Annotated in this window: 38 protein-coding genes; 23 read left to right on the top strand and 15 right to left on the bottom strand. The window is 59.8% G+C overall.

All coding sequences use genetic code 11. The annotated features are described in order from the left end of the window. Positions 1-1,204, top strand: a 1,204-nt coding sequence (gene bamA, locus PQR02_RS29420) for an outer membrane protein assembly factor BamA (protein WP_408239808.1), incomplete at its 5' end; no start/stop codon positions are given. 35 nt (positions 1,205-1,239) lie between these two features. Here bamA and PQR02_RS29415 read toward each other — a convergent pair. Beyond that, entirely contained in the window at positions 1,240-2,229 is a 990-nt protein-coding gene (locus tag PQR02_RS29415; protein ID WP_408239817.1) for a LysR family transcriptional regulator, read from the bottom strand. 159 nt (positions 2,230-2,388) lie between these two features. Between PQR02_RS29415 and PQR02_RS29410 the strand changes: the two genes are divergently transcribed. The 4 genes from PQR02_RS29410 (at position 2,389) to PQR02_RS29395 (ending at position 6,753) form a co-directional block, all read left to right on the top strand. Then, on the top strand, positions 2,389-3,609 hold the full coding sequence (locus PQR02_RS29410; protein WP_408239805.1) for a fumarylacetoacetate hydrolase family protein: 1,221 nt from the start codon (positions 2,389-2,391) through the stop codon (positions 3,607-3,609). Between the two features lie 70 nt (positions 3,610-3,679). Further along, on the top strand, positions 3,680-5,017 hold the full coding sequence (locus PQR02_RS29405; RefSeq protein WP_408239802.1) for an MFS transporter: 1,338 nt from the start codon (positions 3,680-3,682) through the stop codon (positions 5,015-5,017). A gap of 42 nt (positions 5,018-5,059) precedes the next feature. Beyond that, entirely contained in the window at positions 5,060-5,191 is a 132-nt protein-coding gene (locus PQR02_RS29400; RefSeq protein ID WP_408239799.1) for a hypothetical protein, read from the top strand. Continuing rightward, positions 5,188-6,753 carry a UxaA family hydrolase gene (locus tag PQR02_RS29395; protein WP_408239796.1) on the top strand — a complete coding sequence of 522 codons (1,566 nt, stop codon included), beginning with the start codon at positions 5,188-5,190 and terminating at the stop codon, positions 6,751-6,753. Before PQR02_RS29400 ends, PQR02_RS29395 begins: the two co-directional genes overlap by 4 nt. A 258-nt stretch (positions 6,754-7,011) precedes the next feature. On the opposite strand, the gene PQR02_RS29390 is transcribed toward PQR02_RS29395, so the two are convergent. Next, positions 7,012-8,067: an aldo/keto reductase gene (locus PQR02_RS29390; RefSeq protein WP_408239793.1), complete on the bottom strand. Its 1,056-nt coding sequence runs from the start codon at positions 8,065-8,067 to the stop codon at positions 7,012-7,014. Between the two features lie 212 nt (positions 8,068-8,279). Between PQR02_RS29390 and PQR02_RS29385 the strand changes: the two genes are divergently transcribed. The 3 genes from PQR02_RS29385 to PQR02_RS29375 all read left to right on the top strand — a co-directional run bounded on the left by PQR02_RS29385 (position 8,280) and on the right by PQR02_RS29375 (position 11,269). Then, positions 8,280-9,194, top strand: coding sequence for a LysR family transcriptional regulator (locus tag PQR02_RS29385; RefSeq protein ID WP_408239790.1), 915 nt, complete (start codon positions 8,280-8,282; stop codon positions 9,192-9,194). A gap of 268 nt (positions 9,195-9,462) precedes the next feature. After that, complete coding sequence (locus PQR02_RS29380) at positions 9,463-10,317, top strand: SDR family NAD(P)-dependent oxidoreductase (protein ID WP_408239787.1); 855 nt, start codon at positions 9,463-9,465, stop codon at positions 10,315-10,317. A gap of 16 nt (positions 10,318-10,333) precedes the next feature. Continuing rightward, a complete protein-coding gene (locus PQR02_RS29375) occupies positions 10,334-11,269 on the top strand; it encodes an SMP-30/gluconolactonase/LRE family protein (RefSeq protein WP_408239784.1) in 936 nt (311 codons plus the stop codon). A gap of 48 nt (positions 11,270-11,317) precedes the next feature. On the opposite strand, the gene PQR02_RS29370 is transcribed toward PQR02_RS29375, so the two are convergent. From PQR02_RS29370 to PQR02_RS29360, 3 genes are all read right to left on the bottom strand, one after another. Continuing rightward, on the bottom strand, positions 11,318-11,515 hold the full coding sequence (locus PQR02_RS29370; RefSeq protein ID WP_408239781.1) for a tautomerase family protein: 198 nt from the start codon (positions 11,513-11,515) through the stop codon (positions 11,318-11,320). Positions 11,516-11,695: 180 nt separating this feature from the next. Then, entirely contained in the window at positions 11,696-12,118 is a 423-nt protein-coding gene (locus PQR02_RS29365) for a hypothetical protein (protein ID WP_408239778.1), read from the bottom strand. A 207-nt stretch (positions 12,119-12,325) separates the two neighbouring features. Next, positions 12,326-12,640, bottom strand: coding sequence for a DUF4148 domain-containing protein (locus PQR02_RS29360; protein ID WP_408239775.1), 315 nt, complete (start codon positions 12,638-12,640; stop codon positions 12,326-12,328). A 307-nt stretch (positions 12,641-12,947) separates the two neighbouring features. Here PQR02_RS29360 and PQR02_RS29355 point away from each other — a divergent pair, with 307 nt between their 5' ends. After that, on the top strand, positions 12,948-13,616 hold the full coding sequence (locus PQR02_RS29355; protein WP_408239772.1) for a c-type cytochrome: 669 nt from the start codon (positions 12,948-12,950) through the stop codon (positions 13,614-13,616). 319 nt (positions 13,617-13,935) lie between these two features. Here the strand turns inward: PQR02_RS29355 and PQR02_RS29350 are convergent, their stop codons facing one another. Together PQR02_RS29350 and PQR02_RS29345 are read right to left on the bottom strand one after the other, a co-directional pair. After that, positions 13,936-14,925, bottom strand: coding sequence for an oxidoreductase (locus PQR02_RS29350; protein ID WP_408239769.1), 990 nt, complete (start codon positions 14,923-14,925; stop codon positions 13,936-13,938). A gap of 557 nt (positions 14,926-15,482) precedes the next feature. Next, complete coding sequence (locus tag PQR02_RS29345) at positions 15,483-15,647, bottom strand: FmdB family zinc ribbon protein (protein ID WP_408239766.1); 165 nt, start codon at positions 15,645-15,647, stop codon at positions 15,483-15,485. 394 nt (positions 15,648-16,041) lie between these two features. On the opposite strand from PQR02_RS29345, the gene PQR02_RS29340 reads away from it, so the two are divergent. From PQR02_RS29340 to PQR02_RS29310, 7 genes are all read left to right on the top strand, one after another. Continuing rightward, positions 16,042-17,085, top strand: coding sequence for a Vgb family protein (locus tag PQR02_RS29340; RefSeq protein WP_408239763.1), 1,044 nt, complete (start codon positions 16,042-16,044; stop codon positions 17,083-17,085). A 452-nt stretch (positions 17,086-17,537) separates the two neighbouring features. Continuing rightward, entirely contained in the window at positions 17,538-18,671 is a 1,134-nt protein-coding gene (locus tag PQR02_RS29335; RefSeq protein ID WP_408239760.1) for an alpha-D-ribose 1-methylphosphonate 5-triphosphate diphosphatase, read from the top strand. Between the two features lie 178 nt (positions 18,672-18,849). Then, the gene (locus PQR02_RS29330; RefSeq protein ID WP_408239757.1) at positions 18,850-19,749 is read left to right on the top strand and encodes a phosphate/phosphite/phosphonate ABC transporter substrate-binding protein; all 900 of its coding nucleotides are present in this window, start codon (positions 18,850-18,852) and stop codon (positions 19,747-19,749) included. 95 nt (positions 19,750-19,844) lie between these two features. Further along, complete coding sequence (phnC, locus tag PQR02_RS29325; RefSeq protein ID WP_408239754.1) at positions 19,845-20,603, top strand: phosphonate ABC transporter ATP-binding protein; 759 nt, start codon at positions 19,845-19,847, stop codon at positions 20,601-20,603. After that, the gene (phnE, locus tag PQR02_RS29320) at positions 20,600-21,403 is read left to right on the top strand and encodes a phosphonate ABC transporter, permease protein PhnE (protein WP_408239751.1); all 804 of its coding nucleotides are present in this window, start codon (positions 20,600-20,602) and stop codon (positions 21,401-21,403) included. Before phnC ends, phnE begins: the two co-directional genes overlap by 4 nt. A gap of 52 nt (positions 21,404-21,455) precedes the next feature. Beyond that, complete coding sequence (locus PQR02_RS29315; protein ID WP_408239748.1) at positions 21,456-22,112, top strand: LbetaH domain-containing protein; 657 nt, start codon at positions 21,456-21,458, stop codon at positions 22,110-22,112. Positions 22,113-22,276: 164 nt separating this feature from the next. Next, positions 22,277-23,302 (top strand): aldo/keto reductase, encoded by a 1,026-nt coding sequence (locus tag PQR02_RS29310; RefSeq protein ID WP_408239745.1) that lies wholly within the window; start codon positions 22,277-22,279, stop codon positions 23,300-23,302. Positions 23,303-23,458: 156 nt separating this feature from the next. Here PQR02_RS29310 and PQR02_RS29305 read toward each other — a convergent pair whose 3' ends face one another. After that, positions 23,459-25,210 carry an FAD-binding protein gene (locus tag PQR02_RS29305; RefSeq protein ID WP_408239742.1) on the bottom strand — a complete coding sequence of 584 codons (1,752 nt, stop codon included), beginning with the start codon at positions 25,208-25,210 and terminating at the stop codon, positions 23,459-23,461. A gap of 401 nt (positions 25,211-25,611) precedes the next feature. Here PQR02_RS29305 and PQR02_RS29300 point away from each other — a divergent pair, with 401 nt between their 5' ends. Continuing rightward, on the top strand, positions 25,612-26,604 hold the full coding sequence (locus PQR02_RS29300) for an ABC transporter substrate-binding protein (RefSeq protein ID WP_408239739.1): 993 nt from the start codon (positions 25,612-25,614) through the stop codon (positions 26,602-26,604). A 497-nt stretch (positions 26,605-27,101) separates the two neighbouring features. On the opposite strand, the gene PQR02_RS29295 is transcribed toward PQR02_RS29300, so the two are convergent. Next, complete coding sequence (locus PQR02_RS29295) at positions 27,102-27,974, bottom strand: 4Fe-4S dicluster domain-containing protein (RefSeq protein ID WP_408239736.1); 873 nt, start codon at positions 27,972-27,974, stop codon at positions 27,102-27,104. Further along, positions 27,944-30,901 carry a molybdopterin-dependent oxidoreductase gene (locus tag PQR02_RS29290; RefSeq protein WP_408239814.1) on the bottom strand — a complete coding sequence of 986 codons (2,958 nt, stop codon included), beginning with the start codon at positions 30,899-30,901 and terminating at the stop codon, positions 27,944-27,946. The genes PQR02_RS29295 and PQR02_RS29290 overlap by 31 nt, the downstream gene beginning before the upstream one ends. Positions 30,902-31,193: 292 nt before the next feature. On the opposite strand from PQR02_RS29290, the gene PQR02_RS29285 reads away from it, so the two are divergent. Then, positions 31,194-31,733 carry a MarR family winged helix-turn-helix transcriptional regulator gene (locus tag PQR02_RS29285; RefSeq protein WP_408239733.1) on the top strand — a complete coding sequence of 180 codons (540 nt, stop codon included), beginning with the start codon at positions 31,194-31,196 and terminating at the stop codon, positions 31,731-31,733. 255 nt (positions 31,734-31,988) lie between these two features. Here the strand turns inward: PQR02_RS29285 and PQR02_RS29280 are convergent, their stop codons facing one another. The 5 genes from PQR02_RS29280 to PQR02_RS29260 form a co-directional block, all read right to left on the bottom strand. Further along, on the bottom strand, positions 31,989-33,059 hold the full coding sequence (locus PQR02_RS29280) for a porin (protein WP_408239730.1): 1,071 nt from the start codon (positions 33,057-33,059) through the stop codon (positions 31,989-31,991). A gap of 158 nt (positions 33,060-33,217) precedes the next feature. Continuing rightward, the gene (locus PQR02_RS29275; RefSeq protein WP_408239727.1) at positions 33,218-34,075 is read right to left on the bottom strand and encodes an ABC transporter permease; all 858 of its coding nucleotides are present in this window, start codon (positions 34,073-34,075) and stop codon (positions 33,218-33,220) included. A gap of 161 nt (positions 34,076-34,236) precedes the next feature. Further along, positions 34,237-36,714 (bottom strand): ATP-binding cassette domain-containing protein, encoded by a 2,478-nt coding sequence (locus PQR02_RS29270; RefSeq protein ID WP_408239724.1) that lies wholly within the window; start codon positions 36,712-36,714, stop codon positions 34,237-34,239. 15 nt (positions 36,715-36,729) lie between these two features. After that, a complete protein-coding gene (locus PQR02_RS29265) occupies positions 36,730-37,953 on the bottom strand; it encodes a substrate-binding domain-containing protein (protein WP_408239721.1) in 1,224 nt (407 codons plus the stop codon). A 672-nt stretch (positions 37,954-38,625) separates the two neighbouring features. Next, positions 38,626-39,168, bottom strand: a complete 543-nt coding sequence (locus tag PQR02_RS29260) for a MarR family winged helix-turn-helix transcriptional regulator (RefSeq protein ID WP_408239718.1) — start codon at positions 39,166-39,168, stop codon at positions 38,626-38,628. 406 nt (positions 39,169-39,574) lie between these two features. Between PQR02_RS29260 and PQR02_RS29255 the strand changes: the two genes are divergently transcribed. The 5 genes from PQR02_RS29255 to PQR02_RS29235 form a co-directional block, all read left to right on the top strand. Further along, positions 39,575-40,516 (top strand): 3-keto-5-aminohexanoate cleavage protein, encoded by a 942-nt coding sequence (locus tag PQR02_RS29255; protein ID WP_459252054.1) that lies wholly within the window; start codon positions 39,575-39,577, stop codon positions 40,514-40,516. A 234-nt stretch (positions 40,517-40,750) separates the two neighbouring features. Next, complete coding sequence (locus PQR02_RS29250; RefSeq protein ID WP_408239715.1) at positions 40,751-41,800, top strand: cupin domain-containing protein; 1,050 nt, start codon at positions 40,751-40,753, stop codon at positions 41,798-41,800. Positions 41,801-41,820: 20 nt separating this feature from the next. Then, entirely contained in the window at positions 41,821-42,330 is a 510-nt protein-coding gene (locus PQR02_RS29245) for a nuclear transport factor 2 family protein (protein ID WP_408239712.1), read from the top strand. A gap of 60 nt (positions 42,331-42,390) precedes the next feature. Continuing rightward, a complete protein-coding gene (locus PQR02_RS29240; protein ID WP_408239709.1) occupies positions 42,391-43,500 on the top strand; it encodes a Gfo/Idh/MocA family protein in 1,110 nt (369 codons plus the stop codon). Between the two features lie 141 nt (positions 43,501-43,641). Continuing rightward, positions 43,642-44,382: MFS transporter (locus tag PQR02_RS29235; RefSeq protein ID WP_408239706.1), on the top strand; the 741-nt coding region annotated here is incomplete at its 3' end.

Raw genomic sequence — 44,382 nt, 5'->3', positions numbered from 1 at the left:
TGACGAAGTGGTGCGCCGTGAAATGCGAGAGATGGAAAGCTCGTGGTTCGACTCGAACCGGCTCGCGCTGTCGAAAGACCGGATCAACCGTCTGGGCTACTTCACCGATGTCGACGTGACCACGTTGCCGGTTGAAGGCACGCCAGATCAGGTCGATATCGACGTTAAGGTGACGGAAAAACCCACGGGTTCGATTTCGCTGGGCTTGGGCTATGGCTCGGGTGAGGGCCCCATTATCTCCGCGGGCGTATCGCAGGATAACGTGTTCGGCTCGGGCACGAGCCTCGCGCTGAATGTGAACACCTCGACTACCAACCGTACGTTGACGGTCACGCAGGTCGATCCGTACTTCACGATTGACGGCATCAAGCGCATCACCGACGTCTATTACCGCACTACGGAGCCCTTGTATTATTCCACCGACTCGAGCTTCCGAATCGTCACGGCTGGAGCGGACCTCAAATTCGGCGTCCCTTTTTCCGAGGCCGACATGGTGTACTTCGGCCTGGGGTTCGAGCAGAACCGTCTGGATATCGACGCCAATACGCCTCAGAGCTATAAGGATTACGTCACGGAATTTGGGCGTGTCTCCAACAACGTGCCGTTGACGGTGGGATGGTCGCGTGACGCACGTGATAGCGCGCTTGTCCCAAGCCGGGGCTACTATACGCAAGCCAACGCCGAATACGGCACGCCGCTCGGCAATACGCCATACTACAAGGCAGACCTCCAGGCTCAATACTATTATTCATTCGCACGTGGCTTTGTGCTCGGCCTGAATTTTCAGGGCGGCTATGGTAATGGATTGGACGGCAAGCCCTATCCGATCTTCAAGAACTACTACGCGGGCGGTATCGGTTCAGTGCGTGGGTATGAGCCAAGTTCGCTCGGGCCGCGCGACGCGACCACGAACGACCCCATCGGCGGCTCGAAGATGGTCGTCGGCAATATCGAGCTGACCGTTCCATTGCCGGGATCCGGCTATGACCGCACGTTGCGCGTCTTTACCTTCCTCGACGGCGGCAATGTATGGGGCAGCGAAGGCAATACCATTGGCGCCAACGGACTACGCTACGGCTATGGGCTGGGTCTGGCCTGGATCTCGCCGATCGGCCCGCTCAAGCTGAGCTTGGGCTTTCCGCTCATCAAGCACGTAGGCGACCAGTACCAGAAATTCCAGTTCCAGATAGGCACATCGTTCTAAGGCTGTTGTCGGACCGCTTTCGTCGATCCATATCGTCACGTTGCGTCACACGATCCGTCCCGCGTTGGAGGCGGCCGATCGCCCACCCGTTCGGCGACCGAACGCAAAATAGCGATGAATTCCTGCATGGGCTGCGACGGCAACTCGTACTTGCGTGTGACGATACCGTAGCTCGTCATGGTCCGCTTGATGGGAACGGGCAGGTGCCCAAGGAGACCCTTGCTCACATATTTTTCGACGGCCGCGCGCGGCTGCAGCGAGATCATGTCGGTCGCCTGCAACAGTTCCAGTGTCGAAAAGATTGAAGGCGTTTCCACCATGCCCACCGGCGCAGGGATGCCCGCGCCAGTGAACGTTTCGTCGAACAACCGCCTGATAGCCGTTGCTTGCGGATAGAGAATCCATGGCCACGCACCGAGATCGGCCAACTCCAGCCGCCGCTGCTGCAGCAACGGGTGATGCTGTCCGACCACCACCCAGACCGGTTCTCCGGACAGCACTTCGAAGTCGAAAAGCACTTGATGGCGCGGCTCGGTCAGCCGGCCAACCATCACGTCAAGCTTCCTTTCTTCGAGCCAGATCACCAGTTGGTCGCTGCTCTGTTCGACCAGTTTGATGACCAGCTGTGGCCGCTGCTGGCGGATCTCCCTGATGCCCGTCGTCACCACCTGAGCGGCTGAAGCCGAGATAGCGCCCACGGTGAGATGCCCGTAGCCACCGTCGCGCAGGGTGCCGAACTCGCCCACGAACTTGCCCAGATCCGCTACCGCCGTGGTTGCATAGCGCACGGACAATACGCCGAGATCGGTTGGGCGCATCTCCCGTGGCAGCCGTTCGAACAACTGGGCTCCGAACATCGATTCGATGTCACTCAGGATTTTTGTCGCCGCAGGCTGGGTGATGAGCATCTGTTCGGCTGCGATGCGCAAGTTGTGCGTGCGTCCCAGGGCGTCGAGCAGTTGAAGATGTCTAAAACGCAGCCTTGCCAGGACGCTCGACGTACGCACTTCAAATTGTCTGGACATGGGGTAAACGCGCACGAACTCATAACCGGATGGAATCGATTGTACTGAATAAGAGATTGGATGTTTATCGGTTGGCTGCCTAAAGTTGCAACTGCGCGAATCGACGCGCGGACTGGCAGCAAACGCACACGCGGCAGACAAACAATAGTGGAGACAGACATGACATCCCAGCTTGCACTCAGCGTAACGGACACGCTTCCGTCGGACGGGTTATCCGGCACACTGGTCGGCCGCGCCTGGGTGCCTGCCACGCAATCGATGCCCGCGGGCCCCGCAGTCGTCGTCTTGCGCGCCGATGGCGTGTTCGACATTTCCGACGCGGCACCGACCATCAGCAGCCTGCTGGAGCGGGACGATCCAGTCGCCGCAGTGCGCGCCGCGCGTGGCCGCTGGATGGGCAAGCTGGACACGATCATCGCCAATACGGCCGATGCAGCAGGCGATACGGCGCGCAACCCGGAGCGCGTCCAGCTGCTCGCGCCTTGCGATCTGCAAGTCATCAAAGCAGCAGGGGTGACTTTTGCGGCGAGCCTGATTGAACGCGTGATCGAAGAGCAGGCAAAGGGCGACCCGCAAGGCGCGGTGCGCGTGCGGGACCAGATCAGGTCTCTCGTCGGCGATAGTCTCACCAGCATCCGGCCGGACTCCGCCGAGGCGCGCGAATTGAAGGCGCTGCTGATCGAGCAGGGGCTATGGTCCCAATACCTGGAAGTTGGAATCGGCCCTGACGCGGAAGTCTTCACGAAAGCGCCAGTGCTCGCGGCGTTAGGTACGGGCACGGAGATCGGGCTGCATCCGAATTCGGTCTGGAACAACCCGGAGCCGGAAATCGTGCTGTCGCTCGACAGTCGCGGCCGCGCGCTCGGCGCGACCTTAGGCAACGACGTCAATCTGCGCGACTTCGAAGGACGCAGTGCGCTCCTGCTCGGCAAGGCGAAGGACAACAATGGCTCGTGTGCGATTGGCCCTTTCCTGCGGCTGTTCGACGAGACGTTCTCGATCGACGATGTGCGGCGCGCGACGGTCGATTTGCGAGTGGATGGCAGCGACGGCTTTGTCTTGCGAGGTACGAGTTCGATGGACCAGATCACGCGCGACCCGCTCGATCTCGTTGCGCAGACGATCAGTTCGACCCACCAATACCCCGATGGCGCGCTGCTGTTCCTCGGCACACTGTTTGCACCAATCGAAGACCGCGACGCCGCCGGAGCGGGCTTCACACACAAGCTGGGCGACATCGTGAGGATTTCGAACCGCGAGCTCGGCACGCTGGTCAACCGGGTCAACCACAGCGACCGCATCGTGCCGTGGACCTTCGGGATACGCGCGCTGATGGCGAACCTTGCTGCGCGCGGACTACTCGGCACAGCCTCGCTGTGATTACGTACTGACCCGCTCTAACTCGCCCTAAAAGACCGGCGCACCCGGCTTCCCCAAGGAGACAGACCAGATGCAGACTCAACATGTTACGCAAGAGCCGTTGGAAAGCGCAGTGCGCAAGGCGCGTCTGCGGCTCGCGCCCTTCCTCGCGCTGATGTTCGCGCTATCGATGCTTGACCGTTCGAACGTCGGGTTTGTCAAACAGGCCCTTCAAGTCGATTCGAACATCGGCAACGCGGCGTTTGCGCTCGGCGCCGGGATCTTCTTCATCGGCTATGCGGTGTTCGAGATCCCGAGCAATCTGATGTTGCATCGGGTGGGGGCGAAGGTCTGGTTGAGCCGGATCATGGTCACATGGGGGCTCGCGTCGGCGGCGATGATGTTCGCGCACAACGAGACCTCGTTCTATACGCTGCGTTTCATTCTGGGCGTGGCTGAAGCAGGCTTTTCGCCCGGCGTCATCCTCTATACCACGTACTGGTTCCCCGCGCGTGAACGCGGCAAGGCGCTAGGTATCTACTATTTCGGTTTGCCAGTGGCGCTCGTGCTGGGCAGCCCGCTGTCAGGTTATCTGATGGAAGTCATGGGTGGGCGCCTCGGGCTGCACAACTGGCAATGGATGTTCCTTATCGAAGGTCTCGCGGCGTCAACGGTCGGCATCGTCGCGTTCTTCTATCTGGTTAGCAAACCGCGCCAAGCGAAGTGGCTGACGCCGGCCGAAAAAGACGCTCTGGAAAACGCCATTGCAGCGGAAGACCGGCACAAGATCGCGCATGGACCGGCTACCGCGCTGAGCGCGCTGCGCAACTGGAACGTGCTGCGCTTCGTATCGATCTATTTCGCCATTCAGGTCAGCGTATATGGCGTCATCTTCTATCTGCCGACGCGGATTTCGGAGCTGACCGGTACCGCCATCGGCTCGAAGGTCGGCTTTCTGACCGCCATCCCCTGGTTCTGCGCACTCGTCGCACTGCGCTTCATCACCGGCTACGCGGACGCGAAGGGGAAGCATCGGCAGCTCGCCATCGTCATGCTGGCGGCGGCCGCAGCAGGGATAGCACTGTCGACCCTCGGGAATCACATCGGACCCGTGCTCGTCGCATTCTGTATAGCGACGGTCGGCTTCGTCGTCGTTCAGCCGCTCTTCTGGACCTTGCCGACGGCCTACCTGAGCGGTACCGCGGCAGCCAGCGGAATAGCAATGATCGGCGCGCTCGGCAATCTCGGCGGCTTCATCGCGCCGACGTTGAAGACCGCAGTGGAGACGCTCTTCCATAGCCCGCGTGCGGGCATGTTCACGCTGGCATTGGCAGGTGTCATCGGCGTGCTTCTGCTTCTGAGCATCGGCTTGCATTCACGCCGCGTAACCGAAGCGCAGTTAGGCTCGCCTAAAGCGACGCTTCGCTAGGCAAATGCAGGCACGCTGCACGCGATTTAACCGGAAATTCACATGACCATTCTCGAATATCATTACATCGGTGGACTGCGCAGCGCCTGTGCATCGAATCATGCGCTCGACGGCCTTGATGCCGTAGCGGGCAACGCAGTGCGCGCAGCTCAGATCGAGGAGGCCACGTCATGAGATTCGACAGTGAAAGCGTGATCGTCGATGCTTCGGCAGCCGCAGAGCCAGTCGTGCAACTGCATCCGGATGACGATGTCGTCATCGCGCGGCACCAGCTTGTTGCGGGCATGCGCATCCGCAGTAGTCTTGCTGTACGTGGGTTGATCCCGGCGGGTCATAAGCTTGCCATTCGCAGCATCGAAGCGGGTGCGCCAGTACGGCGCTATGGGCAGATCATCGGCTTCGCGACGCGTGTCATCGAAGCAGGGGAGCACGTCCATACACACAACCTTGCAATGGGCGACTTCGATCGGGACTACGCTTTCGGCGCGGATGCGAAGCCCGCGCCGACGGTCGCAGCAGCGGCACGGTTCATGGGCATCGTACGCCCTGACGGACGTGTCGCAACGCGCAACTACATCGGCATCCTGACTTCGGTCAATTGCTCCGCAACGGCAGCTCGCGCCATCGCAGACTACTTTCGTCGCGATATCCATCCGCAAGCGCTTGCAGACTATCCAAACGTTGATGGCGTGATTGCGCTGACGCACGGTCAAGGCTGCGCGATCGATTCCGAAGGCGAAGCGCTGGAAATGATCCGGCGCACTCTCGGCGGTTATGCGCGGCATCCAAATTTCGCTGGCGTATTGATCGTCGGGCTGGGCTGCGAAACCAATCAGATCGACGGGCTCGTGCAAAGCCAGGGTCTTACGCCCGGCGCGGCGCTGAAGACCATGACCATTCAGGCGACCGGCGGCACGGCGCGCACGGTGGCGGCGGGCATCGAACAGGTCAAGGCGATGCTCGTGGAAGCGAACAACGTTCGGCGCGAGCCCGTCGATGCAAAGCATCTGGTGATCGGCTTGCAATGCGGCGGCTCGGACGGCTACTCCGGCATTACCGCCAACCCGGCACTCGGCGCGGCAGTCGATCGTCTGGTCTCGCATGGGGGAACGGCGATTCTCTCCGAAACCCCGGAGGTGTACGGCGCCGAACATCTATTGACGCGCCGCGCCGTGTCACGTGAAGTCGGCGAAAAGCTGATCGAACGGATTCAATGGTGGGAAGCTTACTGCGCGCGCATGAACGCCGATCTGAACAACAATCCATCGGCTGGGAACAAGGCCGGTGGGCTGACAACGATCCTCGAAAAGTCGCTCGGTGCCGTGGCGAAAGGCGGCACAACCAATCTCGTCGACGTGTACCGCTACGCCGAACCGGTCCGGGCACACGGTCTCGTTTTCATGGATACGCCGGGCTACGATCCCGTTTCCGCGACCGGGCAGGTCGCGGGCGGGGCAAACCTGATTTGCTTTACGACAGGCCGCGGCTCCGCCTATGGGTGTGCGCCGTCGCCATCGTTGAAATTGGGCACCAATACCGCTTTGTGGCAACGCCAGGAAGAGGACGTTGATCTGAATTGCGGGTCGATTCTCGACGGCGAACGAACAGTCGACGAACTCGGTGAAGAGATCTTCCAGCTCATGCTTGCCACCGCGTCGGGCCAGGCATCGAAAAGCGAGATTCACGGATACGGCCAGAATGAATTCGTGCCCTGGCAGATTGGCGCCGTCACATAGAGCGGCGTTTGTGTTTCCTTTGGTCGAGCCTCAGGCGGCCGCGCTTCGAATCGAGCCGGCAGCGTTTCGCGCTCAATAACTCTTGCAAAAGCTCACCTGCCAGGGCGTTGCGCGTCGACTTGTTTAACGCAACTAACGGCCTAGAATCGATCGCGCCTCCCTCAAAATTCAAGGTCAGTTCTGCAGATGCTCAGGCGGCGCACGTCCTGCGATCCGTCTGGGCGGCCGGAGAGCGATCCCCGGCCGCGTCATCACACTCTACGACTTGAGATGGGGCCCCAGCAGTGACAGGTCCGCCGCTGAAAGACGATCGTGCGCGGTCTGCACTTGATGCCAGTACGGATAGAGCAGGGGCGGCGCGCTCACTTTGTCGAGCCGCTCGCGCTGTTCGGCGCTCAGGCTGAGATTCGCCGCGCCGAGGTTGTCGAGCAGTTGCTTCTCGTTGCGCCCGCCGATGATGACCGACGTGACGGCGGGGCGCCCGAGCGTCCATGCGAGCGCAACCTGAGCGGCCGAGACGTTCTGCTCGCTGGCGATCTCGACGAGCGTGTCGACAATCGACCACAGCCGTTCGGCGTCGCGAATCGGCGGCTCCGTCCAGCCGGCGAGTTGACGCGTGCCCTCGGGCGTCGTGTCGCGCCGGTGCTTACCCGACAGCAGGCCACCTGCCAACGGGCTCCAGACCAGAATGCCCAGACCTTGATCGAGCGCGATCGGCGCGAGTTCGTACTCCGCTTCGCGTGCTTCGAGCGTGTAATGGATCTGCTGGCTCACGAAGCGCGGCAGACGATCACGTTCGCTGACATGCAACGCCTTCATCAGGTGCCAGCCTGAGTAGTTCGAGCAGCCGACATACCGGACCTTGCCATGGCGGACAAGCAGGTCGAGCGCTTCAAGCGTTTCTTCGAGCGGCGTGAGCCCGTCCCATTCGTGCACCTGGTAGAGGTCGATCACATCGGTCTTGAGACGGCGCAGGCTCGCCTCGCAGGCTTCTATCAGATGATGGCGCGACAGACCCCGATCGTTCGGGCCGTCGCCCATCGGAAAGCGGGCTTTCGTCGCGATCAGCACGCCGCCTTTGCGCTTGCCGCCGAGCGCCTGGCCGACGATTTCCTCAGACGCACCGTTTGAATAGACGTCCGCGGTATCGATCAGGTTGACGCCCGCGTCGATGCACATGTCGATCTGCCGGCGCGCGTCGTCGAGTCCAACCTCGCCGACGCTCGCGAATTTGCCTTTGCCGCCCATCGTCATCGTACCTAGCGTGATGGTCGACACCTTGAGGCCCGAACGGCCCAGTTGACGGTAGTCCATGATGAAGCAATCTCCATGTATGTTGCGAGGATTCGCAGCCGGCGTGCGGTCGTTCGGTCCGATTGCGCCCGCATTTCGCGCGCAGTCGCAGTGTTCCTCGACCTTCCAGAGGTCCGACGATAGCGGAGATTGAATTACCATTCCAATAGAAAGATATGATTCAATTGTGCGGTTTTCGTGATTAATCGTCTTAGCAAGAAAAGAGTGCCAACGTGGATTTGAAGCAGCTGGAACATTTCGTGGCGGTCGCGGAAGAGCGGCATTTCACGCGCGCGGCGCGCCGTCTGAATCTCGTGCAGTCCGGATTGTCCGCGTCGATCCGCTCGCTGGAAGAAGACCTGGGCGGACCGTTGTTCAATCGCAGCACGAGGCGAGTCGCTTTGACGCCGGCCGGCGAAGTGCTGTTCGCGGAGGCGCGGCGGGTACTGGCTGCCGCGCGCGACGCACGACATGCCGTCACGCAGGTTCACGGGCTCGCACGCGGCCGGCTGAGTATCGGTGCGATTCACGGCCTCGCGCCTTTCGTCGACCTGCCCGCCACGCTCGGACAGTTTCGGGCTGCGTTCGGCGGGATCGATATCGAATTGACACTGGATGGCTCGCGCGCGTTGATCGACGAGGTGCGGGAAGGGCGCCTCGACCTCGCGTTCACGCAACCGCCGGATACGTTGCTCGACGATGTCGGGTCGCACATGTTCGCCTGCGAGGCAATGGTCGTCGTCTGCGCGACGCATCATCGGCTTGCGGGCGCCAGCGGGCTGGCGTTGGCCGATCTCGCCGACGAAACTTTCGCCGACCTGCGCCCGGAGTGGAGCGTGCGGCGGCTCGTCGATCGATGTTTTACGGCGGCAGGGCTGCAGCGCCGGACCAGCTTCGAGGTCAACGACATGCCGATGCTGCTTGAACTGGCCGCACAGGGGCTCGCGATCAGCATGGTGCCCGAATCCGTGGCCGCCGCAAGGGGGAGCAATACGCGCGGCGCGCCGGTCGCAACGGCCGGCCTGCGCGAGGCCGACGAACTCTGCTGGGAACTCGCGGCCGTTTTTAAGGGAAGCGCGGGCGAGCCGCTCATACCCGTCGCCCGTGCTTTTTTGGACTTGCTCAAATTGCCTGCGGTGGCGAGCTGAGGCTCGCCGTACGCATGCGCGATGGGTCAGGGCGTCAAAGACCATGCACGATGTCCGGCACGCGGCGGGAAGCGGGCATCCAGTGAACGTGGCCGAATTGTCGCTAGCGGGTCGCAGCCGTGCGCGAAATACTTAGGATCACTGCCTAACAAGAGCCCTGTCGGTCATGTAGAAAAGTTCATGCTAGGATCGGCGACTCACTGTTCCAACGGATCGGGATCGCAGTCGGCTTGCTGGCGCCGCGATTCCGGCACCCACGAGGTTTCTGATGACTCATTCTGCCCTGACTCCGGGCGCCGTCGCCGTGATCACCGGCGGCGCCGCCGGCATCGGCCTGGCTGCCGCCAAACGCTTCGCGCAGCTTGGTTTGCGCATCTGTATTGCCGATCTCGGCGCCGACCGGGTCGCGCGGGCGGTGGAGGAAATCGCCGCGCTGAGCGCGAACGGCACACAAGACGTGTTCGCGGTCGAGACCGATGTCAGCATCGCCGACGATGTTCGCCGCCTGCACACAACCGTCGTCGAACGCTTCGGCGGAACCGATGTGCTGATGAACAACGCCGGCATTCAGCCCGGCAGCGGGATGTTCGGTCCAACCGGGAATTGGGAGAGTGTGCTGGGTGTCAACCTGTGGGGCGTGATCCACGGTACGCAGATCTTCGTGCCGGACATGATCAAGCGCGGTCGTCCCGGGCTCGTGATCAACACCGGTTCAAAGCAAGGCATCACGACGCCGCCGGGCGACCCCGCATACAACGTTGCGAAGTCTGGTCTGAAGGCGTTCACTGAAGCGCTGCAGCATGAACTGCGCAACACCGCCGACTGCCGGATTAGCGCTCATCTGCTGATTCCTGGTTTCGTGTTCACGGAACTGACACGGAACGGCCGCGTCGAAAAGCCCGCCGCCGCATGGACGCCCGAGCAGACCGTCGATTTCATGTTCCAGCGTCTCGACGCCGGCGACTTCTACATCCTGTGTCCCGACAACGACGTGCCGCGTTCGCTCGACGAACGGCGCATTCTTTGGGCGGCGGGCGATATCGTCGAGAACCGGCCCGCGTTGTCGCGCTGGCATCCGGATTACGCCGGGGCATTCGAAGCATTCATCAAGGCGCCCCGTTGACGCAAGAGTCGGCACTATGTGGCAACAGAGTGAAACCTATCCCGATCCCGCAGTGGAAGTGCTCGATCCGCGCTTTCTGAAATACCGGATCACGAATGCGGCGGTCGAGCGGCTGGCGACTGGCATGCGCTTCGGCGAGGGACCGGTGTGGTTCGGCGACGGGCGTTGCCTGCTATGGAGCGACATTCCGAACAACCGCATCATGCGGTGGGATGAGGAATCCGGCGCGACGTCTGTATTTCGCAAGCCTTCGGGATATGCGAACGGCAATACACGGGACCGGCAGGGGCGGCTCATTACCTGCGAGCACGGCAACCGGCGCGTGACGCGCACCGAGTACACCGGTGCGCTGACCGTGCTGCTCGAGCGCTTCGACGGCAAACGGCTGAACTCGCCGAACGACGTGGTCGTGAAGAGCGACGACAGCATCTGGTTCACTGATCCGCCGTTCGGCATCTCTAACGACTATGAGGGTGGTAAAGCTGAGCCCGAGCTGCCGACCAACGTCTACCGCTTCGAACCGGCCACTGGGCGGGCGGAGGTGGTGGCCGACGATATCGTCAATCCGAACGGCATCTGCTTCTCGCCCGACGAACGCCGTCTCTACATCGTCGAATCGGGCTCGAAGCCGCGGCGTATCCGTGTGTACGATGTCGAGGACGGTCGGCGCCTCGCGCACGGGCGCGTATTCGTCGATGCAGGCGAGAACGGCGCGCCAGACGGTTTTCGTTGCGACACGGACGGTAACCTGTGGGCCGGTTGGGGCACCGGGCCGGGACTCAACGGTGTGATGGTATTCGCGCCGGACGGCACCGCGATTGGCCGCATCGGTCTACCCGAACGCTGCGCGAACGTGTGCTTCGGCGGCGCAGCGCACAACCGCCTGTTCATGGCGGCAGGGCAGTCACTCTACGCCCTATACGTCGATGCGACTGCGGCGGTGGCGACCTGAGCGGGCGCCACCGCATACCGGTCGGTCATGATGCGGACTCGTGCGGGTTCAAGACGTGCGCTGGCGCTCGCTGAACGGAATGCCGCCTCTCGACTTGGAGTCTGGTGGAGACTCCACGATCTGCACGACAACCTGTTCAGCGGCGACACCGAGGCTGTCGACCACAGCTTTGGTAATTCCCGTCATCAGCGCTTTCTTTTGCTCGGCTGTGCGGCCTGATACTGCATATACAACGACTTCGGGCATAACGTACTCCATCTGGTTGGCAAGGAACTGCGGCTGCAATCATAGCGACACTGCGCGGCGTGTGCTCGAGCCTGTGCAATAGAAGCGCTGCGTGAATGCTATCGGCGCTCTTCACGAGATTTCTTGGCGTACGTGTCCTTGATGCCACTCTTCCCGGCCGACCTCATCAGCATCGCAGACTCATGCAGCGTCCGTCAGTCGGTCCGCGCTGAGAGCGAACTGACGCGCGATCGATCGCAGCCTGTCGCTCCATTCCCAGACGCCGAAGACGTCATGCACGTTTTGCAGACAGCTCAGCAGGCTGACCGTCTGCGGGTCATATGCATTGATCTTCGAGCGCAGTAGCGCTCTCTTTAACGCGGCGACTCCCACATCCATGTAGGCGGGTACTTCGTTCTTCTGCTTGCTGAGATAGTGAATTGGAACTCCCTCCATTGCTGTCAAGTAGTCGCGTGGCTTGATGAAGCTGCCGACCGGACAGCCTCCGCAGTAACCGCGATATGCACCGCCGCCGCGCGGCAGGAGCGCTGCCTCGCGTTGCTGAAAGAGATGTTGGACCGCCCGGTCGAAAATGACTTGATGGTTGAGAAATTCGAGCGTCATTGGGTTCTCCTGCCGCAGCCGAGTTTGCGCGGTAGCCGGTTCTTGTCTCGTTCCGGCAAGCGGATCGTCAGAGCGGTGGGTGTTGAGGCGGCGCACACGAGTCGCGCGATGCGACTGCGGGCTACCTCACGCCCGCGTGTCGCGCAGCAGCGGCGGTCCGTCGCCCGTTGATTGCGATTGCGGGTCGAATCAATGGGTATCGGGCCATCAATGACCAAAATAGATCGAGTGAGTACCTGGGGTCGTTGCAGGTGTCCCCGACTCCGAGGAACCATTCATCGACACTCCACCGACCGCTGTGCTGGTCATGTCCTGCGCGTGAATACGCGCCTCCGCAGCCTGAATGTCCGCTGGATAATGCGCATCATCCTTGGCACTCGGGCGATAACCGGCTTGTTCCACGCGCACCAGGTCCGCGCGCACTTCGGCACGTGTCAGCGGCGCGCTAGCGTCCTGCGCAAAAGAGACTGCCGGTGCGGCCAATGCACTGGCAACCAGCGCTGCATAGATAAGAGCTTTCATAGTCAATCACCTTCTCGAGTTAGCTTCAGTGGGCTTCGCGCATGATGAGTGAAGCCTCGGACTCACCACGATGCAGGTGAGTAAGCTTCATTCTGTACGGAGGCGTTGACGCGATACTGACGCGCACATTACATCTGCGTCATCTTCGAATAGAGATGCGTCTTTCCAGCGGCGGCAAGCTGGTCGATGTTCGCCTTACATGACAGATTCGTAATTCACTCGACGCTCGCCGGTCACAATCATTTCGTCAGAATTGCCTCATAGCGTCATTCACCGGGCGCTCGTTCGAAGGACGATTGGGAAGACCATGATGATCGGTTCACGTTACACCAACCTGCTGCGCTACGGCCTGCGCTCGCTTTCGGCTACGGCGCTCTTCGGATTCGTCAGCGTCTGTCACGCGCAATCCGCAGTGAATGCGCAGGATACTGGCGGGAGCATGAATGCGCCGTCCATCGCAACCTGTGTCGCGTGTCACGGCGCATTGGGCGCCGGCACCGTGACCGGTGGGCCGCGGCTTGCTGGCAAAGATCCAGACTATCTCGCGCATGCATTGGCAATGTTCAAGGCTGGCACCCGCGCCAGCCCTGTCATGCAGACGGTCGCCCACAATCTTTCCGATAGCGAGATACGCGAACTCGCAATGTTTTTTTCAAAGCAGAACCCGCCGCTTGCCAAAGGTGCACCGCCGCCGCAGAGCCTGGTGATAGCCGGGAAGCAGCTTGCTGAGATGGGCAGTGGATCCGACCTGCCCGCCTGTTTCAGTTGCCATGCGGCCGGCGGCAAAGGAAATGGCGCGCGATTTCCTGGAATAGCGGGTGAACCGGCGGCGTTTGTCGTCGCTCGGCTACACGAATTTCAGGCGCGCGCGAAGGGGAACACGCCGGCGCCCGGAACGATGACAGCCATCGCGGCGAAGCTGAACGATGAGCAGATCGAAGAGGCTGCGGCTTACCTTTCGGTGACTCAACCCTGACGATGGACGACCTGCAATCCGCGTGGCGCACCGACCGGGCATCCCGTTTCCGTCACCCATTCTCGTTTTGCGTCGAGTAGATATGCGAATTCTTGTGTGGAGTAAAGTCACCGTAATATCGGGTCTGGTTGTCATGCTTACCGGCTGCGCGAGTAGCGACGACTCCGTTTTGAGTGCCGCAAAGAGCCCGCAACTACCTGAAACATATCCTTGTCAGAGCATGCATGTGAAGGTGCCGACCTGCCCACTCGGATAGAACGACTACTTCAATCGCGTCCAGTCGGGTCGGTATATCAGGCGCTGTTCCTGATCCTCGCTTTCAAGATGCGGCCAGCCCGCACAATGGGCGCAAGCGCACCTGAGTAAGCCGTTCGCACTCCTGCCACAAACGGGCGGCATTCGCAGCGTCCTTTGCCTGCCTGGCGACGCTCGCCTCGTCTATTTTGCTTCCGCGTGTCTCCAGAAAGCCTTGTGGGCCATAGTAGCCCCCGTCACTGACATCGCTCGATGTAGCCGCGTAAAGGGTCGGCAGGGCGCCTGCGTAGTCGGTGTTCAGCACGGCACCGATGAAATGACTGACGAACTCGCGGGCAGCGCGTGAAGCTGCTGAGCGATCCCCGTCCCGAAACAGATTGGTGTTTGCGACGCCAGGGTGTGCGGCAACCGACATAACACGGGAATTGGCAGCGCGTAAAAGACGGTCGAGTTCGAACGCAAACATCAGATTTGCGAGCTTCGACTGCCGATAGGATCGCATCGGCGAATACGTCTTCTTGGATTGGAGGTCGTTGAAATCGATCTCTCCTTGCTTGTGCGCGATGGAAGCGATCGTGACAATGCGTGGTCGGTCAGGCGATCTGGTCGCAGCCAGTTCGAGAGCGGGCATAAGGAGCGCAGTCAACGCGAAATGGCCGAGCACGTTGGTGCCAAATTGCAGTTCGAAGCCGTCCGCAGTCTCGAGCCGTTTCGGCGGCGCCATGACGCCGGCATTGTTGATCAGAAGGTGAATAAGGCACTGATCGGCGAGTTCCCTCTGCGCGAACTCGCGCACGGATGCGAGGGACGCGAGATCGAGAATCGCCAGATCGGCACGAGCGCCGGGCGCTGCGGCGTTCAGACGGGCTAAGGCCGCTTCGCCGCGTTGTTTATCGCGGCATGCAAGTATGACTTGCGCGCCCTTGCGCGCAAGAGTCAGTGCGGCATGGTAGCCAATGCCGCTGTTTGCTCCAGTGATGAGAACTCGCTTGCCAATCTGCGACGGAATATCGGTGGTGGCCCACTGTTTGTTCATGTTGTTCTTGCTCGGCATAGGGTAGTCGACTGCGAGACTACCACTGGTAAGTTTAGAGCGTCGCTACCGGCCAGGCAGCGGTTCCCGGCGATGCTGATTACCCGTGCTACGCGTTGCGTGCTGGGTTCGGAGGCTTCCGGCTCGGGTGTGGGCGGGCGTGATCGTCATTGCGTTTGGATGTGACCAACCTTTCGTTTTCGTACAGAGTGCGAATTACTGCATTGGCGCCCCGGTTGAGTTGTTTGCCGCCGCTGATGTAGTCCGCCAGCGTGCGGACCTCATCACTGGCAATACCCCGCGAAAGATGCCAGGGGACATTCAGAACGGCTAATTCGGGCGCGATGCTCACTAAACAGTCAATCAACGATTGACCTTTAGCGCTCCGTAGCGAGATACGCGCGTTGCGGCAGCGGCTGATTCAGGAAGCAGAGGTTCGCCGTTGGACGCATGACAACGCCGGTTTAGTCACGACAGGGTTGCGCTTGATCGGGATCGGATCGTTCGTTTTCAACGCAGGAGCCGACTTCGTCCCGGGCGATCGTCCGAAACGAAAAATCGAACAGATGGCCTAGGTCTCAGCTCTTTCGCGACGTCTTCGCGGCAAATTGCGTCGGTGTGTGCTGAACCTTCTCGCTCCCGCACTTCGGACAAGGCGGATGTGCGGTCTGATGCTCAGCGAGATGTTCGATGTGTTCGAACAACTCGCCGCAGACCTCACAACGATACTGGTAAGTCGGCATGACAGCTCTCCTCGAAAAGCAAATCCCGCACGTGCTAACCGGATACGCCAGCGACGCCCAACACTGTATCAATCCATTCTAGTACAGGAAATGCAGGCATCCGTGTCTCATCGTGTACTCATCTGGCAGGCGACACTGGTCGCCTGCTGTGGCCAATAGCCAAGGCTATCCAGCGACAGAGTTCCCGCTGCACGGAGCGGTTGCGCCTGCGACTTCCCATCGGCGGGAAAGAGGCACGCCGAATCGGCGAAATACGGCGCTATCATCACTGGTAACGGTATGGCGTCCGACAATTCCGGGGCGTTCCCGCACCAACGCTTCACGACGTCCGCCCTGTGCAACAATCGAAAACCGTCTGCGCCTTTTGAAACGAAGCCTGTGCATGGAGGCGAACATGCTTGAAATCGGAAGGGAACGCATCGTAGGCACGGTGAACCACATTTGCGGGGCGGTGCTGGCCCTGTCTGTTGCGTCTACTCTCGCGATTGCGACGCTCGCCATCGGTTCGGTGCACGCCCAGCCGCCGTCGTTCGACATCTTTGCCGTCCCAACCGGCAGCGCGCCACACGACGTCGCACCGTCGCCGGACGGCACCGTGTGGTACACCGCCCAGGCGCAAGGCATGGTCGGTCGGCTGGACCCGCGTAACGGCAAGATCGAGAAGATACCGCTCGGCGACGGGTCGGCGCCGCACGGCGTGATCGTCGGCCCGGATCGCGCGGCATGGATCACCGACGGGGGCCTGAACGCGATCGTGCGCGTCGATCCGAAGACGCTTGCCGTCACGCGTTTTCCGCTGCCGAAGGAGCGGCCGGACGCCAATCTGAACACCGCAGTGTTCGACAGGCAAGGTCATCTGTGGTTCACCGGGCAAAGCGGCATCTATGGCGAGCTCGATCCGAAGCGCGCCACCATGCGCGTCTTCGATGCGCCGCGCGGACGCGGGCCCTACGGCATCTGCGTCACCCCGGACGGCAGCCTGTATTTCGCGTCACTGGCGGGAAGCTATCTCGGCCACATTGATCCCGTGAGCGGCGCAGCACAGGTCATCGAACCGCCCACCCCGAATCAGGGCGCGCGCCGTGTATGGTCCGATTCGAAGGGGCGCGTCTGGGTCAGCGAGTGGAATGCGGGAAAAGTCGGTGTATTCGATCCGGCGACGCGTCGATGGCGCGAATGGCGACTGCCCGGCGAAGACCCGCATGCTTACGCGATATTTGTCGACGACCAGAACATCGTCTGGCTTAGCGAGTGGAGCGGCAATGCACTCGTGCGCTTCGATCCGCGCACCGAGCGATTCGATGTGTTTGCGTTGCCGCGCGCGCACGCAAACGTCCGTCAGATGATGGGCCGCCCGGGCGAAGTCTGGCTGTCCGGATCCGGCATCGATCATCTGCTGCGGTACCGGTCCCGCGCAGCGGCTGCGAGCGGGGATTGACGCGCTATGGTGCGCGTTGGGCGATCTTCACCCGAGCTCGAACGAGGTCACGCCGAGGACACGGTCGATCGAAATAGTGGGTGGCGTCTGCGTGTACATCCGCCCCGTTGGAGGGAACAGTAAACGGTGGAGTGATGTGCGGCATCGCTTTGTCGGTCGATGTCATCGTGCTGTCATTCCCACCGGTTCAAATGAATACGGCGTCGAGCATTGAAGTGCGGTAGTGCGCGAGCCATGATGGAAATGTGAGGCGGATCTTTTCCTCAACGACGCACGCGAGATTGTCCCTACACATCTAGACGTTTAGATGAATGGATGCAACGCCCCCGTTCCGTGAGCGGCGAACCTCACGCACGCGGAGAAGTCGCGACGCGCCGCCTCGAATCACAACTACTGCGACTGCGTATTACGGCAACGTTACGCAGAGGCCGCTATACATACGGAGCACGTCGATGTTGGTCAGGAACGCTCGCATCATCACGCGAGAGGAAGAATTTACAGGCACCTTGCGAATCGAGGACGGCCTCATCCGCGATATCGAACGCGGCAATACGTCTGCACGCGAAGCCGTTGACTGGGATGGAGACTATCTGTTGCCGGGTCTCATCGAACTGCACACCGACAATCTGGAAAAGCATCTCGCGCCGCGTCCCGGCGTGCAGTGGAATATCGATGCGGCGTTCGTGATTCACGATGCGCAGGTTGCCGCGGCCGGCATCACGACCGTCTTCGATTCGCTCAGAATCGGCGCGCGTTCCGATGTGGATATGCACAACCGCGATCTGCAGACGCGGTGTACGCAAGCCCTCGCGCGCTTGTCCGGGAATGCGTTGCTGCGTGCCGAACATTTCCTGCACCTGCGCTGCGAAATCGCCGCACCCGACGTGGTCGACGTGTTCGATTCGCTCTACACGCATCCGCTGCTCCGTCTGGCTTCGGTGATGGATCACACGCCAGGCCAGCGGCAATGGCACGATCGCAATCAATGGCGCCGCTGGCAGGAACGGCACGGCAAACTGACTGATGAACACTACGCCGCCGTGGTAGCCGAGCTTACAGATGGACAGGAGCGCTTCGCCGACAAGCACCGGCGTGAAATCGTCGCGCGTTGTGCGGCGCTCGGTGTCCCGGTGGCGAGTCACGACGATACGGTGGTCGAGCATGTCGAACAGGCGGCGGCCGAAGGCATCGTGCTGGCCGAGTTTCCGACCACTCGCGTTGCGGCGCATGCGGCACGCGAACACGGTCTTGCGACGATCATGGGCGCGCCCAACATCGTAAGGGGCGGATCGCACTCGGGCAACGTATCCGCGCTCGAACTTGCGCAGGCCGGGTTGCTCGACATCCTGTCATCCGATTATGTGCCATCGAGCCTGTTGACCGCGGCATTCGAACTTGTCGACAAGGCTGGCTGGACGCTTCCGCGTGCGATGGCAACTGTATCGGCTGCACCGGCTGGCGCGGTGGGATTGCATGATCGCGGTGCTATCGCCCCCGGTTTGCGTGCCGACTTTGTGCGCGTGAGGATGCACGAAGCACTGCCCGTACCGCGCGCGACCTGGCGGGCAGGGGAACGCATCGTCTGATGCAGGTCACGCTGCGATCAGTCACATGGGCGTGTCGGGGCGACTGCGCGAATCATCCAGAAGTCCCGACATATATACATGGATGTGACAATGCAATTCCTGGAATGCGATGGGTTGGATAGTAAACCCCGATGATCGTTAGTTGTTCGGTACGCTTCGTATACAACTTGAGGAAAATATGAAGGTCTCCAAAGTTTTAGCAGCGGTGGCATTTGCGGCAGTTCTCGTCTCGGGTGCCGCACATGCGGCCGGCACCTGTCCGAACGACGGCGTGGTTCGCTTTGGCGTCGAACCGTACGAATCGGCGCAACGCATGCTGCCTGTCTATTCGGACCTCGCCAAGATGATCGGCGAGAAGCTCGGCTGCACTGTACAGCTCTACGTGGCAACCAGCTATAACGCCGAGATCGAGGCGATGCGCAACAACAAACTTGAATTCGGCGAGTTCGGCCCGCTCGGCTATGTGCTTGCTCACCAGGTCGCGCATGCCGAGGCCGTCGCCACCTTTGCCGGCGAAGCTGGCAAGCCGGCCACGTATTACGCGTCCATCGTCACGTGGCCCGGCTCTGGTATCAAGAAGCTTGCGGACATCAACGGCCGTTCGTTTGCCTATGCCGATCCGGCTTCCACCTCCGGCCACCTGTTTCCCGCCTACGGTCTGAGCAAGAACGGCATCGATCCGGACAAGGGTGTGAAGGCGATCTATGCGGGCAGCCATACGGCATCGTTCGAGGCGATGCGCAATCACAAGGTTGACGCGGGAGAACTGAACAGCGAGGAAATCGCCAGCGCCAAGCTGCACAACGAGTACGATCCTTCGGCCTATGTGACGCTGTGGCGGTCGGATCCAATTCCGCTCGACCCGCTGGCGGTGCGGGGCGACTTGCCGGCTGATTTCAAGGCTCGTCTCGCAAGCATCCTGAGTTCGCTCGATCTGCATCAATTGCCGGAGGCCGATCAGAAGTTCCTGGCATCGAACCAGAACCCGCAGTTGATGACGGTGCCGCAGACGGACGCCGCTTACAACCAGATTCGTGATCTGGTATCCACGCTTCACATCGACCTGGCAAAACTGTGAATACCCATTTCGGCGCATCCCACCACGGAGCACCAGGCCCGGCGGCGGCATTCGCAGCCGCCGGATCCGGCAGGCGCGCGACGGTACCGCGGCCCATGCTCGCGCCCGCAGTGAAGCTGGCCGTCGATAACCTGACGATGCGTTACGCAAACGGTCACACGGCGCTGCGCGACTTCAATGTGTCCGTTCAGGCCGGCGAGATGATCGTGGTGCTCGGCAGCAACGGCAGCGGCAAGTCGACCTTGATGAAGTGCGTGGTCGGACTGAACCGTCCGACAGCCGGTTCGGTCGAGGTCGCCGGACGCGATCTGGCCGCGCTCTCGGGCGAAACCCTTCGGCAGGCGCGGCTGCCGCTCGCACTGATCTCGCAGAACGCTAATCTCGTCAGGCGGCGCAGCGTGCTGGCAAACGTCTGCTGCGGCGCGCTGGGGCGCCACAGGACACTGGCGACCGCAATGGGGCGCTTGCCCCGCGAGGAAATCGAACCGGCACGAGCCTGTCTGGACGAAGTCGGCCTGTTGCATCTGGCTGGCCAGCGCGCCGGCACGCTCTCGGGCGGGCAGGCGCAGCGTGTGGCGGTCGCTCGTGCGCTGGCGCAGCGTCCAGACGTGCTGCTCGCCGACGAGCCGGTCGCGAGCTTGGACCCCGAGGCAGCCGATGAGGTCATGCGGCTGTTGCGCCGCCTCGCCACCGAAGACGGACTCGCGGTGATCTGCGTATTGCACCAGCCTGAACTGGCGGCGCGCTATGCCGACAGACTGGTCGGCCTGCGGCGTGGTCAGCTGGAATTCGACCGGCCGGCTGCGGAAGTCTCCAGTCAACAGATCGCGCGGCTTTACGTGGACGAAGCATGATGAACAAGGCTCTCGAAATGCGCGCGCCCACGGGCACGCCGGGCGCACGCACTGTTTGGACGGTGTGTGCCGTCGTCGTCGGACTGGCCTTGTTCGTACAGGCGTGGATCGTGGTTCAGGCGCGACCGCAGGATCTGTTGACCGGCGCCCACGGGATGGCCGACATCGTTTCGCGGGCCATGCCGCCGGCGTTCGACCAGTTCGTCCCGAATCTCTGGCCGGTTCTCGAGACAATCGACCTGGCGATTTTCGGCACCGTGTTCGGGGTGCTTCTTGCGTTCCCGCTATCGATTCTGGCAGCCGCGAATGTCACCCCAGCGAAGCCCTTGTACTACATCTCGCGCGCCCTGATCGGCGTCACCCGCGCGGTCCCCGATCTGGTGTGGGCACTGCTGTTCGTGACCGCCGTTGGACTTGGGCCGTTTCCGGGCGCGCTTGCACTCGCGGTCCATTCGGTCGGCATGCTCGGGCGGCTCTTTGCGGAAGTGATCGAAGACATGGATATGGGTCCCGTCGAAGCGCTGACACTGACCGGTGCGGGCCGTCTCCAGGTGTTGAGCCATGCGGTGGTGCCAGGCGTGCTGCCGTCGCTGCTCGGCATTGGGCTGTTCCGTTTCGACGAAAACCTGCGCTCCTCGCTGGTGCTCGGCTTTGTGGGCGCGGGCGGGATCGGCTTCCAGTTGCTGACCGCGATGAACCTGTTCCAGTATCAGACGGTGTCGTTCCTGCTGATCGCTACCTTCATCCTGGTTGCGTGCGCCGAACGGGTTTCCGCCTACCTGCGCAGCCTCGTTCAGTGAGTGCGAGGCAAGCGTTTTCACTGTCACTTCAACATTGAATTTCGAGTCTCTTATGCTAATCAATCACGGCGTTGCGGCCGATCCGTGGACGCTTGGCCGCGTGCTGTCGGAAGATCCTGAGATTCATCCGACGGCACTGGTTCGCGCTAGCGACTTTGGCCGCTACACCTATCTCGGACCACGCAGTCATGTTGCCGAATCGGTCATCGGCGACTACGGCTATGCGATGGGCGACAATCAGATTGCCCACGCGCTCATCGGCAAGTTCGCCAACATCGCCACCGGCGTGCGCATCAATCCGCCGAACCACCCGTCGTGGCGAGCCACCCACCATCACTTTACCTATCGTTCGCGCTCGTACGGGCTTTCTCTGGACGACGACGACGGCATCTTCCAATGGCGAGCGCAGGACCGCGTCGAGATCGGCCACGATGTGTGGCTCGGCCATGATGCCGTGATCATGCCAGGTGTCACGGTCGGTACGGGCGCAGCGGTCGGTTCGGGAGCAGTGGTGACCAAAGACGTGCCGCCGTTCGCTATCGTCGTCGGAGTGCCGGCGCGCGTGTTGCGCTTTCGCGTCGACGCGCGCACTTCGGAACGGCTGCAGCAAATCGCCTGGTGGGATTGGAATCCCGAACGAATCGACGCGGCCCTGGCCGACTTTCGCCTGCTCACCGCAGTCGAGTTCGCAGAGAAGTACGGGGACTGATGAGTCGGTCAGCCTCGCGCGGAATGTAGCGGCGTTGCGAGCGCGTATACCTCAACAAATATTGCCCGCTCTAATTCATCTAGACGTGTAGACATGAATCGACGTGTCAGATGTTCTTTCCAGAACGGGTTGAGATCCTTTTTAGTAAGGGGAGCTAGTTTCACATGGAATTTCGGCAACTTGGACGCAGTGGCCTCAAGGTTTCGACGCTGACCCTCGGTACGATGATGTTCGGCGGCCCGACCGATCAGACGACCGCGGAACGCATCTTTGAAAGCGCTCGTGAACAGGGCGTCAATTCGATCGATTCCGCCGACGTTTATGCCGGCGGTGAATCGGAGCGCGTCGTCGGACGTTGCATAGCTGCCCAGCGCGACCGCTGGGTGCTGGCGACCAAAATCGCCAGTCCGCTCGCTGACGGCGACGTGAATGCGTGCGGCGCGTCGCGCAAGCATATGATCCAGGCCGTCGAGGCCAGTCTGAAGCGTTTGAACACCGACTACATCGATCTGCTCTATCTGCACGCAGAAGATCATCACACTCCGGTCGATGAAACGGTGCGCGCGCTCAACGATCTGATTCGGGACGGCAAGATACGTTACTACGGCTTGTCGAATCATCGTGGCTGGAAGATCGCTGAATTCGCTCACACCGCACAAGCGCTCGGCCTGGCTGCTCCGGTGGCCAGCCAGCCGCTGTATAACATCGCGAACCGGCAGGCCGAGGCGGAACAACTCACTTCCGCGCACCGCTACGGGCTCGGCGTTATTTCGTATAGCCCACTCGCGCGGGGCGTGTTGACCGGCAAGTATGAAATGGGCGTGGCGCCCGCGTCCGATAGCCGGGCAGGGCGCGGTGACCGCCGCCTGCAGCAGGCCGAATGGCGCCCCGAGTCTCTGGAGCTGGCACGACGCGTCGATGAGCATGCACAGGCGCGAAGCCTGAGCGCCGGGCAGTTCGCGCTCGCGTGGGTGCTGAACAGCAGATACATCAGTTCGACGATCGCCGGGCCACGAACTGAAGCGCAATGGAACGACTATCAACCGGCCTTGCGCTATCGTCTGACCGCGGAAGACGAAGCCTTCGTCGATTCGCTAGTGACAACCGGCCATCCTTCGACGCCTGGGTTCAACGATCCGAAGCATCCGTTCTTTGGCCGGATCACGTATCACGGTTCACAAGAGGTATAAGGGGATTTCCGGGACGCAACGCTCTGGGGATGTCGGTCCAATCGGCGAGCGTACTCTTTGGCTTTTCGAACTGTTGCCGATTCTGAATCGGCAACAGTTCACTACGCGGGTCCATGCCGGGCCCGACGACCTTGAGTGACACAACGCTCGTATCTTTCATGCAATTCGGACCTTTGAGCCGGTAGTAGCAACGGAGTTTGCATCGCGGCCAACTTTCACCTGTCCGCCCTCGACGAGGGACATGGCGGCCAGATATCCGAACGTCAACGCGGGCCCGAGCGTAATTCCGGCGCCAATGTAGTGTCCACCCACGGGCGAATTCATATCATTGCCGCAAGCGTAGAGTCCAGGAATTGGATGGTTGTCGCGATCGAGAATTTCGCCGTGACTGCCGGTCACGAGACCGCGGCTTGTACCGAAGTCGCCCGGCATCAGCATGACAGCGTAAAAGGGGATCCGTTCGATGGGACCGAGGCAGGGGTTGGGTGAGTGTGTCGGATCGCCCTTGTAGATGTTGTATGCGGACGATCCCTTGCCGAAATCCGCGTCCACTCCGGTGGCTGCAAACTGGTTGTTGCGCGCGACGCTGCGTTCCAGCCCGCTGGCGTCAACGCCAAGCTTGCCAGCAAGTTCAGCCAGCGTGCGGCCTCTGAAGAGATATCCCGCCTTCTCATAGCGCCGCAGCGACAAACTACCGGGAAGGATGACGCCGATGCCGTACTTCTTGACTGTCGCCGCGTCGGCAATTAGATATGCCGGGATGGCACCGGCATCGAACATCCCGAGGGTGAAGGCATGATAAGACGCCGCCTCGTTGGTGAAGCGGTTCCCGTCCTTGCCCACGGCAATGAACCCGGGCTTGGGACGGTCAAGCATGAAGTGGCCCCACAACGTCTTTTCGCCCGTCTCATTCGATAACACCGACATTGGCACATAGAAACCCGTGTCCTCGGAGTTGTGGTCAAGTCGCCCTCCGGCCGACAGGCCTAAACGAATTCCCTCGCCGACATTGCTAGGCAATCCGAGTCCCAACTCGACTGTGGGTTTGCGTGAGTGTTCCCGGCGCATTTCCTGGTTGCCCGGGTACCCCCCGGTCGCAATGACCACGCCCTGGTGAGCACGGATTCGAAGCGTGTGGCCGTCCCGGACCACTTCTGCGCCTGTTACGGTACCGTCCTCGATGATCAATCTGGTGGCGGACGACTTCAACCAGATTTCGATTTCGCGGTCGAGCATGGTCTTGTACAACCGGGCGATGAGTGCATTTCCGCCGACGAGTCGGGTGCCGCGGTGATAGCTCAGCCGATCCACGCCATAGCGCACAAAGCGCTTTAGCACGTGAAAGAATGATCGGGCCGATTTCGTGAATGACAGGAAGTGGAGCAGATCCACGAGGTCGAGCATCATTCCGCCGAACGGCGCAAACGCTGGCAACGGAGCGCGTAAATTCCTGAAGTGCGGGCCAAGCTTGCGAGCATCGAATTCCAGCGGGGCATGAGCGCGACCGAACATGCCTCCCTCCAGTTCGGGCTGGTAGTCCGGGTAGTCGACTGCCACTACCTCCAGCGCGGAATTGCGCAACATATAGTCGAGTGCGGCCCGGCCTTCGCGGATGTAGGCTTCCTGCAACGAGCGGTCGACACTCGTACCGACAGTCCCGGCAAAGTATTTGCGCGCTTTATCAAACGAATCCTTAAAACCGGCGGCCTGCATTGGCGCGCTATCGACGAACCACATCATTCCCACCGACCATGCGGACGTTCCGCCGACCTGGTCGGTCTTCTCGAGAACGAGCGGTTCAAGCCCCTCGTTCTTCGACACGATCGCCGCCGTCATGCCGGCGGCGCCTGCACCCATGATGATGACGTCGACCTCGCGGTCCCAGTTCTCCGTCGTTGCGGTGCCCATGGCGTTTTGTCCTGTTTTCAAGAGTGTCTGACAGATGCGCTTCGGTCAAATAATGCGATATAGCACGATCCTAATAAAGATGAATCTATAACGAATGATGGGTTTGGGAGTGAGCAATGTCAAGAAAATCCAGGGAATCCCCCAGGCAGATGCAGTCAGTTTCTCTTGCTGCAGACGCACATCTTTTGCGCCCGGCTCTGACTTACGAGACTACCCTCGGTTTCGACGCCGCGAGGTTGTCGCAGGACTCCCGATTTTCTTGACAGAACTCGTCCTGTGACAGATTATTCGATATAAATCGATTGTGTCGATTGAAGATCGAGGCCGGCGTTGTCCTTTCGTCTGCAGGGTGCATGGGCGCAGGGCAACCAAGCGTTTTTCAGCAACCAACAGGAGAAGCAATGAGCAAGCTTCAGTTGTCCGTCGCCGTAGGCAACTACGACCGCATCAGGCCACTGGTCGACGGTGAGGTTCAAATCGAGGGCGTGGATCCGATCTTCATGCTGCAGGATCCCGAGGAGATCTTCTTTCGCGCTTTCCGGCACGCGGACTTTGATATCTGCGAACTCTCGCTCAGCAGCTACTCAGTGAAGACTGCTGCGGGAACCTCACCCTACGTCGCGGTGCCGGTGTTTCCGTCGAGAGCTTTTCGACACACGTCGATTTACGTGCGCACGGATAGGGGCATTAACAGCCCGCAAGATCTGAAAGGCAAGCGTATCGGCGTGCCGGAATATCAGCTGACGGCAAACGTGTGGGTCCGTCTTCTTCTTGAGGAGGAGTACGGTGTCAAGCCGTCCGACGTGACCTGGGTGCGCGGCGGATACGAAGACCCGACCAGGGTGGAGAAAATTACGCTTAACTTGCCTCATGACGTCAAGCTGGAGAACGCGCCCGAAGGCAAGACGATCTCGAACCTGCTGGCGGACGGGGAAATCGATGCCGTCATTGGACCGCGAGCGCCTTCATGCTTTGACCGTGGGCATCCCCAGGTCAAGTATCTGTTCGACGATCCACATAAAGCTGCAGCAGACTGGTACGGGCGTACGAAGCTGTTTCCAATCATGCACACGCTTGGCGTCAGGAAGTCGCTGGCAGAGAGTTATCCCTGGCTACCAGGCGCACTGATGAAGGCATTCGAGAAGTCTAAAGCCCTCGCGCTAACAAGGCTGAGCGATACGGCCGCCACCAAGGTCACCCTGCCGTTCGTTGAGGACCAGCTACGTGCCGCTCGCAAACTGATGGGCGTGGACTTCTGGTCATACGGATTTCCGGCTAACGAGCATGCCATTGACCGTTTTCTCCGCCGTCATTTCGCAGAAGGGCTGTCGAGCCGCCGGCTTGAACCGCGTGAGCTATTCCATCCGGCCAGTCTCGAAAGCTTTGCAATCTGAAGGGCCGCAAGTACCTCCACGATCAATGCCCACTATTAAGGAATCCTGAGTCCAGGACAGCCGGGGAGGGCATTTGAACGTGGGGACACCGGCGCGCCCGATTTCGACGCGCCGGTGTGAACAATCAACCGCGATACGCGAGTGCGCCCTGTGGAGCGCGTGACGTGGCATCGTCGACGACGGTTTCCACCCCCTGCATGCTGCTTGCGCGGTCCGCAGCGGGGAAGAGCGCAACTTGAGCGACTTCCTCGGCATCGTTCAGACGGCCAATCGAAATACTTCTGACCAGACTTCTCTCGAGCTGCACCTTGGCGCGAGCCTGACTACGAGCGGCACCAGCGTTCCGGATTGTTGCTCATCATGACGGCATCCGCACCCGCTTCGATGAAGAGCCGTGCCGAAGCCAATCCGATTTCATTGTCTCCGCCGGGTGATAACCGCCGCCGTCTTTCAACTCCATGTGCGTCCTCCGCGGAAGTCAGAACGTGGAAAAGACATCAACACAACAGCGTGCCGAGGTTGACGCTCCCTACGCGCTCTCTCGTTGCGACTATTTTTTCATTGCCATCCTTCCGGACCCGCAGTTCGATCGTCGAAGTCTGATCAGTCAAACCCGAGAACCGGAAATCGCCGAAATGGTCAGTCGTTGTCGTGCGTTCGTTTCCGCTGGCGGAGTCGCGCAACACGACTTCAACACCTTCCATGTTTCGCAGGCCGCCGTCAGCAGCGGCTTCGCAGACATTGCCTGCTACCAGATGGCTTAAAGCGTCATCCAGATTGCGGTAGAACACGCGAGGTCTGGTCCCGAACTCCGGATGAATGACCGTCAGGTGTTCGCTCTTCACCATTTCTTCGAGTTCCCCGTCTGGTATGTTTAGCGCACGCAGCGCCTTTGTTGGGCAGGCTTGTGCGCAACGCGGTTCTTTCCATCCGGCGTCAAGCAGGTGCGCATCAAAATTCCAGTTCTGCGGCACCTGTTCCTGTTCGTTCCATTCAATCATGCCGTAAGGGCACGTCGTTACCAGATCCCGTCGGCCGCGAGACTTCTCCGGGTCGATGACTACGACGCCGTCCGGGCGTTTATAGATTGCCCCATCGCCTGCTGCCTTAATACATGGCGCGTTGTCGCAGTGATTGCACATCTTAGGAATGTAAGTCACGTCCACCAGCGATCCCTCGCCGCGAACGTGGCGTTCGACATGAATCGTATCGAGGCCCTCGGGAGGGTGCGGTGCCGAATAGCCCGGGAACGCATTGCCGGTGTACTCGTCCTTTGTGGAGATCACGCAGTTTCTGCAATTGATGCAGAGCGAAACGTCCACGACCATCGCCCAGCCCGTCATGCTGCCTTTTCCATTTTGGTGTCCCATTTCTCTACCTCCACCCAGCAAGTGTTGGGAATAATCCCATCTGCGGTCTCGCTCATCTTTCGCCCCGGGGTCAGGAGGTTGAGACAACCTCCGCGGTCAACCATACCTACCGAAGTCTGGATGAGATCGAGTTCGCTGCATGATTCGTTTCCGCGTGCAACGCCATCCTTGATGAGCTGCGAAACATCTATTGCGCAGATGACCGATGCCTGGGCGTTATAGACACGCACCAGATCGCCCGACCGGACGCCACGCGCCGATGCGTCGGTGGGGCTCATTCGCAGCACCCAGTACCGATAGCCTCCAACGTTCATCCTGTGCTCATTGATCGTGCTGATATGGCTGTTCTTCCCATCAGCCTGGGTATGGAAGCTGTAGACCGGGTGATTGGTCACGAGTTGTAGCGGGAACCTTAGCTTTACACCGGTCTGACTGTTGATATAGCGGTTGACAGCCGGCCGCGCGGGATCGATCTGCTCGATACGGCGCAGGCTGGACGGGATGAACTCGAACTTGCCCGATTGCGTTGCAAGTCCCTGGCTGAATCCATTCGAATACACGCCGGGAAGGGGATTCGCTTCCGGCAGGTCTTTGGTGCGGCCCTCTGCAAACCAGCGCATGTCCACCGGCTGCTTGTCATCGTCCTTGGGAGGCGGCACGACGTGATAGCCCTTCTGCAGGAATTTCTTCCAGCTGGTCTGACTGGGCAGGTCCGTCGAGTTGAATATGCGCTCACACCAGGTCAGTTCCGATCCACCGCCTTCCGAGTACATGCCGCCGTAGCCGAGTCTTGTCAGGATCTCCAGGAAAATCTGATAGTCTGACTTGGATTCGCCGAGAGGCTCGATGCATTTGTGCTGCATGATCATCATGCGGTGATTGAGCTGGGTCTGTGCGTGCTGGATGTAGCCGCCGCTGTTTGCCCATTCGGAAATATCGTCACGTTCGAGCGCGGTACACGCTGGCAGGATGATGTCTGCAAACTGCGCTTCGTTTTCCATCCATACCGATTGATTGACGACGAACTCAAGGGATGGATGACGATACGCTTCGACAAGTCTGTTCGAGCCCGGGACCGTGCCGAAAGAAGACGATCCGTAACGGTACAGCATGTGAACCCGCGAATGACCCAGCTTGGGATATGAGTATTGGCCAAATTGCCCTTCAGTCGAGAAACCGTCCCACAGGTAGCCTTCCGAACTTCCCTGCGTGATGGCCTCGGCAAGCCGTTGGCGAGGGATTGACTGCTTCACCGGATTGATCGTGATGATGTGAGGCATGCGGCAATAGTTGTTGGCCGCGCTCGCAGTGTAGGTGAGATCGCCCGAGATTCCCCCCTCGGCGTAGCCGGGAAAGTAAAAGTTCAGATTCTGGGGGGCGCCGATCTGAAGATTGCCAAAGTTGATGCCGGGCTTCCCCCATCCCTGCATGGCCATCATCATGACGAGGCTTCGCGTCCATTGGGCGCCCGTCTCGGTGCGGCATGCGCCGCCAAAGCCTGCGCCGAGGCCGCCTGCCGCGAGGTAGGTCTTCTTTGACGCCCACAACCTGGCGAGACTGCGGACGTCTTTCGCGGGAATGCCGGTCTCAGCTTCTTGCCACTCCGGCGTCTTCGGCGTGCCGTCTTCTTCACCGAGAACATAAGCACGCCATTCGTCGAAGCCCGTCGTTCTGGAGGCGATGTATTCCTTATCGTAGCTTCCGCTGATCATCCATTCATGCATGACGGCGATCGCGAGTGCCGAATCGGTGCCGGGCTTGATCGGCAGCCATTTTCCACCGAGGAACTGGGCGGACTGCGTCAGGTAGGGGTCGATATGAATGAACTGTATCCCGAGCTGCTTCGCCCACAAGCGACGCTCGGTGCCTTCGAATCCGGCATACACGCCGTTGGTCGACTCGGGATCGCTGGACCAGAAGACGATTACCTCTGCGTGTTCAAGACAGTCCTCCGTCGTGCCGTAAAAGCTCGGTGTGCCCAGACGCAGACTGTTGCCGTAGTGATGCATGGCACCCCAGTACCAGCCTTCCCAGCTAATCGGGCTCATTTCGACGCGGGTGTAGCCAATCAGGTTGCCGAAGCGCTGCATGGCGCTCAGGTAGTAGTTGACGTTGCCCCACTGATGGTGGGCGCCCGTGGCCATCGCGATGGCACCGGGACCATGCTCCTGCTTCATACGGCGGATTTCGCCTGCGACAATGCCGAGCGCCTCGTCCCAACTGATACGTTCGTAGCCTGAAGTCCCTCGGGTTTGAGGATTGCGTTCATCCTTCGGGTCGAAATCGACCCGCTTCATCGGATAAAGAATCCGCTTGTCGGAATACACGAGAGATTTGAGTGAGAGCGCGTGCGGGCTAACGGTTGCACGTCGAGCCGGCGAAAACCGATGGCCCCGTGCAGTGATGGTCCAGCTGGGTCCGTCGTCTTCCGTCAGATCAATGGGCGTTGTCCGGATGATCCTGCCGTCCTTGACGAAGACAAAGACGGGTCCCCCGTTCGTGAGCGTGACATAGCGGGTGGTGCCGTCCTTCATCCGGGTGCCCCTGCGCCAGGAAGCTGTCTTCATCGTATTCACCAACTGGCCGAACCAGACCAGAGCCTGATCGCTGCCGCCCTGCGTGATCTTGAAGTTCTTGAGCGCATCGATCAGGAACGCGTGATCGGTCGTGGGCGCAAGCATCTGGCGTGCCGTGGCCGCATCCATGAAGACAAGCTCGGCATCGGGCTTGGTGTTCACTCCCCAGCGCGCGGACAGAGTGCCATCCTTGAAATGGAGTTGTCTTGCCAGGCTGTTGTCCCGTAGCCGGAGCTGGATTACCCAATTTCCTGAGCACAGATGTTCACGTACGGACGGAAACATGCGCGCCGTCGTGCGCAGAGCGGTCGGCATCAACCACAGTATCAGTACAAGAATGTGTCTTTGCATACGAGTTTTGAACCTGAAATGAAATACGCCTGCGCGTGGCGCAGCGGCTGACTGGGCTGTTGCAGCGAAGCGGTCGCAAATCCGGCCGCGTGTTGTATCATCTTTCTTGTGACGGATGATTTGCGAAACGATGATTCCGTCTGAGATCGATTTATATCGAATGATGTGTTTTGGGATGAATAAAGTCAAGGATCATAGGGAATGCCCTGGTCCAGCGCTTCTAGCTGCCGTCTTTTTTGTCCAGGACCGGACGCCTGTGCGATTGAAGACTACAACGTCAAGGAATGAGCGAATGCCTAAGTCAAACTCCGCCGCGGTCAGAGCCACGAAGGAAGCTGCCGTGCCATCGGTCCCCGCGAAGATACAATCCTCCGAAGTATTTGATGATCGCGGCAGAACCGTTCCCTGGATGGCAAGGACGGTGCACAGGCTGTACGACGCCCAGGCTCAGAAGATTCTTGACCGGGAGAACATCGCAATAGCGTACTGGTATTACCTCCGGGTATTGGCGGAACGCGGCGAGCTGAACCAGCTTGAATTAAGCAAACGTGTGGGTATTGCGTCGACGACAGCAGTGCCGGCCCTGGACAACCTTGAAAAGCGGGGTCTGGTGCAAAGGACGCGAGACCCGAACGACAGACGGAAATATTTTGTCAGTTTGAAGGATGAAGGCAGGCGTCTGGTGGATGAGCTTCTGCCTGAACTGACGGAAATGATCTCTGCCTCGCTCGACGGGATCACCCCGCGAGATATGCGCGTTTTCTGGAAGGTCATGCATCAGGTCGAAAAAAACCTGGCTCGGAAGGCTCAGGACGATTCGGTCGAGGATTGAAGCGGGGAAGTGCCTGAATCTCGTAAGCCCGGTCCACATGGATTCGGGCCCGGCTTGTGTGCAGGGGTCACCACGCACGCCACGAACCGATGGGATGGCACTACTCGCATCCAAGGGCAAACAAGAGCCCGGGACGCGAACCTCGCCCGAATCACGGGAAAGTTGGCATTGCAACTGTGGGGACGCGCTTGCGCGCGGCGGTCAGCGCTGGCGTCGCCGGCGTACAGGTGCCTCTGTACGCCGCCGGGGCATCGCTTAAAAGAAGTGCATGATGCCGAAGTAGCCGCCTTGCTGGTTGTGGCCCGGCAGAGGCTGGGAATCCGCCGTCTCGACCGGGAAAGCCGAGCTTTCGCCATTGAACATCGCTCCAACCGTCAGGTAGAGGAATGTCCGTTTTGACAGGTTGTATGTGGCGGCGATCGCACCAAGATTTCCCTGTCCGCCGCCGTGATTGACGTTGCCGTGGTACCAGGCAGTTTGGAGGGCGAGGGCAGAGGTGGCCTGATACGAGGCGCCTACCCACACCTGCTGGCTGCGTGTCGCGGCGTGAGGATTAAACGGCGTGGCGACCGTGTCCTGTCCGGATGAGAACAGTTGTTGATAGCCGGTATAGAACTTGACTGCGCCTAACTGATACGTTGCACCGACCATGTATTCTTGTGAGGCCGTATATAAGTCTGAAAAATGCCCGTTGACGTCGCGGATTTCTTCATAAACGCCGTAGGCGGCGAAGTTGGTCAGGGTGTACTGTGCACTCACACTGAATTGGCGGTCGCCACGGAAGTTGCCGGCCTGGTTGCCAAATCCGTTTTGGACGCGGAATGAGAAGCCGGCCCAGGCAGGCGAATTGTAGGTGACGACGTTTGATCGTGGACCCCACGCTCGCCCGAATGCGAAGTTGCCAACACCTATTCCCACCTGTTCTGCCAATGGGTCAATGTACCAACCGGTTTCGTCGGTCAGGCTCATCGCCTGTCCGAACCAGATACTGCCGTATTTATCGTCAGCCAGACCGACATACGCATCGCGCGTGAAAATCGAGTTAGGTGGAATCTGACCCGTTCCGGAAGTAAAAAGGCTCTCGAGTTTGAATACTGCATGCAGGCCTCCTCCGAGGTTTTCATCACCTTTCAGCCCGAACCAGCTGTATCCATACTGGTTGCTGCCGAACCTGAAATTATTCTTCGACTGACCGGTCGGTGTCGCGACGTTCGTGACGAAATCGAGACCCGCTGCGACGCGTCCATACAGGGTTACACTGCTTTGCGCATAGGCGTTGCAGACGCCACACATCATCAGAGCCGCACATAATGTGATCTTGGGCATTTCGGTATCCTTAGCATAAAGAGTAATCTCAGTAGACTGCTTACGACCTCTTTCGGGCCTATTCAATCAGCTTGCCAGGAAAGGCTTGCCGTTCCAATGCAACGACGAACCGGCACGACGAGTGGGCTCGAAGACCTGCGCCGATCAACCACCTTCCACTACTTGCTTTTGCGAAAGCTTCTCGCGGCCGTCGGCAGATGACGCACGGTAGTCGCGAGCAGAATGGCGCTCGCCTGCACGAGTAGTTGAACTGCGGGACCCGCACCGAGTGCCAGCACGAGCTGACCGAGCTGCGCCATGAAGAGTGCCGCTACAGCACTGGCGACAACACTGCCTTTGCCCCCGGTAAAGGGTGTGCCGCCAACCACTACCGCTGCTATGGCGGGGAGCAGATAGTCATTTCCCGATGTCTGCGAGGCGCTACCAATGAATCCGGCGAGAAGCATCCCGGCTGCGGAGAAGCACACTGCCGACGCGACATAAGCGCCAATCCTGTATTGCAGGACCCTTACGCCGGCGGCCTCTGCCGCACGCGGATTGACGCCCACAGCCACAAAACGCCGGCCGATCGCGGTTTTCCGGGTGACGAACCACGCCGTCACCACGAAAGCGAAGGCGAACAGTACATTGGCGGGCAAGCCAATAAACTGGGCATGTGAGATGGTCTGCATGATGACCGGGACGTTGACCGGAACATTGCCGGTGAGCGAACGGACGCCGCCAATGAGCAGCGCGTTGACTGCCAACGTCGCAACCAGGGGGGTAATCGCAAAGCGCGAGACCAATGTTCCGTTGACGATTCCGACAATCGCACCGACGCACACGGTGAAGATCACTGCAACGCCGATGGAATCGAGACCAAATCCGGTGCGGGCCATCACCACGCCCGCAAGCGAGACCATCCCGATTGCCGACATGTCGAGTCCCCGTTGCTGGATGACCAGTGTCTGGCCCGTCGCGACAATGGCCAGGATGCCCGCAAACGGAAGCATGGCCAGGATGGAACCACGGGTCATGGTCCCCGGCGCGACCACCGAACTGACGGAGAAGAGAAGAAATAGTCCTATCGAGATCCACCAATACTCACCGAATACCGAAATCCGAGCGGACTTCGACTTCGAAGAGGATGACCGCGGAAGATCCGGTACTCTATCTGCCTGATTGCTCACAACACGTCTCATTTCGCCACCGCCATTTCTCTGCTTCTGGAGTAGAGGGCGACAGATGCGAGGATCATCCCGCCCAAAAGATACGACTGCCACGAATCCCCAACGTCCAGGAATGAGGTGACCACATTGACCTGGATGATCAGGAGGGCACCAAGAAGGGAGCCGACAAAAGACCCGCGTCCGCCGAATAAACTAGCTCCGCCGATGACGACGGCCGCAATGCTCGCGAGTGTGTAGTTGATGCCCGCGCTCGGATCGCCTGAACCGACCTGTGCCATCATCGGCACGGCAGCAACGCCGGCAAGGAGCGAGCAACCCACGTACGCGGTAAGTAACGTCAGATGTGGACGCACACCCGCCATACGGGCTGCTTCAAGCCGGGAGCCCACGCCGCGAAACGTGAGACCAGGCCGGGTCTTGAAGAGAGCGAACTCGAGCGCGATCGCGAGAACAACCGCGAAGATCGCGATAACTGGGACAAATCCCGCCTGCGTACCGATTGCCTCGACCACTGAATCTGCGATCAATCCGCCAGGAACGGGGCGTAACAGGAGGGACGCTGCCTGCAACGCCATGTAGGTGGCTAGCGTCGCGACCATCGGGTGCAGTCGGAAGGGGTCGACCAATATCCAGTTCAATAACCCGACTGCAACGGCGACCAGAAAGACAATTGCCCACCCCGACAACTGGTGCCCCAATGAGGCCCCATCGTTCAGGAAAAACGACTGTATGACGACCATCAACCCCATGAGTGGCCCCACAGATAGATCGATACCTCCTACGAGCATGAGTGCTTGTTGCCCATATGCGACGATAGCCAACGTCGCCACGAGCGCCAGCACCCCACTCAGGTTGCGCGCGGACAGATAGGTTTCGTTCACGTGGGTCGCATAGATGCCGAGTGCACAGACTGCCAGCGCGAGCATGACGAGAGGCGCCCAGTCTCCCGCGGCCCACTTCCAGAATCCGGGGATGCTTGCCGAACCTCTCTCTCGCTCCGTGGTCGCCGTCAGCACCGCGGACGTGATGTTGTTCTCGCTGACAGCAGCGTCGCGCAGTTCCTTGACGATATGTCCGCGAGAGAAGATCAGTACACGGTCACACAGGCCGGCCACCTCAAGCGCATCCGACGAGACCACGATGACGGCGGTGCCGGCCGCAGCAGCCTGGCGGAGTACTTTGTAGATCTCCATCCGTGCGCCAATGTCCACACCCTGCGTTGGTTCATCGACGAGCAGAACCTCCGGATTGCTCGCCAGCACACTGGCCAGTACCAGCTTCTGCTGATTGCCTCCCGACAAAGAGCGAATTGGCGTCTCAACGGACGGAGTCTTGACCGCGAAACCCGCTACTGCCAGTTTTGTACGTCTCGCTTCACTTCTCTGGCTGATCCATCCATGAATTGAATCGAACGGCAGACTGCGGAGCGAGAAATTCTCACGTACGGTTAGTTCACCGAAAATACCATCCCGATGGCGGTCGCCGGGGAGATAGCGGATGCCCGAGGCGGCGGCAGCCTGAGACGTCTGAATTTTCGCCGGTTTTCCGTTGACGGTGACGCTGCCGCGGCTTCGGGCAAGACCGGCGAGGGCACGGATGAATTCGCGCTGTCCGTTGCCGTCAATACCGGCCAGGCCCACGATTTCCCCTTTCCTTAACTGCACCGATACGTCAGTGAAGCCCGTTCCGCGCAGCGATGCCACATCGAGGACCACGCCGGCGTGATCGTTCCCGGCTTTCGGGGGAAACTCGCGGTCAAGCGCTCCGCCGACAATGAGTTCGACGATTTGTTGTTCGCTGAGCCCGGCGGCGTCATACGTGCCTTGTCCTTGCCCGTCGCGCAAAACGGTCAGGCGGTTTGCAATCTTCTGCACTTCGCGAATGCGGTGCGAGATATAAACGACCGAGCAACCCGAGGCCGCCACTTTGCGGATATGCTCAAACAGCCGCTCGACGTCTTCCGCCAACAGATGTTCGGTGGGCTCGTCGAGGACGAGAACCTTAGGCGTGGCAGCGAGAGCCTTGACGATCTCGACGATAAAGCGCTGTTCTGGATTCAGGCTCAATACCCGTTCGGCTGCGTCGATTGCGACGTCGCCACTCCACTGTCGCAGGAGCTGTTGCGCCCATTGCGTTGTGTTCAACAGAGAAGGGCGTTGTTCGGTTGGCACGCCGAGATAGAGATTCTCTGCAACAGTCAGATCTGGCATGAGGGCCGGTTCCTGTCGCACGATCGCCAGGCCGAGTCGCCGCGCCGCGTCGGTGTCGCCTTTGGTTTCTGCGCCGTTGATAACGACACGTCCTTCTTCGGGGACGAGTGCGCCCGCCGCAACCGCCATGAGCGTGGACTTACCTGCGCCGTTCTCGCCGACGAGACCATGTACTTCGCCTGCGAGAACCGAAAAAGTGACGTTATCAAGTGCCCGTACACCGGGAAAGACTTTGGTGACACCGTCGATTTGAAGCAGAGTGGTTTGGTCGTTCATCATTCGTCTCGGGCTTTACTGCTCAAACACTGCCTTGAGCTTTTCAGGGGGAAGGGCGGAGGACAGGTCAGCATCAGGCGGCGCGCTGGGATCGCACTTCGGGTCAAGGCCCTTGGCGCTGTCGGCGTATGCGAAAGGAAGTACAGAGGGCGATTCTTTATCCGTCGTACCCTGATAATTGGCGACACCATGGCGCACTGCGAAGCGCACGTAGGTGGTAGTGCCATCGAGCGTGTAATAGGGAAATGCCGCGCCCGACTTCCTGGCCGACAGGTAGTGGCAGTTCAGCTCGTTATCGCTTGCGATGGTGACGATCGCAGGCACGGGCAGATGTGCCTGCTCGAACGCCTTTGCGGCTGCGAGCGCGGTCACACCATAGTCCGTAACGATGGCGCTAATCTGCGGGTACTGCGCGATAAGGCCCGCGGTGGCTTTCTGCGCATCCACCGGGTTCCAGTTTGTAACGACAAACTGTTCGTTTAGCAGCTTCAGGTTCGGGTATTTCTTGAGTCCGCCCTTCAGACCGTCCATGAAGTTCTGGGATCCGGTAGCGCCGGGCGATCCACCCATGAATACGACGTTGCCTTTCTTAAGGGTTGTTCCAAGCCAGTCGGCCCAAAGCACACCAATCTGCTTCGTGTCCCCCACGACATTGATGACATAGTCGCGTCCGACCACCCCGGATATCTGTGCCGAGTACGGTACGACCGATACACCGGCTTTCATGGCCGCACGCATGGCCGGGAGTTGCACTGCGCCGAAATCCGGAAGCATGATCAGGACATTCACGCCTTGTGCCACCATGCTGTTAATGTCGGAGTTCGCCTTTTGCGGATCGCCGTTGGCATTGCTGTAGATGATCCGCTTGACGTTCTTGCAGCGGCTGAGTTCGTCCTTGACTTCGGCTAGACCGGTCTTGCGCCAGGTGTTGCCACCGTATCCGTCAGACACGCCGACGATCATCGGCTTCATGCCACAGAGAGGGGTGATGTCGCCTTGACGGTTCGTCAGGGAATCGTCTGCCGCGTGCGCGGCGGTACAAAGCAGAATCGCCGGGATGAGCGTGGCAAGGTTGCGGAGCAGACCCCGGACAACCTGCCTGCCTGGACGGTCTTCCCGGTTCTGCCAGGCTGTGCGGTCTGTGGAAGCCTTTTTCCCGACAGACGACTCACCTTCCAGAACGAACTGATTTGGCATTTTTGGCGCCGCAGCTTGCCAGACACGAAACTTGTCGAACATGACGATCCTCAAGGTAGGTAGTGAAGTCGGATTCGAAAACGAGTTGAGTCGCATCTCGAACCCGGCAGTTATCTTTTGCATACCAGCCGCGTTACTGGAAATGGCTCGCACCGGAATAGATGCTTGCGAGTTGTGCCCATCGCGCAATCCGGATGGGTGACACAACCCGGCATAAAACCGGTGCATGGAAGTGGTGATCTCCTTTTATGTATTTAATAAAAACTTTGTCTACCCTCATTGGACGCTGTGGAAAAGGGCTGCCCCCCACAGCGTCCAACGCGGCATGAATTTATCCGATATCATGCTATGTACGATCGATTGATATCGAATAATGTGTTTCGGGATGAACAAAGTCAAGAGTCCTGGGGAATGTCCCTAGCGGAGGGCATAGAGGCGATTTGGCAGCACGTTGGCGCGGCTGTGGGAGAGGTACTTCGACCATCAATCAAAAGCGGACGCGTGGAGCAAGTCGCTCTCGCGAGCCGAGGCAGGACCTGCAGCCCGGATCGCCAGAACTCAATAGTTCACGTTGTGATTGATGAGGATGGCTGGTCAACTGATTTGCACGCGAAAGGAGGCCGCATGTCGCGTCCGGACTGCAGTTCGCCATGCCCGCGGGTCGAGGCGCATGCGCATCGGCCCCCCTGAGTCCCGCAAGCCGGCGCTGGCCGGCTAGTCTACGATCGTGCCGTCACTAGACCTTTCAGTGAGGTTTTGCGCGATCTGATGCATGACCTGCCAGAAGATGCACCTCTCCTCGGTTGTCACCCCGTCAAAAGAGCCGGAAATCATTCGGATGATCGCGGGCATCAGTTCATCTACCAGACGTCTGCCGTCGTCAGTGAGGCCGACGTAGTACTTGCGCCGATCCTTCGGATCGCGAGTTCTCGTTATCAGGCCACGCTTTTCCATGCTGTCCAAAGCCGGTACAGCAGTAGTCGAGGCGATTCCCACCCGTTTGCTCAGTTCCAGTTGATTGAGCTCACCCCGCTCGGCCAGCACCCGCAGGTAGTACCAATGCGCAATGGAGACTCTCTCCCTGTCGAGGATCTTCTGTGCTTCGACGTTGTACAGGCGATGCAGTGTTCGGGTCATCCACGGAACAGTTCTGCCGCGATCGTCGAACCTCTCCCGAGGTTCCTTTTCCAGTGAGTCACACGGCGACCCGGTCGTATCCGAGGCCATATCGATTGTGGTGGGGTCGGGCTTAGCCATTCGCTCATTCCTCTACAGATAAATATGAACCGGCTACGCGCCGGGTCGCCCCGGAAGAATCATGGCGTCGTTCCAGGGAATTCCCTGGCGCCCTTGACTTTGTTCGTTCTGAAACGCATCATTCGATGTAGAACGATCGCTAACGGAATCATCGTAACACAAATGATCCGATCTGGATGGCGCCATGTTTTCGTGGGTTGATGGCGCTGTTCCGGGCGGAACGCGTCGCTCCCGCATTGCATTGAGCCGAAATGTCCGCGCGCGGAAGAACAAAGCGAATCGTCAGCAATTCGCAAACGTTTTATCGAGGCGCCAGCCCCATCGGAACGTTTGATGTTTGTCTGGCTGCCGTTGGTTTGGAAGAGTTGGAACCTTTACTTCACTACTTACGTCGAGGATCAGCATCATGGAAAAACTGCCACTTTGGGAAGCCGCCAAACGCGAAATGGAGGAGTATCAGTTCATCGCGGGACCTGAACTGCAGCCCAAATGGGACGTTCCTGAAAAAATCGCAATCAATGCGGCCGTGTCTGGCCGCTTCGAAACGAGCACGTCATTTGAGGAATACGTGGACGCGGCGTCCAGCGTGATCGAGGCCGGCGCATGCGGCGTTCACATCGACTTTTCATGGATGACCGACGCACAGGGTCGACGCCTTGACCGGGACATTCCTCCGGTCGAAGCCTATTCCGCCGTTCTGGAGCCGCTCAGGGCGCGGTTTGGCAACGACTTTGTCCCTAACCTGAACGTGCTCCACGGAACGACCTTCGACATGTGCATGAGTCCAGCGCGCGCCGGATTGACCGAGGTAGCGCCATGCGCTCCAGGTCACCCGGAGGCCTTCATGGTGCCGGCAATCGAGGCACTCGAGGCCGCTGGCGTCAAGCCGGAACTTGCAATCCATAGCTCTGGGGAGATCGAACTTGCGAAGCGCAAGCTGATCGATACGGGCATTCTCAAGAAACCATACAACTGGCTGATTCTGTACGGGCTGCCGTTCAACGTCGGCCGTACCCTGGTTTCGGGCACGTGGGTCAGCAATGCTCGGGATATGACCCAGCACATGTTCCTGATGGTCGACCAGATTCGCCAGATCGACCCGACCTCGGTAATCAGTGTTTGTGCGGCGGGACGCGCAAGCCTGTACATGACGACGCTTGCCACGATGATGGGCTTGCACATCCGGATCGGGACGGAAGATACACCGTGGAAGTACCCGAACAGCGACGAGCGTCTGAAGGACAACCTCGAAATGTTCAACATGGCGCGTGACATCGCTGGCCTTCTCGGACGCACTCCGGCAACGGCGAACGAGTACCGGGCGTTCGTTGGAAAGCCCGCGCGCTAGTAACGTTTGGTCGCTATGGCGCCGTGAGAGCGGCGCCGTTCATGAAGAGTGATTGATCGACGTTGACGACGAAATGCAATGCGGGGAATCTTGGCGATACGGTTGGCGATCGGATTCTGTAGCTTTGCAAAGTCGGAATAAATTGTCCTTCAGGCCTTGGCGTGCTCGCCGCGTGCCTGAACGCTTCACGGGGCACGCCGACCGTGAGCGTTCTACAACCGAGGAGAGTAACAAATGAGTGATCAGACAAAAGGCGGCGAGCCTCCCGTGCAACTGTGGACCCGTGACGGGTTCATGGGCGCAATTTCTGTCGTTACCCGGTCGACGTACGCGCCAGACTACCTTTCTGTGGAGGGTCAGCATGCACCACGACGGTCGGTTCTTGACAGGTTGATACCTGACGATCGGGATAATCCGGATGCTCTTGCGACTACCGTGGCGACGTCCAGGCTGGGTATCAGGTTGCTCGTGTCCGGCCGGCGCAAGCCCATGCCGTATGTGGTTCGAAATGTCGAGGCGGACGAAATCCATTTCATCCAGTCGGGCAATGTCAAATTCGAAACGGACGTTGGCTGTATTACCGCTGATGAAGGTGACTTTGTTTGTATTCCGCGTGCGATAGCGTATCGATACGCGCCGACGGGCGATGCGATGCGCAGCGTCATCGTCGAGAGCCCATCGGCATTGAAACTTTCGCCGCCGGCGCCGACAGGAATGGTCAACGTTGCGCGGGACGTGGAGTATGCCACTGTGGGTGCCGACATTCCCGCGGGCGGCCCAACGAAACTGATCCTGAAGACCCTCGACGGAGAGAACACGGTGTTTACGATGCCGCATGACCCGCTTTCGCTCGGCATGCAATTGTCGGAGTCCGTTCCGGTTTGGAAACTCAACCTCAACAAGATTCAGGTTCTCACCTATTTGCCTGAAGGCGGACCTCCGAGTCAGTTTTTGTCGTCCACCGCGGGTGACGTTCTGATGTTCAACCTCAGCTCACGTCCGTCGAATCGACCACCGATTCACATCAATGCGGACTTCGATGAGGTGATCTGCTATGTGCGTGGTCCCGGTGCCTGGGGAGGGTGCTCGGAACCGGGAACGCTGACCTGGGTGCCAAAAGGTGTGATTCATCACGGACCTTCCGAGAACGTTAAGGAGGCCTATCAGGCCTGGTTGATGGAAACACGTGCAACCCTTCGTTGGACGCCGGCTGCAATCGCGGCGTCACAGTTGATGGAAACCGGCGAATACGGGCCGCATCCGAGCGAGCTTCGCCATTCGTAAAGCGAAACAGGAGGCACAAAGTGGACTCGAGGCTTCAACAGTTTCTGGACGAGGCGGAAATCAAGCGCGTCCATATCCGCTACTGCCGGGGCATTGACCGGATGGACTGGGACCTTGTGCGGTCCTGCTATCACCCGGATGCGATTGATCGACACGGGGCCTACAACGGAGGCGTCGAAGGCTTCATTAAATGGGCTGCAGAACTGTTGCCGAACTTTGAGTGCACGCAGCACTTCACCGGCAATCAGTACGTTCAGGTGGATGGCGACGTGGCTTACGCGGAGCACTACGCGCAGGCACTACACAGGACAAAACCTGTTGACGGCGAGATGGCAGCGGACTGGGTTGTGAACGTCCGGTATGTGGACCGGATGGAACGACGACACGGGCAATGGCGCATCGCCGACCGGGTTGTCGTACTGGATTCCCAACGTTCGGACCCGGTCCCGGCCGAGTCAGCGCCGTTGGAGAACTCCAACGTTGGGCGCCGCGATAGGGATGATCCGTCATATAAGTATGGGCTTGTATAAGCAGTTCATGGCGGTCTATGGTCGTCTATTTTGAAGTCACTCATTGGTTTCGAGGGAGCAATGGAAAAACGTTTTCGTGTGGGTATCGTCGGGTTGAGCGCTGAGCGCGGCTGGGCAACTACCGCTCATATTCCGGCCTTACGAGCGCTGGCTGATGTGTTTGAGATTGCTGGTGTAGCAAACACCAGTCTGGCGAGCGCGCAGGCCGCTGCCGCCGCTTATGACATTCCACGCGCCTTCGAGAACGTGGCGGAACTCGTCGCGTCTCCAGAGATTGACTTCGTGGTGGTCACGGTGAAGGTCCCCTACCATAAGGAAGTCGTCTCGGCGGCGCTTGAGGCCCGAAAAGCAGTCTATTGTGAATGGCCGCTTGGAAACGGACTTGGGGAAGCCACCGAACTCGCTCGTCTCGCGAATGAGTCGAAGGCACTGGCCGTTATTGGAACTCAAGCGATCGCCTCTCCTGAACTAGGATTCATTCGCAAACTTATTGATGAGGGATACGTAGGAGACGTTTTGTCGTCGACCTATATCAGTGCTGGGGTCAGCTGGGGCGACCACATTCCGCGCGGTGATGCTTATGCCATGGATTCCAGAAACGGCGCAACCCTGCTTTCGGTCATTGGTGGACATGCCATTGCGGCGGCGCAAAATATACTAGGGCCTATCCGGGAGATCGATGCCGTATTGTCCTGCCGTCGGCAAACTGTGAGCATCACCGAGACCGGCGAGAGCGTTCCGATGAAGACGCCCGATCATGTGATGATCAACGCAGTGCTCGACTCCGGCGCGCCCCTGTCTCTGCAGCTTCGTGGTGGGTTGCCGCGCGGAACCCGCTTGCTATGGGAGATCAATGGAACCGAAGGCGATCTGCGCATCACCGCGGCGGTCGAACAGGCTCCTGTGGTGAACATCTCGCCGCTGCGCGTGGAAGGTGGCCGTAAAGGCCAGGAGGGCTACATCGCGCTCGAGATACCGCAATCGTTTTACTTTGGTCTTGAGGATGCGGTAGCTGCCCGAAACGTGGCCGGAATATACCGGTTAGTGGCTGACGATCTGCGCCTGGGCACCCGAACGGCGCCCAATTTCAATGACGCGCTCGCCCTTCACAAGGTTCTATCAGCGATTGAACAGTCTGATCAGACGGGCCGACGGGTACGAGTCGGCTGATCACTGTATGGCTCGCTTCTCCGGCGACGGCTTCCAGGCGAAACCTGTGTCAAGCGCGGCTTTTTGGCGCCGCGCGGGCGTCGTGCGTCCGTTCCGATCGTCAATCCGCGTGATCTACGCGGTCAGTGCAGGAGACAAACGATGAAACGCGCTTCGGTCGTCAACGTCCAGGAGTTCATCGACGAGCACCCGTTCGGCCGCTTTCAACTACTCGTTTTTTTCATGTGCTTCGTGATTGTCCTGCTGGACGGTTTCGACACCGCGGCAATCGGTTTCATCGCGCCGTCGTTACTGACGGAGCGGCATCTTGCAAAGCCCGACCTTGCGCCCGTCCTGAGTGCCGCGCTGTTCGGCCTCGCGTTTGGTGCGCTCGTGTGCGGCCCTTTGTCCGATCGTGTTGGAAGACGGTCGCTGATGGTCGCGTCGGTGTTTCTCTTCGGTGTGGCCAGTGTCGTGTCCGCGTTGTCGACGAACATGGCTCAACTGACTGTGCTGCGTTTCATGACGGGCATCGGCCTTGGCGCAGCGATGGCTAACGCGGTGACAATGATGGACGAATTCTGCCCGACCGGGCGCCGTGCAACTGTCACCAGCCTGATGTGCTGCGGATTCCCGCTCGGCGCGGCTTGCGGAGGATCGATTGCGGCGTGGCTCGTCCCCCATGCCGGCTGGCGAAGCGTTCTGATGCTGGGCGGCGTCACGCCGATACTTCACAGCATTTTATTAATGCGCAAGATGCCGGAGTCGGTACGCTTCATGGTTGCAAATGGGCGGCCCGTAGCACGGGTTTGCGCAATTCTGGCGCGCATCTCGGATGAAGCAGTCAATGCACGTGGCTTCGAACTGACCGAGAACGCGCCGGTAACGGGCGACAACGGGCTT

This window comes from Paraburkholderia sediminicola, from assembly GCF_046026895.1.
In the GTDB taxonomy this organism is placed as follows: Bacteria; Pseudomonadota; Gammaproteobacteria; order Burkholderiales; family Burkholderiaceae; genus Paraburkholderia; species Paraburkholderia sediminicola_C.
Note: the sequence above shows the minus strand (reverse complement) of the source record. Positions and strands in the feature narration are given on the sequence as shown.

Bases quoted from the DNA above. Each gene is read 5' to 3' on its own strand.
- PQR02_RS29415 (WP_408239817.1), bottom strand. From the start codon at position 2,229: ATGTCCAGACAATTTGAAGTGCGTACGTCGAGCGTCCTGGCAAGGCTG.
- PQR02_RS29390 (WP_408239793.1), bottom strand. From the start codon at position 8,067: ATGGACTACCGTCAACTGGGCCGTTCGGGCCTCAAGGTGTCGACCATC.
- PQR02_RS29270 (WP_408239724.1), bottom strand. From the start codon at position 36,714: ATGAACGACCAAACCACTCTGCTTCAAATCGACGGTGTCACCAAAGTC.
- PQR02_RS29275 (WP_408239727.1), bottom strand. From the start codon at position 34,075: ATGACCCGTGGTTCCATCCTGGCCATGCTTCCGTTTGCGGGCATCCTG.
- PQR02_RS29315 (WP_408239748.1), top strand. From the start codon at position 21,456: ATGCTAATCAATCACGGCGTTGCGGCCGATCCGTGGACGCTTGGCCGC.
- PQR02_RS29375 (WP_408239784.1), top strand. From the start codon at position 10,334: ATGTGGCAACAGAGTGAAACCTATCCCGATCCCGCAGTGGAAGTGCTC.
- PQR02_RS29340 (WP_408239763.1), top strand. From the start codon at position 16,042: ATGCTTGAAATCGGAAGGGAACGCATCGTAGGCACGGTGAACCACATT.
- PQR02_RS29410 (WP_408239805.1), top strand. From the start codon at position 2,389: ATGACATCCCAGCTTGCACTCAGCGTAACGGACACGCTTCCGTCGGAC.
- phnE (WP_408239751.1), top strand. From the start codon at position 20,600: ATGATGAACAAGGCTCTCGAAATGCGCGCGCCCACGGGCACGCCGGGC.
- PQR02_RS29285 (WP_408239733.1), top strand. From the start codon at position 31,194: ATGCCTAAGTCAAACTCCGCCGCGGTCAGAGCCACGAAGGAAGCTGCC.
- PQR02_RS29370 (WP_408239781.1), bottom strand. From the start codon at position 11,515: ATGCCCGAAGTCGTTGTATATGCAGTATCAGGCCGCACAGCCGAGCAA.
- PQR02_RS29300 (WP_408239739.1), top strand. From the start codon at position 25,612: ATGAGCAAGCTTCAGTTGTCCGTCGCCGTAGGCAACTACGACCGCATC.
- PQR02_RS29290 (WP_408239814.1), bottom strand. From the start codon at position 30,901: ATGCAAAGACACATTCTTGTACTGATACTGTGGTTGATGCCGACCGCT.
- PQR02_RS29345 (WP_408239766.1), bottom strand. From the start codon at position 15,647: ATGCCGACTTACCAGTATCGTTGTGAGGTCTGCGGCGAGTTGTTCGAA.
- PQR02_RS29330 (WP_408239757.1), top strand. From the start codon at position 18,850: ATGAAGGTCTCCAAAGTTTTAGCAGCGGTGGCATTTGCGGCAGTTCTC.
- PQR02_RS29405 (WP_408239802.1), top strand. From the start codon at position 3,680: ATGCAGACTCAACATGTTACGCAAGAGCCGTTGGAAAGCGCAGTGCGC.
- phnC (WP_408239754.1), top strand. From the start codon at position 19,845: ATGCTCGCGCCCGCAGTGAAGCTGGCCGTCGATAACCTGACGATGCGT.
- PQR02_RS29260 (WP_408239718.1), bottom strand. From the start codon at position 39,168: ATGGCTAAGCCCGACCCCACCACAATCGATATGGCCTCGGATACGACC.
- PQR02_RS29400 (WP_408239799.1), top strand. From the start codon at position 5,060: ATGACCATTCTCGAATATCATTACATCGGTGGACTGCGCAGCGCCTGT.
- PQR02_RS29305 (WP_408239742.1), bottom strand. From the start codon at position 25,210: ATGGGCACCGCAACGACGGAGAACTGGGACCGCGAGGTCGACGTCATC.
- PQR02_RS29395 (WP_408239796.1), top strand. From the start codon at position 5,188: ATGAGATTCGACAGTGAAAGCGTGATCGTCGATGCTTCGGCAGCCGCA.
- PQR02_RS29295 (WP_408239736.1), bottom strand. From the start codon at position 27,974: ATGGGACACCAAAATGGAAAAGGCAGCATGACGGGCTGGGCGATGGTC.
- PQR02_RS29355 (WP_408239772.1), top strand. From the start codon at position 12,948: ATGATGATCGGTTCACGTTACACCAACCTGCTGCGCTACGGCCTGCGC.
- PQR02_RS29280 (WP_408239730.1), bottom strand. From the start codon at position 33,059: ATGCCCAAGATCACATTATGTGCGGCTCTGATGATGTGTGGCGTCTGC.
- PQR02_RS29365 (WP_408239778.1), bottom strand. From the start codon at position 12,118: ATGACGCTCGAATTTCTCAACCATCAAGTCATTTTCGACCGGGCGGTC.
- PQR02_RS29240 (WP_408239709.1), top strand. From the start codon at position 42,391: ATGGAAAAACGTTTTCGTGTGGGTATCGTCGGGTTGAGCGCTGAGCGC.
- PQR02_RS29310 (WP_408239745.1), top strand. From the start codon at position 22,277: ATGGAATTTCGGCAACTTGGACGCAGTGGCCTCAAGGTTTCGACGCTG.
- PQR02_RS29380 (WP_408239787.1), top strand. From the start codon at position 9,463: ATGACTCATTCTGCCCTGACTCCGGGCGCCGTCGCCGTGATCACCGGC.
- PQR02_RS29265 (WP_408239721.1), bottom strand. From the start codon at position 37,953: ATGTTCGACAAGTTTCGTGTCTGGCAAGCTGCGGCGCCAAAAATGCCA.
- PQR02_RS29350 (WP_408239769.1), bottom strand. From the start codon at position 14,925: ATGCCGAGCAAGAACAACATGAACAAACAGTGGGCCACCACCGATATT.
- PQR02_RS29250 (WP_408239715.1), top strand. From the start codon at position 40,751: ATGAGTGATCAGACAAAAGGCGGCGAGCCTCCCGTGCAACTGTGGACC.
- PQR02_RS29255 (WP_459252054.1), top strand. From the start codon at position 39,575: ATGGAAAAACTGCCACTTTGGGAAGCCGCCAAACGCGAAATGGAGGAG.
- PQR02_RS29360 (WP_408239775.1), bottom strand. From the start codon at position 12,640: ATGAAAGCTCTTATCTATGCAGCGCTGGTTGCCAGTGCATTGGCCGCA.
- PQR02_RS29335 (WP_408239760.1), top strand. From the start codon at position 17,538: ATGTTGGTCAGGAACGCTCGCATCATCACGCGAGAGGAAGAATTTACA.